General features: G+C 43.0%; 35 protein-coding genes and 1 pseudogene (1 of these 36 running past the window's edge). 17 read left to right on the forward strand and 19 right to left on the reverse strand.

Annotated elements, in window-relative coordinates:
- Positions 1-26: 26 nt before the first annotated feature.
- Positions 27-1,058 carry a DUF5689 domain-containing protein gene (locus tag M23134_RS30290; protein WP_002703051.1) on the reverse strand — a complete coding sequence of 344 codons (1,032 nt, stop codon included), beginning with the start codon at positions 1,056-1,058 and terminating at the stop codon, positions 27-29.
- A 46-nt stretch (positions 1,059-1,104) separates the two neighbouring features.
- Positions 1,105-3,795 carry a TonB-dependent receptor gene (locus M23134_RS30295; RefSeq protein WP_002703052.1) on the reverse strand — a complete coding sequence of 897 codons (2,691 nt, stop codon included), beginning with the start codon at positions 3,793-3,795 and terminating at the stop codon, positions 1,105-1,107.
- Between the two features lie 708 nt (positions 3,796-4,503).
- On the opposite strand from M23134_RS30295, the gene M23134_RS30300 reads away from it, so the two are divergent.
- Positions 4,504-5,535: an endonuclease/exonuclease/phosphatase family protein gene (locus tag M23134_RS30300; RefSeq protein WP_002703053.1), complete on the forward strand. Its 1,032-nt coding sequence runs from the start codon at positions 4,504-4,506 to the stop codon at positions 5,533-5,535.
- Positions 5,536-5,862: 327 nt separating this feature from the next.
- Here M23134_RS30300 and M23134_RS39160 read toward each other — a convergent pair whose 3' ends face one another.
- The 3 genes from M23134_RS39160 to M23134_RS30315 all read right to left on the reverse strand — a co-directional run bounded on the left by M23134_RS39160 (position 5,863) and on the right by M23134_RS30315 (position 9,822).
- The gene (locus M23134_RS39160; protein WP_082226737.1) at positions 5,863-6,750 is read right to left on the reverse strand and encodes an MORN repeat-containing protein; all 888 of its coding nucleotides are present in this window, start codon (positions 6,748-6,750) and stop codon (positions 5,863-5,865) included.
- A 292-nt stretch (positions 6,751-7,042) separates the two neighbouring features.
- Complete coding sequence (locus M23134_RS30310; protein ID WP_198145119.1) at positions 7,043-7,861, reverse strand: DUF2490 domain-containing protein; 819 nt, start codon at positions 7,859-7,861, stop codon at positions 7,043-7,045.
- Positions 7,858-9,822: a hypothetical protein gene (locus tag M23134_RS30315; protein ID WP_002703056.1), complete on the reverse strand. Its 1,965-nt coding sequence runs from the start codon at positions 9,820-9,822 to the stop codon at positions 7,858-7,860. Before M23134_RS30315 ends, M23134_RS30310 begins: the two co-directional genes overlap by 4 nt.
- Positions 9,823-10,714: 892 nt before the next feature.
- Here M23134_RS30315 and M23134_RS30320 point away from each other — a divergent pair.
- On the forward strand, positions 10,715-13,846 hold the full coding sequence (locus tag M23134_RS30320; protein WP_002703057.1) for a carboxypeptidase-like regulatory domain-containing protein: 3,132 nt from the start codon (positions 10,715-10,717) through the stop codon (positions 13,844-13,846).
- A gap of 175 nt (positions 13,847-14,021) precedes the next feature.
- Here M23134_RS30320 and M23134_RS30325 read toward each other — a convergent pair whose 3' ends face one another.
- Entirely contained in the window at positions 14,022-16,748 is a 2,727-nt protein-coding gene (locus tag M23134_RS30325) for a valine--tRNA ligase (protein WP_002703058.1), read from the reverse strand.
- Positions 16,749-17,078: 330 nt separating this feature from the next.
- Here M23134_RS30325 and M23134_RS30330 point away from each other — a divergent pair, with 330 nt between their 5' ends.
- Entirely contained in the window at positions 17,079-18,491 is a 1,413-nt protein-coding gene (locus M23134_RS30330) for a PP2C family protein-serine/threonine phosphatase (protein ID WP_002703060.1), read from the forward strand.
- A 566-nt stretch (positions 18,492-19,057) separates the two neighbouring features.
- On the opposite strand, the gene M23134_RS30335 is transcribed toward M23134_RS30330, so the two are convergent.
- From M23134_RS30335 to M23134_RS30345, 3 genes are all read right to left on the reverse strand, one after another.
- Positions 19,058-19,918, reverse strand: coding sequence for a M57 family metalloprotease (locus tag M23134_RS30335; protein WP_002703062.1), 861 nt, complete (start codon positions 19,916-19,918; stop codon positions 19,058-19,060).
- Positions 19,919-20,389: 471 nt separating this feature from the next.
- Positions 20,390-20,821 carry a hypothetical protein gene (locus tag M23134_RS30340; RefSeq protein WP_157558723.1) on the reverse strand — a complete coding sequence of 144 codons (432 nt, stop codon included), beginning with the start codon at positions 20,819-20,821 and terminating at the stop codon, positions 20,390-20,392.
- Between the two features lie 154 nt (positions 20,822-20,975).
- A complete protein-coding gene (locus tag M23134_RS30345) occupies positions 20,976-22,253 on the reverse strand; it encodes an acetyl-CoA hydrolase/transferase family protein (RefSeq protein ID WP_002703068.1) in 1,278 nt (425 codons plus the stop codon).
- Between the two features lie 946 nt (positions 22,254-23,199).
- Between M23134_RS30345 and M23134_RS30350 the strand changes: the two genes are divergently transcribed.
- A complete protein-coding gene (locus M23134_RS30350; RefSeq protein ID WP_002703070.1) occupies positions 23,200-25,392 on the forward strand; it encodes a tetratricopeptide repeat protein in 2,193 nt (730 codons plus the stop codon).
- A 285-nt stretch (positions 25,393-25,677) separates the two neighbouring features.
- Here the strand turns inward: M23134_RS30350 and M23134_RS30355 are convergent, their stop codons facing one another.
- From M23134_RS30355 to tnpB (M23134_RS30365), 3 genes are all read right to left on the reverse strand, one after another.
- A complete protein-coding gene (locus M23134_RS30355; RefSeq protein ID WP_002703072.1) occupies positions 25,678-27,033 on the reverse strand; it encodes a cytochrome P450 in 1,356 nt (451 codons plus the stop codon).
- Between the two features lie 376 nt (positions 27,034-27,409).
- Positions 27,410-27,841, reverse strand: a complete 432-nt coding sequence (locus M23134_RS30360) for an IS66 family transposase (RefSeq protein WP_002703075.1) — start codon at positions 27,839-27,841, stop codon at positions 27,410-27,412.
- A 35-nt stretch (positions 27,842-27,876) separates the two neighbouring features.
- On the reverse strand, positions 27,877-28,194 hold the full coding sequence (tnpB, locus tag M23134_RS30365; RefSeq protein ID WP_002703077.1) for an IS66 family insertion sequence element accessory protein TnpB: 318 nt from the start codon (positions 28,192-28,194) through the stop codon (positions 27,877-27,879).
- A 640-nt stretch (positions 28,195-28,834) separates the two neighbouring features.
- On the opposite strand from tnpB (M23134_RS30365), the gene M23134_RS30370 reads away from it, so the two are divergent.
- The 6 genes from M23134_RS30370 to M23134_RS30400 all read left to right on the forward strand — a co-directional run bounded on the left by M23134_RS30370 (position 28,835) and on the right by M23134_RS30400 (position 40,538).
- Positions 28,835-32,143 carry a helicase-related protein gene (locus M23134_RS30370; RefSeq protein ID WP_002703079.1) on the forward strand — a complete coding sequence of 1,103 codons (3,309 nt, stop codon included), beginning with the start codon at positions 28,835-28,837 and terminating at the stop codon, positions 32,141-32,143.
- Positions 32,144-32,449: 306 nt separating this feature from the next.
- Positions 32,450-35,917, forward strand: a complete 3,468-nt coding sequence (locus tag M23134_RS30375) for an Eco57I restriction-modification methylase domain-containing protein (RefSeq protein WP_045114654.1) — start codon at positions 32,450-32,452, stop codon at positions 35,915-35,917.
- Between the two features lie 139 nt (positions 35,918-36,056).
- Positions 36,057-36,551, forward strand: a complete 495-nt coding sequence (locus tag M23134_RS30380; RefSeq protein WP_002703084.1) for a hypothetical protein — start codon at positions 36,057-36,059, stop codon at positions 36,549-36,551.
- 306 nt (positions 36,552-36,857) lie between these two features.
- Entirely contained in the window at positions 36,858-37,256 is a 399-nt protein-coding gene (locus M23134_RS30385; protein WP_002703086.1) for a hypothetical protein, read from the forward strand.
- Positions 37,257-37,357: 101 nt separating this feature from the next.
- Complete coding sequence (locus M23134_RS30390; protein WP_002703095.1) at positions 37,358-37,963, forward strand: hypothetical protein; 606 nt, start codon at positions 37,358-37,360, stop codon at positions 37,961-37,963.
- A gap of 850 nt (positions 37,964-38,813) precedes the next feature.
- The gene (locus M23134_RS30400; protein ID WP_002703099.1) at positions 38,814-40,538 is read left to right on the forward strand and encodes a reverse transcriptase domain-containing protein; all 1,725 of its coding nucleotides are present in this window, start codon (positions 38,814-38,816) and stop codon (positions 40,536-40,538) included.
- A gap of 144 nt (positions 40,539-40,682) precedes the next feature.
- Here M23134_RS30400 and tnpB (M23134_RS42800) read toward each other — a convergent pair.
- The 3 genes and pseudogenes from tnpB (M23134_RS42800) to M23134_RS30410 form a co-directional block, all read right to left on the reverse strand.
- A pseudogene (gene tnpB / locus M23134_RS42800) lies at positions 40,683-40,856 on the reverse strand (IS66 family insertion sequence element accessory protein TnpB); the annotation flags it as partial.
- Between the two features lie 50 nt (positions 40,857-40,906).
- A complete protein-coding gene (locus M23134_RS30405; RefSeq protein WP_002703101.1) occupies positions 40,907-41,962 on the reverse strand; it encodes a phosphotransferase enzyme family protein in 1,056 nt (351 codons plus the stop codon).
- Positions 41,953-42,852, reverse strand: a complete 900-nt coding sequence (locus tag M23134_RS30410; RefSeq protein ID WP_002703103.1) for a nucleotidyltransferase family protein — start codon at positions 42,850-42,852, stop codon at positions 41,953-41,955. The genes M23134_RS30405 and M23134_RS30410 overlap by 10 nt, the downstream gene beginning before the upstream one ends.
- Before the next feature lie 663 nt (positions 42,853-43,515).
- Here M23134_RS30410 and M23134_RS30415 point away from each other — a divergent pair.
- Positions 43,516-44,253, forward strand: coding sequence for a hypothetical protein (locus tag M23134_RS30415; RefSeq protein WP_002703105.1), 738 nt, complete (start codon positions 43,516-43,518; stop codon positions 44,251-44,253).
- 38 nt (positions 44,254-44,291) lie between these two features.
- On the opposite strand, the gene M23134_RS30420 is transcribed toward M23134_RS30415, so the two are convergent.
- Positions 44,292-44,816, reverse strand: coding sequence for a methylated-DNA--[protein]-cysteine S-methyltransferase (locus M23134_RS30420; protein WP_002703107.1), 525 nt, complete (start codon positions 44,814-44,816; stop codon positions 44,292-44,294).
- A gap of 234 nt (positions 44,817-45,050) precedes the next feature.
- On the opposite strand from M23134_RS30420, the gene M23134_RS30425 reads away from it, so the two are divergent.
- The gene (locus M23134_RS30425) at positions 45,051-45,587 is read left to right on the forward strand and encodes a DUF1579 family protein (protein WP_002703111.1); all 537 of its coding nucleotides are present in this window, start codon (positions 45,051-45,053) and stop codon (positions 45,585-45,587) included.
- Between the two features lie 302 nt (positions 45,588-45,889).
- Here the strand turns inward: M23134_RS30425 and uvrB are convergent, their stop codons facing one another.
- Entirely contained in the window at positions 45,890-47,908 is a 2,019-nt protein-coding gene (uvrB, locus tag M23134_RS30430; RefSeq protein ID WP_002703113.1) for an excinuclease ABC subunit UvrB, read from the reverse strand.
- Positions 47,909-48,675: 767 nt separating this feature from the next.
- On the opposite strand from uvrB, the gene M23134_RS41480 reads away from it, so the two are divergent.
- Entirely contained in the window at positions 48,676-48,822 is a 147-nt protein-coding gene (locus tag M23134_RS41480) for a hypothetical protein (protein ID WP_002703117.1), read from the forward strand.
- A gap of 922 nt (positions 48,823-49,744) precedes the next feature.
- Here the strand turns inward: M23134_RS41480 and M23134_RS30440 are convergent.
- On the reverse strand, positions 49,745-50,956 hold the full coding sequence (locus tag M23134_RS30440) for a hypothetical protein (protein ID WP_002703119.1): 1,212 nt from the start codon (positions 50,954-50,956) through the stop codon (positions 49,745-49,747).
- 342 nt (positions 50,957-51,298) lie between these two features.
- Between M23134_RS30440 and M23134_RS30445 the strand changes: the two genes are divergently transcribed.
- Positions 51,299-51,556 carry a hypothetical protein gene (locus M23134_RS30445; protein ID WP_157558724.1) on the forward strand — a complete coding sequence of 86 codons (258 nt, stop codon included), beginning with the start codon at positions 51,299-51,301 and terminating at the stop codon, positions 51,554-51,556.
- A gap of 89 nt (positions 51,557-51,645) precedes the next feature.
- On the opposite strand, the gene M23134_RS30450 is transcribed toward M23134_RS30445, so the two are convergent.
- Entirely contained in the window at positions 51,646-54,606 is a 2,961-nt protein-coding gene (locus tag M23134_RS30450; RefSeq protein ID WP_002703124.1) for a TolB family protein, read from the reverse strand.
- A gap of 208 nt (positions 54,607-54,814) precedes the next feature.
- On the opposite strand from M23134_RS30450, the gene M23134_RS30455 reads away from it, so the two are divergent.
- The 3 genes from M23134_RS30455 to M23134_RS30465 all read left to right on the forward strand — a co-directional run.
- Positions 54,815-55,678, forward strand: a complete 864-nt coding sequence (locus M23134_RS30455) for an Rpn family recombination-promoting nuclease/putative transposase (protein WP_002703126.1) — start codon at positions 54,815-54,817, stop codon at positions 55,676-55,678.
- A gap of 25 nt (positions 55,679-55,703) precedes the next feature.
- Complete coding sequence (locus M23134_RS30460; protein WP_002703128.1) at positions 55,704-56,114, forward strand: hypothetical protein; 411 nt, start codon at positions 55,704-55,706, stop codon at positions 56,112-56,114.
- Between the two features lie 189 nt (positions 56,115-56,303).
- Positions 56,304-57,671, forward strand: partial view of a hypothetical protein gene (locus tag M23134_RS30465; RefSeq protein WP_002703130.1) — the 5' portion only. Its footprint extends 276 nt past the window's final position; only the first 1,368 of its 1,644 coding nucleotides appear in the window; it begins with the start codon at positions 56,304-56,306; its stop codon lies beyond the right edge, outside the window.

The raw sequence follows: 57,671 nt of genomic DNA on the forward strand, positions 1-57,671 counted from the left end.
AGTTCTCTTTTTAGGTTAGCCATTGATTACTTAATATCGTTTTTGTTACGCATGAGCACTTGTTGAGTCCCGTTAAACTCAGCCGCGTGCCCTACCACAGTTACGGCACCAGTAGGCAATGCATCGTCGCCAAAAGTAGCCGCCGAACGGGTATATACTATAGCCTCTTTGCTATCTTTGGCAATGGTTTGATTACCTTTATTGTCTTTAAACTTACCTGTTCCAGTAAAAGTAACCCCTACAATTTGCACCAATTTACCTTCATGATTATCAGTGTTCAAATCGTCAATAGTAACGGTTTCGGGCGTAGGCAAGGTACCATCGGCAACCTTTTTTGCGCTATTGTTAGGCACATTGCTTACTTGCAATAATCCGTTAAACTCAGAAAGCTCAGTACCTTTAACAACTACCACTATTTCGTCGCCCAAAGCAAAAGCATGGTCGCTTGTAAACCTTACTACGATTCCGCCTGAGGTATCTTGAATAAAAATGTTACGAGAAGTAATGTTACCTCCATCTTTGTCAGAAGTAACTACCCCTTTTATTTTAAAGTCATCGGCAATATTTACATTGCTACCTTTATACAAGTCACGAATCTCTTTGATCGAGATCACCGCAATGCCTGCGGTAGGGTCGCAACGCTCGCCCTGTAAGCCAAAAATGTCTTTGATGGTGCGCAGTTCAAGTTGCACTGTACCATTAAAAGAAGAACCCACCCCGGTAATGGTGCCATTGCCACGAGGCAAAGTACTGTTGGCAAAGTCGCGGCTGGTGCTGGTAAACAATAGAAAAGTGTTGCCTGCACAGTCTGACACGGTTTTGTTGCCGTTGGCGTTCGAGGTAGTACCGTTAAACTTAGTGCCTTCAGACTCTTCAAACTGTACGCCCTCTATTTGCACCAGCTTGCCGTTGTAGTTGCCAGTATTGAACTCTTCTACCGTAATTACCTTTGGAATAAGGCTTTCTGGAATGGCTATTTTTTCATCGGCGCAACTGGTCATTCCTAACACAGCTACCCACCCCAGCAAAATGTAAAAAAATGTTTTATTCAGTCTCATCTTTAATATAAATCTTTAATGTGTTTGTATGTAACTGAGGTTATAATTACCTGATTTGTAGTACTGTACTTATAAAGAATGTACGCCCAAAGTAGTATTGTACAAATGGCGACGGGTTGGGGTCGTTAAACGAAGCCGTGCGCTGGTTTGAGTCAATCACAAATCGGTTGTCGAACAGGTTGTTTACATTGAACTTTACCTGCAAAATCAAGCCTTTCTTTAGTTTGAATGACTTACCTCCGTAAATGTCAAAAGTATAGGCATTGTTTAGGCGTTCTACCTGGTTAAAATAAGGCTCAGGGTTGGTTTTTTCTACTGGGTTGTAGTCGGCATACATATTATCGTAGAAGTTGTAACTAATGCCTGCATACCAGTATTTGGGTGAGCGGTAGTTAAGGTTAAGCGCTGCTACCGACTGAGCCGAACCTCCTACTTTTAAGCGGTCGTTGTATACGGTTTGGTTGTCGTTGATAATCTGCAAACCAGGGTCGGTAAATATAGTAGCCTTGGCGTTGCCCATCCAGCGCCAGTCGCCAATAGAAGCCATCCCTTTTAGCGTAAGCGCGGGTAACATTTGCCACAAAAAGTCAAACTCGATGCCACGGTGTAGTGCGCCTACCCCCGCCATACGTACGGTTACAAAATCATCGACAAACTCTCCGGTGGCAGGGTTTACATAACTTGCAAAGGTGCCCATAGTCAAAGTGCGGTTTTGCCAATAGGTTTGGTACACGTTTAGGTTAGCAGCAAAAGTAGGCGAGCGGTAGCCGTACCCAGCTTCTAATGAGAGTATTTCTTCATTGTTTAAGCCTCCACGTATGGTGTTAGACACGCGGGCGTCTACATAAGCATCTCTGAAGAAAGGGGCACGGGTAAACATACCAGAGTTGAAAAACACATTATGGCGCCCGGTAATCTTATAGTTGGCACCCGCCTTTACGGTGTAGTTGGTAAACTGGTGTAGTTCAGACTTGCCCAAAGACGAGTCGATGAATTCTTCGTGCAAAAATTTGCCGTTTCGTTGAAACTGACTTTGTACTACGGTTCCGGTCACAAACAAGTCAAGGTTGCCTAAGCTATATTCTGCCTGAGCAAAAGCCCCCAGCCAGCCCACAGTACCTGTGTAGTCGTACCCGATGCGGTCGCCTTCTTTGGCAAGAAAATTAGGACGTAGCAAGTTGTTGTCAGGGCGGTCGTTGAAGCGCTCTCGGTCTAGCCAGAAATCACCCCCCAAAAGGTCGTTTACAGTCTGGTAATGAAAACCACGGTACCAACGGTAGTCCAGTCCGGTAGTGATACTTAAGTTTTCATTAATGTGAGAGTTTAGGGTAGTCAAAGCACCCAACCAGTTGTGGTCATTGCGTGACTCTTGGATCATGTATTGCGACAATCGGCCTCTTACCAGTGTGTTGTCGTTGCCAGTAATAATGTTGGTAGGGGTCACTGCTTGGTTTTGGGCAATCAAACCTGCCCAGTCTACCTGGTAAGTGCTTTCGTCGGCTCCCTGGGTAATGTTAAAAGGTACCGGGTTGCCTACATCGGCAGTACGGTTGATGCTGGTACCACCTCCGCGGCCAAACGAATAATATACAGAAGTGCTCAGGGTGGTTTTAGGGCTGATGTCCCAGTAGTGGTTCAGCATAAACTTGGGCTTGTGGTAGCGGTTGCGTGCCGAGCTAAAACGCTTGCCATCGCGAAAGCCCCAAGCGGGGTTGTATCTTTCGTCGCCCACAGTCTGATAAGTTTCTAAGGTGGCACTTCGTCCTCCTTCGGTTACCTGAGGGGCACCAAAGGCGGTAAATACGAGTTGGTGGTTTTTACCAAACCCTTTGTAAGCCGATAAAAAGTATGCCCAAGAGTCGGCACTGGTTCCTTCGCGAAAGCCCTCGCCCTGGCGGGTAGAGCCTAATACGGTTACTGCCCAATCGCCTTTCATCAACCCAGTAGAAGCAGACACCATAGCACGGTGTTTCCACGAGCGGTTTGACATAGCATAAGACACTCTTACTCCTTTGCGAAATTCTGTAGGCTTGGTAATAATGTTGATGGTACCACCTATTGAGCTTACGGCAAGTTTAGAAGCGCCCAAACCACGTTGTACCTGTTGGTTGCGGGTTACGTCGTTCATGCCGCCCCAGTTAGACCAAAACACCCGGCCGCTTTCCATATCGTTTACTGGAATACCATTGATCAACACGGCGGTGTTTTCGGAGCCAAAACCACGAATACGTACGCTTGAACCACCAAAAGCACCACCTCCGGTAGATACAAATACCCCAGGGGTAGACTTGAGCATTTCAGGAAATTCCTGCGCGCCCATTTTCTCTTTAATGTCAAGCGCACTAATGGTAGAAATAGGGGTAGGTTGTTGTCTTTTTTCATCTTGGAAAGATGCCAATACCTGTACTTCTTTCAATCCCATAGCCTGAGGGTCGAGCTTGAGCGTGGGCAGGCGCATAATTCTGCCCGCCAATACAGTGAGCGTGGTTTCATACTTTTCGTAACCAATGTAAGAAATCTCGATGGTTTGCTTACCTACGGCTACATTTTGCATCAAAAAATCACCCTTTACATTGGTCGTCACTCCTTGTGAGGTTCCTTTGATGATGACCGAAGCACCAATAAGCGCTTCTCCGGTTTCTTTGTCCATTACTCTACCCTTAATAGAGCCAGATTGGGCAAAAGAGGTACTTAGTGTTGCCACTAAGCAAATTAAAATTAGATAGAATTTTTTCATAAAGCGAGGCCTTTTTATATCTGCTTGCTATTTGGCTGCAAAATTACGTTGGGTATTTCACTCCAAAGTTAAGTTTATATGAACCTTCATTTTTGGGGTAAATTGATGTGTACCTTTAGAGGTGTTTTTGCACTTTATAGATTGCTATATTTTATCGAAACATTTTACTTACACTTATAAAAAAAAGCCTTGAAACATTATTGAAAGGCAAGAACTCTTACAGCCAGTAAGTTAGAAAAGTACCATTGTTAAATATTAACAGCTGTCAAGTTCTTTTTGGGAAGAGATATTACTTGTTGAGTAAAAGTGAGTAAGTAGTATTGAAAAAGAAGGGGAGGAGTGGGGGATAGAAGTATCTAAAATTATTTAATTGTTAAATTTGCTTTATCAGAACAAATAAAACATCAGAAGCCTATAATTTTGATCAGTTCAAAACGTCAGGTTAACATTGCCTGGGCAAAAACAGGGAGGTATCCAATGTGTTTTTGCCTGAGTTGATACCAGAAGTTTATTCTGAAAAAATGGGCTGATAGTTAAAATAAGGGGAGTTATTTGCCTTTTTTTAACCAAATTGAACCTGGTTTGGTTGCTTGTTTACCATGAGTAAACCCAAACAGGTGCCGAATGCACATAAAATTAATATACAAAATAAAATTATTATTCCATAATTATTGCAAATCCCCGGTAAACGGGCAAAAGGTTTTACACATGAAAAAAACATTAGTATTGATTCTGTTGGTATGGGGAAGTGTGACCGTTTCTCAAGGACAAGGCAAAGAAAAATATCATTTGGGCAGCATTGCATTTTATAATGTAGAGAACCTTTTTGATACCATTGACGACCCTGAGAAGCGCGACGAAGAGTATACACCCGAAGGCAGACGCAACTGGACTACCATTCGTTACCACAAAAAACTACAGAACCTTGCCAGGGTATTGTCAAAGCTTGCCGGAGGCGATGCGCCTTCGATCATTGGTTTGTGCGAGGTAGAAAACAAACAAGTAGTAGAGGACTTGGTGAAAACCGGAGGGCTCAAGAAGTATAACTATAAAATTGTCCATTATTCGTCGCCCGACCGCCGGGGTATTGACGTGGCGTTGATTTACCGTCCCGAATATTTTGCCCCTACTTTCAGCAAAAGCTACCGTTTGATAGACAAAACCAATCCTCGGTTTATTACTCGTGATCAGTTGTTGGTCAAAGGTAAGTTTGATGGAGACGACATTCATTTTATTGTCAACCACTGGCCATCGCGTGGGGGTGGGCAAAAACGCAGTGAGCCCCGTCGTATCAAGGCGGCTACGCTTACTCGCAGCATTGCCGATTCGCTGTTGGACGCTGATAAAAATGCCAAGATTGTGATTATGGGTGACTTGAACGACAACCCCAACGACAAGAGTTTGACCAAGGTTTTGAAAGCTTCGGGTAAAAAACCCAAAGGCAAAAACCTGTACAACGCGATGCTGCCTTTGTATAAAAAGGGCATTGGTTCGTTGGCTTACCGCGATCAATGGTATTTGTTTGACCAAATCATTATGAGCAAAGGCTTGGTGATGGCTAAAAAATATACTTATAAGTATGTGCCCAAGTCGGCAAGGGTGTTTGCGCCTAAGTTGCTCAAGCAGCGTGGAGGCAAGTATGAGGGGTATCCATTGCGTACATTTGGTGGGCGTACTTACCTGGGGGGCTACAGCGACCACTTTCCGGTGTATATTTTTATAGCCAAGCAGGTGAAGTAGTTTTTTTATAGTCGGTAGTTTCTACAGCCTTAAGCTTTTAGCCACTAGCTTGAGGTTGGTTTGCAGGCATGTTATCGGTTTTATAGTTCGTTGATTATTAGCGGTTTATAAAATTGGCATCTAAGCATTTTGTAAATCATTAAAAATCGATACATTGTAAAATCTGTAGCTACTTGTAGCATAGACAATTGAAATTTAATATTTGCATCAAGTATTTTAAAAGCCTACTTGCCTATACCTGCCAGGTTTTGGAAACCTGGCAGGTATAAAACGCTATTTTATTAAAAATCTACTGACTGCACTACAAGCTACAAGCTCGCTACTAATTTACTTCTTGATAAATTTATTGTCTTTCCAAATGCCCTTTGCCACTATTTTTCCATTTTTTTTGTAAAAAATGCCCGGACCATTTCTTTTGTCATTTTTCCATTCACCCACAAATTTATCTCCACTTGGCCAATGGTAGCTTCCTTTGCCATTGCGTTGCCCCGATTGAAAATCACCATCGTAATATTCACCATCCGGCCAGTAAAGGATGCCATATCCGTGATGCAAATTGTCTTTCCAGTTGCCTTCATATCGCTTGCCATTGCTATACAAGCCTACTCCCTGACCATTGGCTTTTTTAGCTTTTACACTGCCCACATAATACACTTTTGTTCCTTTTTTATTGGTAAAGGTTACATAATCGCTAGACAATTTGTCTTTCAATTGAGTACGAAGGTTTTGAGCAAAAACGCTTGCTTTCTCAAGGGCAAACCTCAGGGAATCTAACTGATTGCTATTTTGTTGCTCGTTGCTTGTCACTTGCTTGGCAAGCGAGTCTGTTTGGCGTACTTTCAACGACATGTCTTGCAGAGAATCATGGGTTTCATGAGAAAAAAGCACCCCCTTCATTTTTTCCAACTCTACCAGGTTACGCATTCTTAATTGAATAGAGCGGGTGAGTTTTAGGTTTTTGGGCATATCGGCGAGTATTTTCTCATAGTTAAGCCAGGCTTCCCGGTATTTTTTTTGGGCAATCAAGGTGTCAACTGCCAGGTAACGGTCAAGGTAAGGCGGTTTTTTTGCATTTTCTTGGTGATGTTTTTTTACCTTCAAAGCAGTACTCAGCTTTTGTTTGAGGCCTTGAGCACGAAAAAACAGTAAAAGGGCAGAGGTGATGCTTGCTGCCAAGAGAATATAAACGACGATGATTTTACTTGGTCTTTTCATATATAAATATTAATAGTCCACTGTGATAGCAGGGGTAAGCCTTTAGATACTGATGTATATTGGTGCTAACCCCTGGTCTACCAGCAACTAAAAAAGTTATAAGGTGCTGATTACTAAATGTTTATAATTTGGCTAGATCAAAGTGCTGACCGGTGCATGTATTTAAATACTGATACATTATATCTCGTTGATTTTTAGCGATTTATAAAATATAGTTAGCACTTCCACTTTGCCAGTAATTTATAGCGTAGCCACAGTTGACCGTCAGCTAAAACACTCCCACTACTTTCAACTATTTAACAGCTGGCAATCTATTTTCAAGTTTCCTAAAATCTGGAGAAAAATACACATGAAATCGCAACGTCCATTTTTGGTTAAAAATTGCCCCATTGCTTAAACTTTGCCCAAAAGAATACATCAGACCCGTGGCAAAAGTGACTTGTGGTTTAAGTATGTACCCAAAAGAGGTGTGGAGTCTTAAATCTTCCATAGGACTATTTACTACCGACTTCCCACTTTGCATGATCAATTCTGCTTCGGGTGCTACATACAAAGCCCCAGGCGCTAATTTCTTTTTGTTGAGTGGAATTTTCATGTTTAACATATACCTCCACCTGTTTCTAAAAGTAAAACTACTGTTTTTCTGAAACCCCCTCGTCCAACGATGTTCAATCCGTAATCGGTGGTACACCATGAGGCGGGGAAAAGGCACCGCAAAAAGGTACTGATGCCATATCCTCCATTCGGGCACCATCGTTTGCTCTCCCTCCAAAATATCATCTGTATTCATGTTGAGCCTGAACACGCCTCCCAAACTAGCGGTAAATTTTTTAGAATAAAAATAACTAATGGCGTGTCGGTTATAAATTTGCCCAACCTGCCCTGCAAACCTTGTCTGGTCTTTTTCCTGAAAACGAAAATGAGTTTGGGCAATCCAGAACAGTTTATCAGAAATGCGAATATTGCCATAAGTATTGAGCCACAGGCGAGTTGTCGCTTTCTTAAACTCAGACTTTTCGGGCACTCCTGTTTGTTGAGCGCTTATTTTTGACGAAATAAAAAACAAACAACAACATATAAGCATTGTTGTGAGTGGGTAAAGGAATTTCATCTTTTTAGATTTTTAATTTGTGTTGAAATTCCAAACAGTTCCAAAACTGTATTGGGGTCGTTTTCTCTTCTGAGTTTACGTTCTAACTTGGACGTATCTTGCTTTCTGAACGCCTTCATTTGTGCGTAAAGTTGGTCTAAGATTGAGCGCAGTCCTTTAGCCTGAGCACAAGTCAAGCCCACTTTGACCTTTGTCAAAACAGAAGGCACCAACAACTTATGATAAGCATCAGTAAGCCTTTCTTTTATCTGGTCGTTCATGATGGTTGCCGTAAACGGGTTCCATACTTGTTCGGTGTATAATTTTTGAATCGTATCCCAACGTTTGGGCAATAGGGCAAGCGTACTAACCAAGCTTTTCATGTTGTCTAAACAAGTAATAATGCCACGTGCCTGAGCCGATTTTGTGCTCAAATCTTCGTTGGTAGAGTATAACTTAATTTCTTTATTGACAGCAAGGCGCATTGATTTTGTGGTTGACTTATACCGTTTGGGTAGTTTTTTTCCAAGAGAATCGCTTAGCCGGGTCAATTGATTAAACTTTTGGATGATCACCTTCTCCAGGGCATCCAATTGTCGTTGTATTTTTTGGTTGCTGAGTTTCTTATTGAGCCTTTGGGCTACAGAGTCTACACAAGATCGGGCATATTGGGCTATTTTAGCCAAATATGCATAACCCACCTCATTAGCATTGAGCAATGCTGGGTTGGGCCCTGTAAATGCTTTTTGTTGAGTGTTAGTAGAGTCTTGCAACGACACCAATACTTCGGGCGAATACTTTTTGTCTAAACCAAGCTGTAGCTGCATACGGTTGCGCTGCCAAAAGTCAAGTACTCCCATTGCCTGGTATTCAACTATTTTTTTGATCACCGACAGGTATTTTTTGTCGACTTCTTGAATCACTGACAACAAAAAGAACACTTCCTCATCGGCATGCTTAAGTATGTTGAGCTTGGTATTGGTAAGCAGAAACTTACTCACCTCCATGCTTTTTTCATAATCTGCTTTTAAGTTGGCAATATGCGCTTTCTCAGCTTCTTTTAGTGGGTAACGCGCCACTTTTACCTGAAACAACGGCATAGGTATTGCTTTCCCCGAAATGCTTTTCATACCGGTAAATATATCGTTGATTTTCTGATTACAATACGAGTTTTGTTGAATCAAGGAGGCTATTTTGCTGCCTATTTTTGTGTAACTGGTGCTATCGCTCAAATGTTGCAAACTAAGTATCTTGAGGTACACATGATCTAGGCTAACGGTTGTTGCCTGCGCCTGCGGAATGTTGTCTTTATATAAATAGATGGTTTTGGGTTGGAAATCTTTTTCAAGTACAATTTTCTCTAGCCGTCCTTCTTTAAAATGCCATTGCTCTGTTCTGTCTGGAGCATTGCCAAAATTGACTTCCCAGACATCGTGCGCAAAACCGCTTTTAAGAAACCTCCCCAAAAGAATTGCTTGTGTGTCTTCCATGCGTATGATCCCTTTGGCCAATCCATTCTCAAGAAGTGCACTGCTCTCGAAGAGCGTCTCTTTGATGTTAGATTTATCTACCCGGTTGATTTTATGGCTCCATTTTCCGTGTGTCTTTCCCTCCCGAAAATTGACCAACGCAGTATGAAAAACGCCGCTTAACTTTACATTAAGCCGATAATTGACCAGCTCTTGGGTGCCATCAAGCTTAAATTTGCCAAACTGAAATCTCCAGGCTTTGCCTGGCATTTGATTCTGAAAAGTTCCATTGAGCAAAAAGTATTGCTTCAGATCAGCAGAAGCCGCATCAGCGTCAAAGCTTTTCATTGTAAAAGCACCTTGGGGAATGGTATCACCCTTTGAGGCATAGTAGCCATAATTTGCATTTACTTTGTATGCGCCAACTTGTAGCAACCTATTGATGTATTGTTTGTTTTGTCCAAAAGACGTTGTATAAAACAATACAATACAGGTAAATATCCTTATGATCATTGGCATAAAAAAATCTTATTGTACCACATTTGTTTTGACTTATGAAGCGCTGGTATAAAATTAGCTTAGCACCAAAAAACGGCTTATCCAATTCATATTGGATAAGCCGTTTTTTACTTTTGTGCAAACATAATCATTAATCATAACAAGATTACAAAAAAACTTTTCAAAGTTTCAGTCTGAGAGGCTAATAGTAAACTAAAGCTTACAATTGACTGTTCCAACCCGCTTTATTTCACCCAAAAATCACCTATCATCGTAAACTCAAATTTGGTAACTTAAGGTCTTTCAGCATCGTTATTTTGGGGACTTAACCAGTACCTGAAGATGGCGCGCGTCGTCTTCGCGCATGCCCAACCAAGCAAATTCTACGATGGCACACGCGAGGACGACGTGCGCCAACAACCGGAGCATAGTAAAAAATCACTAAAAAAATACCGTCACCGCCTCAGCGAGTGTCCCCACGCGCTGATCGAATCGCCAAAACTTGGGCACTGAAAGATATTTCAGGGGTAAAAAAATAGTAGCCTGACGGCTATGATATCTCCACAAATCGCCTCATCACAGCGTCTGGGAACATTATTTTTGAAGGTTTCGGTCAGCTCGTGGAGACACGAGCTGAGGCGATGATGGTACTTTTGAAAACCGAAGCTAAAGTTTTACTCTGCTGAGCTCAAGAGTGTTCGCCTCGGTTTGTGTCTCCACAACTGAGTTTACGAGTTAAAATCTGGGTAGAGTACGTGCAGTGGTAGCACTACCCCAAATAAAACCTTGGGGTACCGTGAGGGTTTTCACCAAAAAAATTATCTTGTAGCCAAATACTGCAGTTATATTTTACTCTTTCTGCCTTTTTTTAAAGTTTCTGGCTGAGGAATTCTATAAAAAAATATTTATGAGGTTTTTCTATCTACACACTTATTACCTATGGACTATTCTTACCTTTGTTTTATTTTTAGCAAGCCCTACCTGGGCTCAAGACAGCATTCAGGTCAAAGGTAAAGTAACCTACCAAAATCAAGGAATGCCCCAGGTTCAAGTATGGTTAAAGGGGAGCAAACTTACCACTACTACCCAGGCAAACGGGACTTATCAATTAAGCTTACCCACCTCTAATCGCCCAACGTTGGTGTTTAGCTTGCCAGGTTTTGTGAAGGTTACCCAAGTCATTAGTCAAGAACGCCTCGTCAATATTGAACTGCAAAAACTACCCGCTCCTGCACCACCCCAAACCTATACCATGCGCACCCTCAGGCCTGAAGCACTTACTTATACCACTGATATATTTAAAAGTATACAAAATCGGGTGGCTGGTGCCTGGGTTACGTCATCGTCAGGGGCGCCGGGGGCTGCTACTCAACTGCTGTTGCGGGGGCACCGCTCTATCAATGGCAATAACAGCCCATTGATTATTTTGGATGGAATGCCCATTAATAACCTCACGTTGGGCAATTCGGTGGTGGGGGTAGACCAAACCAACCGCCTGATGGATGTAAGCCCACACGATATTGCTTCGGTAGAAATCATTCCGTCATTTTCGTCCCGCTTGCTTAAGTATGGCATGCTTGCCCGCAACGGAGCAGTACTTTTGACTAGCAAAAAAGGCAAGGCAGATACTTCGCCGCGCGTGGTATTTTACAATCGTTTTAGTGTTGACAATGTCAACAAACTGCCCGAGTTACAAAATACTTATGCCCAAGGCTTGCCTGTGAGTGGCAGGTCGGTACACTTTGGTCCCGAAAGTAGGATGTCGTTTGCCTGGGGACCAGCCCTGGCTGATTTGCAATACAACGGACGTCCCACCTTGTATAGCAGGCAGGGGAGTTTGGTACCGTTGCGGGCAGGAGGCGTGGCAGCTACGCCAAATAACCCTTACGATTTTTTTGTGCAAGGCTTTACTTTTGACACCCATTTGTCGGTAAGTGGAGGCAGTAAAAACCGACAGTATTACTTTTCGGCAGGTAGGATGCAGCAAAATGGTTTTGTGCATACCACTGGTTTTTATCGCAATAATTTTAGTGCAGGCATTCGCCAAAAAATAACGCCTAACCTTGTGATAGGGGGCAAGCTGTACTTGTTTAATACCAGGGGGCAGAGAGCATACAAAGGCAATACGGGGGCAAGCATACCAAGGGGGGTAATGCGCACTCCTCCTTCGTTTGACAACAGCCACGGCAATGGCTCTAGCCGTAAGGCAAGCCGCAACCCTTCTACTTTTACCCTATTGGCAAACGGTGCCCCACGAAGTTTCAGCAGTTTTTTTATAGAAAATCCTTATGGTTCTATCAGCCGCAATCCTTATGGCGACGTATTGACCGGGCAGTTGGTGCAGGCTGACCTGACCTGGAAAGTTTCACCGCATTGGCAGTTTACCACGCAAGTATCAGTTGATAGTCGCAGTGATCTTCGCAGCATAGGGTTTGACATACAAAGTTCCAGCTCTTTTTTTGGGTCTTTTACCGAAGAGAATATAGAGATGAACAACCTTTATTTTACCACTGAGTTGAGTTATCGCACCAAGCTGTGGAACAAGCTCTCGGTAGATGCCAGTGTGGGTTATTTTCAAAACAGACAAGCATTGATAAACACCAGCGCGTTTGCGACTCCTTTGCAGGTACGGGGTGATTTTTCGCTGGACAATGGAGTAGAAGTAAACCGTTTTAGCTTGCCCGATGAACGCTCCATGCGGAATGTTTACCTGAGTGGTTCGCTTAATTACCTCGGTGGGCTCATGCTGGATGTAGGCTTGGTCAATGCCAATCATTCGGTACTGAGCACGGCAACCCTCACACCTACGGTAGGGCTGGGGGTAGACTTTGCCCCGTTGTTTTTCAAAAACTCAAAAATAGTGAGCCAACTCAAGCTCAACGCCCATTACAGTCAAATATCCAGCGACGCCGATGTATATACTTATGGCCAGGGCAACCTCAATCGCACCCAGCTATTGTTTGGGCTTGGCACCACCAGTCTTGACCTAAGCACCGCCAACGCAAGCTACTTGCCCGCCCTTAAACCCGAAATGACCTCTACCATAGAGTATGGCGCCAGTGTTACCTTGTTTAATCATCGACTGCGGGCAAGCATAAGCCATTACCAAACCACTACCACCGACCAAATCATTGCTTTAAACGATGTGACCAGGGGCAATGTGCTCAACAACGGAGGAACGATTAACACCCAGGGTTGGGAGTTTCAACTAGGAGGGGAGGTGATCAAAAATAAGGCGGTACGTTGGTATTTATCAGTCAACCTTACCCGGTTGAATAGTAAAGTAAACGATTTGCCCCGTGAGGTAGCCCGCATCAACATGGGGGGCATAGATGGCTTAAGACCCGCGTATTCGAGCGCGGGCAACGGACAACCTTATGGCGTGCTATATGGTACCTATTATCAGCGAAACGATCAGGGCGAACTCATCATCAACAATCAAGGTTTACCTACTTTGGGGGTGACGGGGGCGGTGGGCGACCCTACACCCGACTGGCTGTGGGGCATTGAAAGCAATTTTAGCTGGAAAGGAGTCAGCGTAGGGATGCGGTGGGACATTCGCCGGGGAGGTGATATGTGGAACGCTACCCAAGCCAACCTTGATTATGCTGGCATGTCGCAACGCGCCGCAGCAGCACGCACGGTCACCAACTATATTTTCCCTGGGGTAAAGCTGGATGGTAGCCCCAATGATATTCCGGTAAACTTTTATAACCTCAATGCTACCCAGGCAGCCGAAACAAGCCCTTTTACTTTTTATGGGGTGACGGGCATTTCTGAAGCCAACCTCCAGGATGCTTCGTGGCTGCGCTTGCGCGAATTGACTATAGCCTATACTTTGCCTGCTCGGTGGTTGAAAAACTGGTTAATTTCTGAGCTGACCCTGTCATTTATTGGGCGCAACTTGTGGCTTGCCACTAACTATACAGGCATTGACCCCGAAACCAACCTTACAGGCACGGGCAATGGCTTTGGGGTAGATTTGTACAATATGCCCCAAACCAAAAGCATAGGTGGGGCGGTGATGATGAAGTTTTAGGGGGTGGACTAAAAAAATAACTTCATTGTCTCAGGCTTTGCCAAGAAGATAAAAAAAGGCAGCCAAGAGGCTGCCTTCTTATTGATATATATAATGTAGCGTGCATCACTTGTAGCACCGATATACATCAGTATCTAAGGACTTGTAGCTAAAACCTGAACGCTCAAAAAACACTTTACAAACTACTCAAGCTCTCTTCCAATACCTTGATGGCTGCTTCGGCGTCAGCAAGCTTTTTACGCTCACTCTCTACCACGGCTGGTTTGGCATTGTTTACAAAGCGTTCGTTTTTGAGCTTGTTGGTAGAGGCGTTCAAATTACGTTTATGGCGTTCCAACTCTTTTTCTAGCTTGGTACGCTCTTGCTCCACGTCTATTTTGCCCTCTAGTGGTACAAAACATTCGTGGTTTTTCACTACAACACCCACTGCACCAGCTACCTTGTCGTTTACAAACTCAATTTCTGAGATAGCCGCCAATTTCTGAATGATTTGCTCAAACTTGTTGAACAACTCAGGCGCATCGGTTTTTACTATCAACTTCAAAGGCTCATGTTTTTTCAATCCTTTTTTGTTTCTAATATCGCGAATGCCCTGGATTACCTCAAAAGCTACTTCGGCTTGTGCTACCAACTCAGGGTTTTGGATGCCTGGTGTTGGGTAAGTTGCCAAACAAACCGTATCCTTTTCGCCACGTTCTTTGATCAACTGCCAAATTTCCTCAGTAATAAAAGGCATAAATGGATGCAATGCATTGAGCAAACGCTCGAAATAGTCTACCGTAAAACGGTAAGTTTCGCCATCTATAGGTTTAGACTTGCCTACCGCTTGGTCGAACTCGGGCTTGATCATTTCTAAGTACCAGGAACAAAAGCCGTTGTGCCAAAACAACAAATACAGCTTGGTAAGCGCCTCCGAAATACGGAACTCGCTCAAGCTCTTTTCTATCACTGTCAACTCTTGGTTAAATATTGCCTCAAACCATTCTATTGCCACCTTATTAGGGTTGGGCAAACTATCGTCTACCTCCCACATATTGATCAAGCGGAAAGATTGGAAAATCTTGTTGGCAAATCTTCGCCCATTATCGCAAATATTAGAATCTAAGTTTTTGCTGTCCTCAAAAAAGGCTTCCCTTACTGCGTCCGAGGCATTGTCGGGTGGTACAGGCGTGTCAAACATAATGTCGTTGCCTGCCGCCGCACTGCTCAAAATACCATAACGCAAACCATCGGTGCCATACCTTTCCATCAGCTTAAATACATCAGGCGAGTTACCCAACGATTTAGACATTTTACGGCGCATCTTGTCCCTTACCATTCCAGTAAAGTATACATGCTTAAATGGCTTTTCGTCTTTTACATAGTATCCGGCAATGATCATGCGCATTACCCAGAAAAATATAATATCAAACCCCGTTACCAGCGTAGTAGTAGGGTAGTAGTAATCTAATTCGTCGGGCTCAAACACCGAAATAGGCCACAACCAGGACGACGCCCAGGTGTCTAGTACGTCTTCTTCCTGACGAAGGTCTTCTTTTTGGATGCCTGGGTCAATGGCTTGAGCCTTCTCCAAGGCTTCGTCGAGATTTTTAGCCACTACAAAACGCTCTTCTTCTTCGCTGTTGCCTGGCAAATAATAAGCAGGAATGCGATGCCCCCACCACAATTGACGCGAAATACACCAATCCTGAATACCATCTATCCAAGACTTGTACATGTTTTCGAACGATGCCGGGTGGAACTCAATGTTTTTGTTCAAAACGTTTTCCAGGGCAGGTTCGCACAATTCCTTCATTGCCACAAACCATTGTTTAGACAAACGTGGCTCAATTACCGCCCCCGTACGCTCCGAAGTACCTACCTTGTTTTTGTAAGGAATTTCGGCAATAAAACAACCCGCTTTTTTCAAGTCTTCGATGATGTCTTTGCGCACCTCAAAGCGATCTTTGCCAATATGAATCTGAGCAGCTTCGTTGAGCGTAGCGTCCTCATTAAAAATGTCTATCACCTCAAGGTTGTGTTTTTTACCCAGGTCATAGTCATTCATGTCGTGAGCCGGAGTTACTTTCAAGCAACCCGTACCAAAACTCGTGTCTACATACTTGTCACCAATGATAGGTACCTCACGGTTTACCAACGGTACAATGGCTTTTTTACCGATCAAGTGCTTATAGCGCTCATCTTCGGGGTTTACACATACCGCCGTGTCGCCCAGCAAAGTTTCGGGGCGAGTAGTGGCAATTGTAACATAGCCACCGCCTTCGGCAATGCGGTAATTGATATAATAAAGTGTAGAATCTTCTTCTTTATGGATTACTTCTTCGTTCGATACAGTGGTTTTGCCTACCGGGTCCCAGTTTACCATGCGCAAGCCACGGTATATTTTTTTATCTTCATATAACTTGATAAAAATATCCAATACCTGCTCCGAGCGCTTTTCATCCATGGTAAAAGCCTCGCGGTCCCAGTCGCACGACGCGCCCAAAGTCTGAAGTTGTTTAAGAATAATGCCGCCGTATTTTTCTTTCCACTCCCAGGCATATTCCATAAACTTATCGCGCCCAATCTCCGATTTCTTGATTCCCTTCTCGCGCAACATTCTCACTACTTTGGCTTCGGTGGCAATAGAGGCGTGGTCGGTGCCGGGTACCCAGCACGCATTTTTACCTTCCATTCGAGCCTTCCGAATCAACACATCTTGAATGGTATTGTTCAATATATGCCCCATGTGCAAGACTCCGGTGACGTTGGGTGGCGGAATGACTATAGTATATGGCTCACGGTCATCGGGTTTTGAACTAAAAAACTTGTTATCCAGCCAATACTGGTACCATTTCCCCTCTACGTTTTTGGGGTCGTACTTTTCGGCTATCTTGTCGGTTTTTGGGGTTGAACTTCCCATTTTATTTTTTTATGTTTAAAAGACTATAATAGAATTTTTAATTAATTTCAAAGTTAGGAAATTTTTACTCAATGTAACAAATCCAGGCAAGGCTTTATGCGTTTTATTTGCTTGGTTGTCAGTGTGGTATCTGTCAATGTGCTGACTTATTTTCATAAAGCTTTGTATTTTATCAATTTTAACTATATTATCAAAATCGGCTAAGTTATTGTATTTTATACAGATAACAATTGCTCCTTCATTTGCCGAAAGGCATTTTACCACCACGCAAGCGCCTTGCCGCTATCAAAATGTACAAATCAGGCAGATTACTTTAAGCAAAACATATTTATGAAACCAATTACTGAAGACCACCTGCATGAAGAGTGGCTTCACGAAAAACAAAGACTTAGGCAGCGGCTAAGCCTTTGGACTATAGCATTGACCATCATGCTTTATCCGGGTACTTTGGCAGACTATTCTATGGTGGCTTCCGCCGAAAAATCCTTCTTTGTTTGGGTGCGTTTGATCCCCTCTATGGTGGGAGCCCTGGGGCTGATTACTTTTTATACCCTACGAGTGCCGGTGCAATGGGTGATGTATGTAACCCTGGTAACAGTGCTTACCTCGTCGGCTTACCGCCCCATTCCGGGCGACATGGCTAATTTTGTATTTACCAATGGGGCTTGTCTTATTCTGATGAGCGCCATTCCGTTGATTGCCTTTTGGCAAAGTGTGTTGTTTTGGCTGTACCTGGTGGGGCTCAATGCGACAGTATATATGGTAGTGTATGCAGACAAAGTGCCTTTGCCTCAAAGTGGGCTGGTATTTACTGCTGCTCTTGGGGTCATGTTTGTAGTAGTATCACGGTTTCGTCACGAAATCATCCATCGCAATTTTTTACAGAGCTTTCAACTCAAGAGCCAAAACGATCAGATCAACGATCAGAAAAACCAACTGGAGGCTTTGAACGAAGATTTACAGGAAAAAAACTCGATGTTGACTGAGAGCATTGGCTATGCCAAAAACATACAAACTTTGCTCTTGCCCCGACCACAAGACATTTTGCGGGTGTTCCCCCAATCGTTTGTGTTTTTTAAACCCCGCAATCAGGTAAGTGGCGATTTTTATTGGTTAACTGAAATACACCCCCACCAACCCGAAAAACACGGAGCCATTGTGGTGGCAATGGATTGTACCGGGCATGGGGTGCCCGGCGCGCTCATTAGTATGATAGGCGAGTCGCTGCTAAAGCAAGTAGTAAACAAAGAAAAAATACACGCCCCTCACGAAATACTCAATAGTTTGCATAGAGAAATAAGGCACACCCTGCGACAAAAAGAAAGTCTCAACCGTGACGGCATGGACATGGGGGTAGTGCACATCAATTTTGCCCAAAAAACGTTGCAATATGCAGGGGCTTGTAATACTATGATTTATTTTCAAGACAAGCAACTGCATCAACTCAAGGGCGATTCTTACTCGGTAGGCGGAGAGCAGCGCGAGTTTAACCGTTGTTTTACCAACCATGTAGTACCATTGGATAAACCCACTACTTTTTACTTGTTCTCAGACGGTTATCAAGATCAGTTTGGAGGAAACGAAGGTAAAAAATTTATGCGTAAAAGATTCAGAGAAACCTTGCAACAAATACATACCCTACCTATGCCTACTCAAATACAACACCTAGAGCAAACGCTGACTCAGTGGCAAGGCCACCACGAACAAGTAGATGATATTTTGGTGATGGGGTTTCGTCTTTAGCTTTTGTTTGGCTGTTTGTAGGGAGCTGTTAGCCTTTGCTTGAGCTATGATAGAGTAGAGCCTTTGCTCACTGGTGATTATCATATTTGCGAAAGAGAGAAAAGCTACACGAAGAGCAGAAAGGCTAAAAGCGAACGGCTCTACGAAGCACAAAAAAGCTAAAGGCTAATGGCTAAAGGTTCCACCAAGAACAGAAAAGCTAAAAGCTAACGGCTAAAGCTACACCAAGAACAGAAAGGCTAAAAGCTAATGGCTAAAGCTACTCGAAGAATAAAAAGGCTAAAAGCTAACGGCTAAAGCTACACGAAGAACAGAAAAGCTAAAGGCTAATGGCTAAAGGTTCCACCAAGAACAGAAAAGCTAAAGGCTCCACGAAGAACAAAAAACATAAAAAAAACCCTGATACAAAACTGCTCAGGGTTTTACTTTTAATTATCACAACATAATTAATCTATATCAATTACTTAAATTGCGATAAGCAGTGGTAAATAATGAGCGACAAAAAAGTATAACTAGTTTTAATTACACTTGCAGTTGCTTGCTCATTGTTTACAACCTTATAGTTCTTAGTAAAGGTAGTTCAATGCAGTACGGTCGCCAGCAGAGAAAGCACCAGGAGTACCTAAACCACCGCAAGACAACATAATAGATTGATTGTCAAAGCTAGGTGCAACCGGAGTACCTGGAATATGGATAGCACCTACTCCAGCAGTACCTTCGTTTCCACCGCTTCCACAGCTAATAGAGCGGTTGAACCAGTCAGTGTGACGGAAACCAATGCAGTGACCTAGTTCGTGCATAGTGATGTGACGAGCCAATTGGATTCCTCCATTGTTTACGCCTGAGTTCATACGCACCCACTTGTAAGGGTTGCCATTGGTTGGGAAACCAGCACTTGCTCCAATAGAACCGTTAGATACCTGATATACTACTATGTCGTATACCTGAAAGTTGCTACCAAAAGCTAAAGTAAAGCGTAAGCTAAGGTTTTCAGCATTGTAACGCTGGATAGACTGGCGCAAAGCCTCTCTCAAAGTACTACCCAATCCGTTTGAATTGTTGGCAGTGTAACCAAGTACACGAATAGTGCGAGGAGCGTTTACCAGATTGCTAGTACGGTATTGTTCACCATTAGCACCCTCGGTTGTTGGGCTCGCAAGCATTTCTTTGAACTGATCCTCAGATACAAATACGTCTTTTTCAAGACTATATCCTTTTTGAGTTTTTCCTGTCAAAGGGTTCGTTTGGGTCGTATATACACCATTTCTGGCGTCAATCCCAAGGTCTTTAAATTGGTTAATTACCTCTTGACTAATACCGTTGTTATTTGCAGGGGCATTAGGAGTAGCCTCTTGTTGCTTACAAGAGAAAGTGAAGGCAGCAAGCATCATCATGAAGCTCACGCTTAGCAGGGTAATTCTTTTCATAATTTTTAAGATTTTAAAATAAGTGTAATATAACTTTGTTGTTGAGCGAAATACTCATTGGCAATATTAGTGTTTTGCAGAATATTTTACCTAAATATGGAGGTATACAAAAAGTAAGCAAAACATTTTGTGTTGTTAGTTGTAGTGTGCAAGAAGTAAACAGAAGGCAAAATGCAAGTATTTAGTCTGCTAAATAATGGGTGAACAGTAAAAAAACGAAAAGAGTATAAGATTTTGATTTTTAGATGGTTAAGTGTTTTTTACTCGGTATATATGGGTAAACAAAGTTGTGGTGATGAAGTTAACAGCGTAAAAACAGAAACAAGGATAGGTTTATAATAATGAAAACATTTGTAGAAGGTGTTTTTTTGTTTTTTGTTTCAAAATACAAAGTAGACTCCCCAAACCAAGCAAAAAACAGGTGAGATTTTAGCCAGTATTTTGACGAATGATCATATATCGCGAGAAATTTTAATCCTGCTTCAGCAACCAGTTTTGGGCTTCTTTGGGGTTGGTAAAATAGTACGTCACCTGGTTAAAATCTTGGTGGGTGTTAACGGTGTGTTCTATAGAAAGCTGACTTACAAAGTCTTCGCTTACTACCATAGCCACTTTTACTTTATCAGGGTTGGGCAAATGATTCAATACGGGTATAGCAATATGCTGGGCATGCCATTGCTGCAGCTCTTTTGAAATGACAAAGTGGTTGGCTCGATTGTCTAAATAAAAGTATTGTATATTATATTTATTCTCAATTAATTTTTGAACCCAGGCATAATGTAGTCGTTTGTAATCTGCCTCAGTCATTTGTTGGCTGCTGGCATACCAAAACTGCTCAAATAGCTTGAATTCTTCTGTAAAGTATATAGAAAAATAGTCACTTTCGACAATGGGGATTGGCATAGTTTGAATTGTTAGAAGGTTTTCGGCTAATGGGTAAACGTTTATTGCTTTGCTAAAGGTTTTATGGTTGGACAAAGCCACATTGTGCCTGACCAACCATAAAACCATTTAACCCTGGGGGTTTAATCAATAGAACAATTTAGCCATAAAAAAACTAAACCCCTAATTTCAATATATCTCTGGCTTCGCGTGCCAAAGTTTCGCGGTGGTCGGGGTGGGCAATCTCTATCAGCCGCTTGGCACGGGTACGCAGATTTTGCCCATACAACTCTGCTATCCCATATTCTGTTACTACCCATTGCACGTGAGCACGGGTAGTAACTACTCCAGCGCCTGGCCTTAAGGTAGTACTAATACGACTCAAGCCCTTAGAGGTAACCGAAGGCAATGCAATGATAGGTTTACCACCTTTAGACAAAGATGCCCCCCGCATAAAGTCCATTTGACCACCCACTCCAGAGTAAATTTTGGTTCCGATAGAGTCGGCGCATACCTGCCCGGTAAGGTCTACCTCTATAGCACTGTTAATGGCTATTACATTGGGGTTTTGTCTGATAACCGTTGTATCATTTACATAGTCGCAGGCAAGCAGGCGTACCAGTGGGTTATCGTCTATAAAGTCGTACAACTTTTGGCTCCCCATTACAAAACTACTTACGATTCTGCCCCGGTGTTTTATTTTGTATTTATTCGTAATGACTCCTTTGTCAATCAAAGGGAGCAACCCATCCGAAAACATTTCGGTATGTACCCCCAGGTCTTTGTGGTTGGTCATAGCCGCAAGTGCCGCATCGGGTATGGCGCCTATGCCCATTTGCAGTGTAGAGCGGTCTTCTACCAAAGTGGCCACGTATTGTCCTATTCTAGTCTCAATGGCATTGGGAGTGCGGGGAGGATGAGCAGGCAAGGGGTGGTTGGTTTCTATAATTTTGTCAAAATCGCTTACGTGCAAAAAACCATCGCCGTGTACTCGTGGCATTTGTGGGTTAATCTCTACAATCACTGTTTTGGCAGCTTTGGCGGCAGCCATTGAAGCATCTACTGAGGTACCCAGCGAACAATAACCGTGAACATCGGGTGGTGAAACCTGCAGCAAAGCAACATCTAAAGGGATAATGCGTGACTCGAACAAATAAGGAATTTCACTTAAGAAAACCGGTACATAATCGGCGCGTCCTTCTTGCACCGCATGCCGGGTATTGGCACCTGTAAATAAGTTATTAACCCTGAAACTTTTGGTGTACTCCGAGCGGGCATAAGGAGCATCACCCTCTACATGCAAATGGTGTAAAGTTACATTTTCAAGTTCATCGGCACGCTCTACCAAGGCCTTTATCAAGGTAAAAGGTGTAGCAGCAATGCTGTGTACAAATACGTTTTGAGACGATTGAATACCAGCAACGGCGTCGGCTGGTGATACAGTGTTATACATAATATATATAGTAGTTATTTTAAAGTTTTGAGGCTACAAAATTGTGCAGGATGAGGACTTATGCAAATGACCAGAGGCATTATTTTCGTTAATTTAATATCAACCTTCATTACTAGGATAAATGCAAGTTGATAGATACTTGTGCTAACAAAAAGTTAATGATTTATTAAACAGTGCCTGGCGTAGTGCTTGTTTTTCGGTAGAGGCATAAAAAAAATATATACTCCCCGTGAGTTTAAAAACTTTCAGAGGAGTTTAATTACCTAACTGACCTTTCGCAGTACGTATTTTTGTTTTTAAGCAAAAAAATACAGTTTAGGACTAGGGTTGCGTCAGCTGGATTCAGCCTTAGTTTGTTGCCGTTAAGTTGAAAATCCCGAACTTGTATTCGGGGAATCTGTGAAACGAAGCCGTAAAACCGAGGCTGCAGCTTTGCTGCGCCGAGCTCTGCGTAAGCTAAACAGATCACTGTTTGAGCCGCAGGCGAGTTTGAGCTGTTTAGCCGAAAAGGCAGAGCCCCGAATCAAGTTCGGGATTTTAAAACTTGGGCTTCGCCCTGCGGTTCGGCGTAGTGCAACAGATTTAGGCGAAACAAACTACAGCTGCGGTGCTTGAACTCCGAACTTGATTCGGAGGGTTTTTGATTACTTTTTTACCTGTAGAAAAAAGTAATGGCTCACAGATACTCGAATCATTGCTTTTTATTAGCATATTTTGCTGAGTGGTATTTTTTCACAGAAAACAAATTTTTGACCTGCGAAAGGTCAGTTACCTAATGTTTTGATGTATATTGGTTAAAGGTTTGTTGTCCATTTTAGTTCCCTTAATTTTTTGGGCAATACCTGTCATTGGACATATTTTTGAAACCAGTGTTTAATTGCTAAACTACACTCTTTGTTTGGAGTGAATATACTTAAAATCAGATGTATACCTTATTAAGTCAACAATGAAAATCTCAGGGTTTTGTCTTTTATTATTTTTATTAGTTGCTGGGCAGACCTGGGGGCAAAGCCAGCGCCTGATCGATTCGCTTTTACAGGTGTTGCCTTCCAACATTGGCGATCGACAAAAGGTAGATGTTTATAACATGGTTGCTCGCGAATACCGCTATTCTGATTCGGCAAAAGTAGCCCTTTATACCACCAAGGCTAAACAATTGGCAAAAAAGATTAACTACCCGGAAGGTGTTACCAATGCTCAATACTACCTGGCTTGGGTCATTATGCGCAAAGGACATTATGCCAAAGCGTTAGAGCTGCAGCGACAAGCATTGGCCACTGCCCAAAAGAGTAATTATGCCGAAGGCGAAGCCAATGCTTACAATGGTTTGGGGGCTACCTATTGGCGACAAGGCAATTATGCCAAAACCCTGGAAGCTTATCAAAGTTCGTTGAAAATAAGAGAAAAAATAGGCGATAAACGTGGAATGGCGGGGAGCTATAACAACATTAGCCTGGTTTATCGGATGGAGGGCAAGTATACACAATCGCTTGAGTTTGCCCAAAAGTCATTAGACATCTCCAAATCTATAGACAACCAAACTGCTGTAGCGTATATTTATAACAATATGGGCATTACGTACAAGTTACAGGGCAACTATGCCAAAGCTCAAGAGTGTTATCAGCTTGCCTTGGCTATAAGAATTAAAATGAAAGACCAAAGCGGCATTGCCGAGAGTTATTTCGACTTGGGCAAGTTTGCTCTGACGCGCAAACAATACAACAAGGCCCAAAAATACCTTAATCAGGCGTTGGTTATCCAGCACAAAATTGGGGCACAAAGTGCCTTGGCAGATACGAGAGTGATACTCGGAAAGGCTTTTTACGGCCAAAACAAATACAACCAAGCCCAACAATACCTCAACGATGGGGTGCAACTGGCGCGTAACCTGGGCAACCCACGCATAGAACGAGACGGCGTAGAGTACCTGGCGAAGGTGTTTAAGGCACAGGGCAAGCATGCTCAGGCGTATCAAAACCTGGAACTGTATACCCAACTTGCTGACAGCCTTTTTAACGAAGAAAAAATACGCAAGCTTACCCAACTTGCCAGTCGCTACGTGGCCGAAAAACGGGAAGATTCGCTGCGTGCCCAACAAGCACAAATGGCGGCAGACCTTAAAAACCGTAAACTAGAGCAACGAAGTACTTATATAGGCTTGGGGCTTACTATAGCCCTGATACTGGTCTTGTTGTTTTTTTATGTAGAGAAGCAACGCAACAATCGCAAGCTCAACCAGACCAACCACCACCTGACTCACTCTAACGAAGAGCTGCAAACTGCCAACGAAACCATCAAAGTAGCACACGAAGAGATCAAGGCAATGAACGACTCGCTGGAAAACACTTTGCACACGGTAGAAAAACAACACGAAGACATCACGGCAAGTATTACCTATGCTCAGCGCATTCAGCAAGCAATGTTGCACATAGAAGAAGACATCATGCATGCTATTCCTAAGCATTTTATACTTTTTCGCCCCCGTGATATTGTATCGGGCGATTTTTATTGGGTAGAACAAGCCAGGGGCAAGGTGTTTATGGTAGTGGCTGACTGTACCGGGCACGGGGTACCAGGGGCGTTTATGACTATGATTGGTTCACTTGCTTTGACCGACATTATTGTACAACAGCAGTTTGACAACCCCTCTGATATATTGTACCGACTAGATGCTGTTTTCAGGCATATTCTCAAGACTAATAATACGTTGGTGAGGGATGGAATGGATGTAGCATTGGTGGTGCTGGATACTCAACAGCAAGTGTTGCAATATGCCGGGGCAAAAACGCCCTTGTTATTGGTACAAAACGGCAATATTCGAGAGGTAAAAGGGGCTATATACAGCATCAATGGCTACCGTAAAAAAGGAACTAAGCCTACCTTCGACACCCATACTATAGATGTAAGTACACCCACCACATTTTATTTGTACTCAGATGGTTATCAAGACCAGTTTGGAGGGAAAAAGAATCGAAAGTTTATGAAAAAACGGTTCAGAGAACTCCTACATCGTATTGCTGAGGAACCATTGCCCACTCAAAAAAAACTATTGGAAACTAAGCTGGATGAATGGATGCAAGCCGCTAACCCACCCTACAGGCAAATAGACGATATTTTGGTGATGGGAGTGAGGGTTTAGCCTTTTGGTTCTTGGGAGAGCCTTTAGCTTTTCTGTTCTTCGTGTATTTTTTCTCGCTTTCGCAAATATGATAATTACCATCAAGCAAAGGCTAAAAGCCCCCTACAAACAGCCAAACAAAGGCTAAAGGCTAACCACTCATCGCAGCTCAAGCAAAGGCTAAAAGCCCCCTACAAACAGTCAAACAAAAGCTAAAGGCTAACCACTCATCGCAGCTCAAACAAAGGCTAAAAGCCCCCTACAAACAGCCAAACAAAAGCTAACGGCTCCATACAAACAAAAAAATTAACCTCTCCTGATTAAAGTCAAATAAATATCCTCCACTGGTCGCATTGTAATGAGGGGTTGCAAGGCTATGTGGTGGCGGGGTTGGTGCTCAAACGTAAAGCGGCGCTTGAGCAAAGCCAACACCGCGTGAATCTCAAGCAAAGCAAACTGGTCGCCAATGCACAGGCGAGGTCCTCCCCCGAAAGGGAAATAAGCAAAACGTGGCAATTCTTTTACCTGTTGGGTTTGCCAGCGTTCCGGCAAAAACTCATGAGGTTGTTCCCACAAGTCTGCATCACGGTGCACCACATACGCTGGAATCATAATGCTGGTACCCGCTGGCACATGGTAGCCATCTATTTCATCGTCTGCCACCGCTTTTCTGCCCACTGTCCAAGCAGGCGGATAGAGGCGTAACATTTCATTGATCACCTGACTACTATAGGGCACCTGGCGCATACTCTCGAAAGTAAAGGCAGCACTGCCCAGGTTTTGGGCAAGCTCAGCCTCCACTTTTTGGTCTATATCGGGGTATTGGCTCAACAACCAAAACAAATAACCCAAAGCAGCCGAAGAACTTTCGTGCCCTGCCATAAACAGCGTCATTACCTCATCGCGCAGTTGTTGATTGCTCATTTTTTCGCCTGTATCCTCATCTTCGCTATGCATCAGCATCGACAACAAATCGTTGTAATCTTGAGTATCTTGCCGTCTTTGAGCAATAATGCCATCAATAATACCAAACAACTCCCGAATGGCTTTTTGTTCTTTGCGGTTGGCAGCTGTCGGTATCCAACGAGGCGGCAAAAACGGATTGCGTAAACGCATCATCATACGGTACAATGCATAGTTGAGGTGGTCGCCTATCTTGTAAATAGCCTCGCCTACTTCAGACTGAAACAGTGCCTTAGACACGATCTTGAGTGCCAGCAAATTCATTTCTTTAGTAAGGTTGATGCGGTCGCCCGATTGGTACTTTTGCTCCCATTCATCCAAAAACTCTTCAATCAATCCCGTCATTACCTCTGTAAGCCCGGCAAGCTTGGTTTTATGAAAAGCAGGTTGTGCCATGCGGCGTTGTTTGCGCCAAAAGTCTCCCTCGTTGGTAACCAAGCCATTGCCCAACAAAACTTTCATATACTCGAAGGCTTTGCCCTTGTGGTAATTCTTATTGTTGTCTTGCAACACATACTTGATGTATTCGGGTTTGGTGGCTACATAGTGGGGCTGGTTTACCCGGTAAAAACTGTAAAACGAGCCAAATTCCTTTTGCCATTTAAGCAAACTACCCAAAGAGTCATGTTTGAGCTCCATGGTGTTGCCAAACAACCAGTGCGTTTTTTGGGTACTGGGGGGAAGTTTCTTTTCGTGCATATTTTTTTTCTGTTCTTTGTGGAGCCTTTAGCCATTAGCTTTTAGCCTTTCTGTTCTTTGGTATCCATCCCAGCAACCCCATGTTGAAAAAGCTTCATTTAGTAATGCTTGAAAAATAAGGTATCCATTTGGAGATAGAGATTTACCACTGAGGCGAGGCATTTAGCCTCTGGTGTAGCTATCGATTTTTACGTTCAAGGCAACATCCAGTAGATGTTGAGCCAGACTGTGTGACAGTTTTACAAGCAATAACCGATGGCTACAGCTTTGCTTTGCTCTGCCAAAGGCTAAAAATAACGAAGTATCAGTAGTAAAGATCATTTCCTACATCGAAAGATTATTTTTTGTCCATTACTTAGTTGTTTGGGAATAATTTTTAAGCCTTAAAATTCTGTCGGTATAATGTATGTAGCTCCTGAATGGAGATGTCCATTTTGTCTTTGTCCAACACCCGAATGGGAGATTCATCGGCTTGAAGATAACCCTCGTTTTGGATTTGCATTTTAAGGTGGTCATAGAGAATTTCCAAACAATCCAGGCTGTGTTGTACCCACCCCCCAATGGTAGAGGGGTTGATGCGAACACCTTCCTGAGCAAACTGCTTTAAAATGCGATCCAGAGGTAGGTGATAGTAATATTTACTCACCAAAATAGAAGCCAACACACTTATATCAGGAATACCAGCCTTAAGATAAGCTTCGTTGGCAGTTTTTTCAGCAAGTCGTAGCTCAGCATCTTTAGCCTCAAGAGAAGCCTGCAATTGGGCAATCAATTCGTTTGGGGAGAGGTCATCAGTGCTGTTTTCCATAGGGCAAATATAGCACTGATGGCTGAACAAAACACTTAGGAGGCTTGTAAATTGTAACGAGGCTTTTGGATTTGCTTTTTTACTACAATGCCTTCTGCCATTAACACCCACTCCGACCATTGGAGAATGCTCTCAGCGTTACGTTGATGAGGCAACTGGAAACAACCTTGCTCGAGGCGCTTATAATACAATACAAAACCACCTGTTTCCCAATGCAATAGCTTCATATGAGTACGCCGACGATTGAGAAATACATAAACACTCCCATTGCAAGGATCGCAGCCTAATTCCTGACGGATCAGCCCACACAAGCTATCAAAACTTTTATGCATATCACAAGCAGGCTGGTACAAATAATATAGATGATCAGAGCTGAGACTAAATACAAAGACCTATCAACTCTTTGACTAAAGGTAAATCCAAACTAGACAGGCGAAGACGCACCCCGTTGGGATATACAATTTCATAGGGTAAAGGCTCAGTGGATGGAACTGGTGCCTCCACCGAAAAAGGAATAAAAGCAGAGGGTTTTCTTAGAGCTTGAAGGTGTTTTGGGGGGACTGGGCTTTTTTAGGAGAGCCTGACCGATTTTCTTTCAACCATTTGCTACTCCTGCGAAATGGATTAAAACTGCTCGCACCCGGAAACTGAGAGTCTATGGGAAGATAAACTTTAAAACCTGAAATAGATAAGCACTGATTCTACAACCATACTTGCAAAACCAACACCAGTTGAACGATTGGCTGGGATTGCTATGTGCTGAACTTAATTTTTAGAGAAATTATGATACAAATAGAGTAAATAATGAGAAAGAATAGGAAGCTTTAGCTCAGACAATCACTTTTTTGTCCCAGTTGAAGCTTACCAAAAGGTTAGATACAATACATGCGGATTTAAGGTGGAAAAAATTATATGAAAACTTCCTGAATATCGAAATTACTCGCTATTATTGTAATAAGCCAAACAATCATCCAATAACAAGTAAAGCAGTGCATGTCGACAAAGATATTTACCAACGAGGGGGAGAATACCCTGCTCAATAAGTTTAAAGGAATAGCTGAAGACCTGAGCGATTATCTAGAGCATTTCGATGCTTTGGTGGGTTATTTGTATGCCTCGGGTTATTTCAAAATACGCCCGTTTTTGGCAGATATTGCGCAAATACGCCTACTGGTAGGCATAGAAACCGACCGCCTGATAAAAAAATACCAGGCAAAGGGGCAAGAGTTTCTGGGTGGAAGCAAGCAAACCAAAGATGAGTTTCTGACCCAGCTTAAAGATGATATTCAGACCTCGAAATACCGCCAAAATGTAGAAGAGGGCATACTACAGCTGGTAGATGACATTATTACCGGAAAGGTGAAAATAAAAGCCCACCCCTCCAAAAAAATCCACTCGAAAGTATACATTTTTCGTTCCCGTAAGTTTAGTCAGCATGCCCCTGGTGCCGTAATTACCGGATCGAGCAACCTAACCAGACCCGGACTGGAAGGCAACCTGGAGTTTAATGTGCTGCTGCACGATTATGCCGAAGTAAAATTTGCCACCGATACGTTCGAAAAGCTTTGGCTCGAAGCGGTAGATATTTTGCCCGCCGATGTAAAGTATGTCAAGCGCGATACTTACCTGAACAGCGACCGTACGCCTTTTGAGATTTATATAAAGTTGCTGATTGAGTACTTTGGCGATTCGGTAAACTATGATGCTACAGTACTGGATGACCTGCCCCAAAAATACGACAAATTAGCATACCAGGCAGATGCCATAAAGGAAGGCTACAAACGACTGAAAGCCCACAATGGTTTTATACTGGCAGATGTGGTGGGGCTGGGCAAAACCGTAATTGCTGCGGCTATTATTAAAAAGTACATTCATTGGAACGGTTTTCAGAGCCGGGTGCTGGTAGTACATCCCCCGGCGGTAAAAGACAACTGGGAGATGACTATAAACGATTTTGGGCTGGGCAATTATGTGCATTTTGTGACCAATGGCAGCCTGCACAAAATTATTGAGTCTGCCCACGAATACGATATGGTGGTGGTAGATGAGTCGCATAAGTTTCGCAGCGATACCTCGCAAATGTACCAGTTGCTACAACTGATTTGCAAAACCCCGCGCAGCAAAAAAGGGGGTGATCGCCAACCCGAAAAAAAGGTGATGCTGCTGTCGGCTACCCCGCTCAACAACCGCCCCGAAGACATTGCCAATCAGATTTATTTGTTTCAGAATACGCGCCAGTCTACTATAGAGGGCGAGCCCAACCTACAGGCTTTTTTCGCGCCCCTGATCAGCGAATACAAAACCCTGCGGCGGGCAGCCACGCTCGACCAGCCAAGGTTGCGGCAGCTTTATGGTACTATTAAAGAACGGGTGCTGCGCCCACTGGTAATAAGGCGTACCCGAAACGATATTATGAAAAACGATATGTACCGCGAGGACATGCAAAAACAGGGGGTGGTTTTTCCTGCCATACCCGACCCTACCCCGGTTATGTATCAGTTTGATGCGGCTACCAGTGCTTTGTTTGAGCAAACGGTGCAACAGCTGACCGACACCCAAAACGGGCTGAAGTATTTTCGGTATCAGGCTATAGCCCACCTGAAAAAGGAGGAGCACAAGGCTCTGTACGACAACGCCGACAAGATATCGGGGCAGCTTGCCCACATCATGAAGACCTTGCTGATAAAGCGGCTGGAGAGCAGTTTTGAGGCTTTTAAGGGTACACTGGGCAGGTTTAGGCAACGCAACCAGTATATGATTGAGATGTTTGCCGGCAACAAGATATATATAGCCCCCGACCTGGACGTGAACCGCTATATAGAAGAAGGACGCGAGGACGAACTGGAGGAACGCATAGCCGAACTAAACGCCAGTTCGCCCAACAATGAGGTGTTTAAACGTAGTGATTTTGACAAGGATTTTTTGCCGGGACTGAAAGCCGACCAGCAAATACTGGATGACTTGTGCCAACGCTGGGGGCAAATAGCGGGCGACCCTAAACTGGATAAGTTTGTGGCGGAGCTAAAGAATGGGCTGCTGGGCGACAAAAACCTGGAAAAGAAACTGGTAATTTTTACCGAATCGGGCGAAACTGCCCAATACCTGGGCAATGCCCTGACCCAACGGGGCTACAACCGCACGCTGGTGGTGACGTCTAAAAACCAACGCCGGGAGTTTGACCGCATAAGGGCAAATTTTGATGCCAAACTAAGCAGTGATGCCCAAAGGAATGCGTTGGATTTTATTGTAACTACCGACGTGCTTGCCGAAGGTATAAACCTGCACCGCGCCAATGCTATAGTAAATTACGATGTGCCCTGGAACAGTACCCGCCTGATGCAACGGATTGGACGGGTAAACCGCCTGGGAACCAAAGCTGCCGAAATTCTGATTTACAATTTTTTTCCGACGAGCGAGGCGGATGATAAAATAAACCTGCAAAATACGGTGCTCAGCAAATTGCAGGGTTTTCATACGGCGTTTGGCGAAGACAGCAAAATATATTCGCCCGGTGAGCAACTGGAAGAAAATGTGCTGGACGAGATAAGCAACGACGAAGCCGGGGAGGACGATAAGCACCTGGAGTATTTATCATTTTTGCGAAAATACAAAGAAGAAAACCCCAAGGACTTTCGTCGGATAAAAAAACTACCTTTGCGCTCGCGTACGGGGCGGGCAATGGCTAAGTTTGCTGCCAATAAGCCAGCTCCAAACAATGGGCAAAAGCTGACTATAGCTTATTTGAAAACTTCGCGGCGAAGCGGGTTTTATATAACGGACGGGCAACAACCCAAAGAGCTTACTTTTAGTGAGGCTTTGCAAATATTTGAAGCCAAAAAGCCCGAAAAACATGTAGCTTTGATAACCGAACACTATGCCCATGTAAAGGCAATGGAAGCGGAGTTTCACCGATTGATGATTGTGCAAAGTTCGCCCCGGCTGACTGAGGACAAAATGTCTGCCCAGGAACGGGGAGCTTTGGCTACCCTGAAAATAGTGCTTAAGCATGCCCCCAAAGACAGTGCGCTGAAAACGCTGGCAAAAACGGCTACAGAGGTGCTAAAGATGGGCATTTTCAGGCGGTACAGCCACGAGCTAAACCGACTGAACCAACGCCGGAAAGACCGCAAACGCAATATGAAACTGGACGAGGTAATGGCAGAAGCCCAAAAGATTATAGACAAGTACCCCATACGACAGATTTATGAGGCACGGCAACAACAGGAGGAGGTGCAAAAGGCTGCCGAACAGCGTGCCCGAAAGGAAATTCCTGAGATTATTATTTCGGAATCGTTTGGATGAGCTTTTTGATGGCGAATTGTGAAATTATGAATGGTGGATTGTATGATGATCAACTAAAAAACTCCCGACTCCGGACTACTGACTAAAAAACTAAAGATGAATGGTAGATTGTATAATGATCAACTAAAAAACTCCGGACTCCGGACTACTGACTAAAAAACTAAAGATGAATGGTGGATTGTATGATGATCAACTAAAAAACTCCCGACTCCGGACTATTGACTAAAAAACTAAAGATGAATGGTGGATTGTATGATGATCAACTAAAAAACTCCCGACTCCGGACTATTGACTAAAAAACTAAAGATGAACAAAGAAGCGCTAAAAGAAATATTACAGGCGGGCTATGACCGCAACACCTGGAAAACTGTTTTATTGGCGTTGTTTGGCAACGACCGGGTGGCTTTTTATGCCCACCCCCAGGCTATAGACCTGCACAACAACGACATAGCCCAAAGCCTGCACCGCTGGGGTGAAATAATGCTCGATGACGACGAAGAAACCCTGCAGCTGTACGAGGTGACTCTGCACAACGACACCAAAATAGAACGCAGCCGCATCAAGGTAAACCAACTGATAGCCCACCACGTACGCACCAGTGCCTCGCCCAATGTGCTGGTAAGCTTTAGCCATAACCCTGAGGTGGCAAACCCCAAATGGCGGTTGTCGTTTGTGGGCAACACCGAGCACTACAACGAAGACGGCGACCTGGTAAGTCAGCAAACCCAGGCAAAACGCTATACTTATGTGTTTGGCACGCAAGACACCCACAAAACGGCTATAGAACGCCTGCTTACCCTTACGGGCGAAATCCCTACGCTGGCGGCGGTGTTCCGGGCGTTTTCGGTAGAGAAGCTCTCCAAAGATTTTTTTAAAGAATACCTGAGCCATTACGAAGCCTTTGTGAATGACCTGACCACCCGCAACAAAAAACAGAAAGTATTTAAGGGCAAGGCAGCTGACAAGGCAATGCGCGACTTTTGCAAAAAACTGCTGGGGCGGGTGGTGTTTTTATATTTTATACAAAAAAAGGGCTGGCTGGGAGTGCCCCACCAGGGCGACCCCGAAGAAGGCTACCGCGAAGGCAGGGGCGACCTTGCCTTTATGCAAACTTACTTTGCTCAGGTGCAGACAAAAGGCGAGGCGGCAAAATTTTATGAAAGCTACCTTACACGGTTGTTTTTCGATACCCTAAGCAGCCCCCGCAGCAACCAGCAACCCCTGACGATGCCCGACGGGAGCCAGTGCTGGCTGCCTTACCTGAACGGGGGTTTGTTTGACGAAGAAAACAAGGACTACCGCCAGCTTAACTTTGACCCGGAGCTGTTTGTGGCATTGTTTGGGTTTTTCGAACGCTACAACTTTACGGTGGCAGAAAACAACCCCGATGAGCAGGAGGTGGCAGTAGACCCCGAAATGCTGGGTAACATATTTGAGAATTTGCTGGAAGACAACAAAGACAAGGGTACTTTTTATACCCCCAAGGCTATAGTAAGCTATATGACCCAGGAGAGCCTGCTGCAATACCTGCAAACCCACCTGAACACGCCCAACAAGGCGGCTCTGGAACAACTGGTACGCCACAAAAGCCAGGGCAATACCAGCGAAACCCAAAAATATTTGCGCAAGCACGCCAAACAAATAAAGGAGTTGCTGGACGTGGTGACGATTTGCGACCCGGCGATTGGTTCGGGTGCCTTCCCGATGGGGATTTTGCACGAAATACTGGAAATAAAAACCACCCTCGACTGGACGCTGGACCGGGCTGCCGAGAAAAAGGCGATTTTGCAACGCAATATTTATGGGGTAGACATAGAGCAGGGAGCTATAGACATAGCCCGGCTGCGGTTTTGGTTGTCTATTATTATAGAAGAAGAAGTGCCCACCCCCCTGCCCAACCTCGACTATAAGATAATGCAGGGCAACTCGCTGCTGCAAAGTTTCGAGGGGGTAGATTTGTCGTTTGATGACAAGATAATTAAAGGGCAAAAAGTGATGGGCTTTAACAATCAGCAAAAGAGTGAGTTGCAGAAACTGACCAAAGATTATTACAGTGCCAGCAATGCGGTAAGCAAGCGCGAACTAAAGACAAAGATTGACGCAAAGATAAAGGGACACATTAAAAGCAAATTTGAGAAAAAACAAAAAAGCCTGAGTACGCTAAAGGCAAAGGCTGTAGCCAAAGTAATGGCAAACAAAGCCGCCAAAACCGATAGCAACGCGGTAAAAAAACGCAAGGCAAAGGCATTGGCAAAAGCCGAAAAAGAGGTAGCAACCCTACAGCAACAGCTTGCCGACACCATAGACAAGCTTAAGCGGCTCCATACTGCCCCCACTACCGCCAACAAACCTTATTTTTTGTGGAAACTGTTTTTTCAGGAGGTGTTTGCCCAGGGTGGGTTCGATATAGTGCTGGGCAACCCGCCTTATATACAGCTGCAAAAAATAAAGGAACAAGCTGCCCAACTGGCCAACGAAAACTACCAAACCTTTTCCAAATCAGCCGATATTTATTGTTTGTTTTACGAAAAAGGTTTTGGGTTGCTAAAGGAGCATGGGGTGTTGAGTTTTATTACTGCCAACAAATGGATGCGGGCAAAATTTGGCAAAGAATTTCGAGTTTGGCTAAAAACTGTAAAGATTGAAAAACTTATCGACTTTGGCGATTTACCAGTATTTACTCAAGTAATCACTTACCCTTGCATTTTTCAGATAAGCAAAAACACTCCGCAAAATATTTTTAAAGGTATAAATGTAGAAACCTTAGATTATGAAAGCTTACATGAATACATTGATGAACATGTATTTGATATAGATGCTTCATTACTAAACGAGCAAGGTTGGGTACTTACAAGTAAAATCACCCAGAATTTGATTGCTAAAATTAAAAGTCAAGGTGTTACTCTAAAAGAATGGGATATGCCTATTTATAGAGGGCTAATTACGGGATTAAATGAAGCATTTGTTATTGATGAAGCGACTAAAAATAGCTTGATTACAAAGGATGCCAAGAGTTCTGAAAGAATTAAACCTTTTTTGGAAGGCAAGCAAATCAAAAGATATAAACAACCAACAAATCCTAAACATTTAATACTTTTCCCTAAAGGGTGGACAAATGAACAAGGAGAATTTAAAAATGAAGAAGATGCCTGGACTTGGCTTAAAGATAATTACTCTTCGTTAAGCACTCATTTAAATACTTTTAGAGAAAAGGCTAAAAAAAGAGGAGATAAAGGTAATTATTGGTGGGAACTAAGAGCTTGTGCATATTATGAAGAGTTTGAGAAACCCAAGCTTATTTATCCTAATATTTGTAAACAACCTGAATTTACCTACGATTTACAAAAGTTTTATACTAACCAAAAATGCTTTATTATAAGCAAGGATGATAAATACTTACTCACGGTTTTAAACAGTCAAGTAATAAACTTCTTATTTAAGAATATTCTTCCCAAACTTCAGGGTGGTTTTTATGAACCAAGTTATGTCTTTCTAAAAGATTTTCCCATCCCACAAATCCCCGAAGCCGAACAAGCCCCCTTTGTGGCAAAAGCCGAACAAATATTGGCTGCCAAAGCCGCCGGGCAAGACACCACCGCCCTCGAAGCCGAAGTAGATTTGATGGTGTATTGTCTGTATGGGTTGGGCTATAGGGAGGTAAAAATTGTAGACCCCAACTTTGCCCTCAGCAAAGATGCCTATCAATATTGCGTGCAGGCTTTCGCCAAAGGGGCGGTAGAGGAGTTGGGTGGAAAACACCTATCAGGTTTGTAAGGCTACACTGAAAAAACCTGACAGGTGTAAGCTGGGGTTTTTCGCAATTATGATAAAAACATCCGCACCCACCATCCTGTGTCACCCTGAGCGCGCCGAAGGGTTTGGGGGGTGCAGCGAGTAAAAAGAGTAATAAACAATGACAAATCACACTTTTGGTATTAACAGCTCCGAAGATAAGTTTCGGGCGGTGCTCGAAGAATACAACGAATATCTTCAGGACGCAGCCAACACAAGGAAAGCCCTCAGCCTTGCTACTAATACCTGGCATATTCTGGATTGGGTATTTAAAGAATTTCCCGGGGTGCATGGGTTTACCGATCCTGACCATCGGAAAGCATTTGGTCAGTTTAGAGAAAGTTTATACCCAAATTGTGAAGCTTTGAAACTTTTGCATGACATAGCCAATGGCAGCAAACACATGACCTTGGACACAGGCAGGGAAAAGTCAGAAATTAGTACTACTGAGGAACATAAGGGAACTTCTGATAACACCTTTGATTACACGTTTGATATTTCCAGGTTAGAGATAAACATGAATGATGGCTCCACCCTGTATTTTGAAGATGAAATAAAGAAGGCAATTACCTTTTTTAAAGGTTATTTTAAGGGTGAATTGGGGGTTACAATATGAGCTTGTTCCGTACACAATAATATTCCGGCAGATTAGCACCGCCGTTGTTTGTGTCTCACAAGCAACCAAACAGCCGAACCAACAAGATGTACATTAGGCTGACCTATTGCTTGTGGGGACACCATAGCCGTCAGGTTAAGAGGAGCATAGTAAAAAAAAATTACTTAAAAATACCGTCATCGCCTCAGCGCGTGTCTTCACGCGCTGATCGAATCGCCAAAAGGGGTAAAAAAACAGTAGCCTGACGGCTATGGTGGGGACACAAGCAATGGCGGAGATTCAATACTGCCCAAATTTCTCCCATTTTTGGGTTTTAACAAAACAAAAGGAGTGGTAGCAGTGGGTACAGCCTCACAGGAACCAATAAAAGCCACTTCAAAAGAGAAAGCAGAACAAGAATACCTGGCTGGCGAAAGGGCTGACCAAATAATGGTTATCCTAAAAAAAGATACACTTATTAACAAACAAGAGCTATACACGCTCAACCTGGGGCAACACAGAAACGAAGGTGCCTACTTAACTAAAAAAGCTACCTCTTACCAGCGAAGGGTAATTTTAATGGGTATTTTGGAAAAAGACCCAATGCCATTTGATACCCTTAGAGCGATTTTTAAAGACATGCTTGTTAAAAGTTCTAATATACGTTTCGATTCTACAAGATACTCAAAATTTGAGCTAGATGATCGGACCTTGCCTTTTAAATAGAATACATTAGTTTATGGTATTCTGGCAGATTTTCTCTCTATAAACTGTTCCAAAAATCGAGGAATGACAATAAAACAAACTGATATAAATAAAAAATAACTATGCAAAATCCAATAACACATCCTAAAACCCATAACAAAGCCCGGTTTAAAATTGGCGACGTGGTGGTGTTGGGTACTTTTATGGTACCCCTCGACGAAATAGGCGCGGGCAAGGCTATAGAAATGGAACAACCAATAGCACTGGTGCCTCCTTTTATGGTGGTGGTAGCTATGCGGCGCAATCAGGCAAAGCCCAAAGACCAGGCTTTTAAAGACGACAAACAGCTTGTATACAAGTGTGCCTGGTTTGATGCCAAAGACGGGGTTTTTAAAGAAGCTAACTTTTACGAACCTTTGCTGCAACTGGTACGGGCACAAAAACAAGCCCTGAAGAAAGACCAGCTAAAGTTTGGGCAGGCAGTGGCTTTGCTTACCCAAAAAGTCGAAGCTCTGAAGCTGTACGGCGAGCAACCCTCCAGGGCTTTTATGCCTCCGGCTATGCTGATAACAGGCTATGAGGTAAACGATAAAGCCATAACCAAAAACCGCAAAGGTGAGGTAGAGGCATTGCTGCCTGCGTATTATGTAAAGTGTAAGTGGTACAATGCTGCCAAGGCTAAATTTATGGAAGATAAGTTTGCTATAGAGGCTATAGAATTGGCGTAGAAATAATAAAAAGCTTAGATTTACGCAAGCAAAGAAAGAAGGAGGGACTACTCAATACATCATCCCCTTTTTTGGGTCCTTTGGGGCTGTACAGCACCCTTGTATGGTGCGTTGGTTGCTGGTATTGAACGTATGAGTTTTCATATTGTTGTATAACTTACGTGAAAGCTTAATGCTAAACCTAACCAGCAAACTCAAAGCAAGAGAGGCAATCACCACAGGACACAGTCTTGACTGGTGATAAGCTTCTTTAAGCATTTGAACAAAGGCGGAAGTCTTCAACTGGGAATACCAGAGATTTAACTTCCTACGAGTAAAATTAAGTACTGCTCAATACTATTTGAGCGCTGGTATGCGATGTATTGTTTATGAGTACAAAGGTCGCCTTCTTTCTTTTTTGCAAAAATGAGAAAACACACAATGTGTTAAAATATAAAAGGAAAGGAAAAAGTATTGCTCAAAGTCATCGTTGCCTTCGATGCAATCGGGCAACCGATTGGTACAGCACCCTTGTTCGGTGCGTTGGTGAGAGGTTAAAAGTTTATAAATACAGGCTAGAGAGATCACTGGTTCTATTACTTATGTGGATGTGTAATGAGTACGTACTCATCACACACCCCAAAGTTCATAAAGGTACTGAATAATGTTCAGTATTTCATCGTAATGGGCTGCTGCAATAAAGTGTAGCAAAAGTAATGGTTTCTTATATCTTTTCATAATAATTGAGTAACACTCCATACTACCCGGGCAAAGCTTCAACGATGGGATGAAACCGGGTTCTGGCAGACGATGCGCAGTACTTACGTATGACCATCCCTTTCCTTTTTTTATTAGCAGAACAACTGGCAGCATGACACCATCCAACAAAAAAAAACGGCATAACCAACAGAAAAAAAACAAAGACTGGCTTAAGCCCAAACCCTATCCTCATTTCTCGCCCAAAATAGGTTTTCAGCAGGGTAACCGGGAAAAAAGACAAAAAGCCAAAGAAGAATTTAAGGCAAAAATTGCCAACCTGTTCAAGTCGGGGAAACACAATTTTTACCCCTTGCTTAAATACACCAAGTACGACAAGCAATACAAAAAATGGCAGGACGATGACGGGTATTATTACCTCAACGCCAGAGGCAAATACATAAGAAAGGCTAAAGCCAAAAAACGCCCCATAGAGTTTGCCACCCACATAGATGCCCAGCTATACGCTTATTTTGCCCAACAGGTGTTTTGCCCCCAATACGAACAAAAACTTAAGCAACGCCCGCTAATGAACAAAGGTGTGATAGGCTACCGAACGATTCCGGTAAAACTAAAAGAAGAAACTGAAGAGGCTAAAGAAACAGGCGTAAACACCAAAGAAAAAGACAAGAAGCCGCCCAACCAAAGCAACATCGAAATGGCGGCCGATTTTTTTGATGAGGTACTTGCCCTTGCCCAAACCCAGGACTGTGTGGTGCTTACCTTCGATATTTCAGATTTTTTTCCATCCATCGACCACCAGCTTTTGTTTGCTGCCTGGGCAAGGCTTTTCGATGTCAGCAAACTATCCGAAAGCCATTACCGCATTTACCGGGCAGTAACCCAATACAGTTATATTTACCGCAACGACCTCCGGCGGCACTTGCACGGCAACCAGCGGGCTATGGACAAACAAATGCGTCATAACATAGAGCAAGGCGTAGAAGCTTACTTCGAGTCGCCCCGCCACATGCGTGCAGCCATACGCCAGGGGCAAATTCGCATTTATAAGAATAAGAAAAAAGGCATACCACATGGGCTTGCCGTAAGCTCGCACCTTGCCAATGCTTATATGTGGGATTTTGATCAAACGATGTCTGCGGCTGTTGCCCGGGCAGGTGGGCATTACCGCCGCTATTCCGACGATATTATTATGGTGTTGCCCGTAGGCACAAAGGAAGAAACAGTTTTGATAGAAGAATGGGACACATTGGCAAAAGCCGAAATTGAAAAACTTAAGCTCAAGTTATCGTCGCGCAAAAGCGAGATTTATAAGATAGCCAAAGCCAATGCTCAAGGCAATATAAAAATAGAAGCTAAGGTAAAGGTAATAAGAAACGGAGAAGCACAAACAGAATGGCGGCAACAAGGCATTACCTACCTGGGGCTGGAGTTGTTTGGGCAAAAAGCCGGGCAAAAGCAAATTTACCTGCGTCCGGCAAGTATTGCCAAGTTTCAGAACAAAATGCGGCGTGCCGTACATCGGGCGGTACGGCGTGCTTATGCCCGGCAAACCAAAGAATGTTTGCCCGAACCCATTATATTTTACAACGGGCTCAAAAAACGTTTTACCCCGGAAGGCATGAAAAAAGGTGCCCGCCAACGCAAAATAAAAAAACTAAAATGCAACAAGCTGCGGGGAGTACATGATTATGAAGTAAGCAAAAAAACAATGCCCGCCCAACAAGGCAGCGCGCTTTCGTATGCCCGCAAAATGGATAAGTATGTGTATGATGCTCAACCCGGAGAAACAGGCAAAGCCGTACGACAGTTTCGTAATGCAAAAAAACTTCTGTTTAGAGAAATAGAAAGAGCTAAAAATAAGTATGGAGGGGAGTAAAACCTTACCCACTGACGGCGTTCATTAAACTGTGTCATTTACTGTTTTAGGAGGCTGGGGTTTTAACCCGCTCTCTAAACCCCGCCTGGAATTTGCAATGCGTCTTGTTTATTCCAGTATTTGCAATGCGATGTTAGTTAGTACCTACTCATCCAAAGAGGTATTGTTTTTATGCTTGTTGTGCTTTCCAGTTGTTTGGCAACAAAAGGTGTAGATCCTACCTTGTTCCAGACGTTTGTAGTAAATGGCAAAACCGTCACCTTCCCAACATAATAGTTTCACCCGATCACAATGACGGTTGAAAAATATAAACACTGAACCACTAAAAACCTCCTACAAATAGCCAAACAAAGGCTAAAAGCTAACCTCTATCGCAGCTCAAGAAACGCCTCCAGCCTCGTCAACAATGTCAGTTGGTTCATTGCCCGATCGAGATTATGCTCAGCGTAAGTTGTTTTATAATACACATCGCCCTGTAAGTAATCCGTCAAAAAACGCATACCAATCATATAAGGCATGAGGCGAGCACCCAACCACAAACTCTGTTTTTCTACTTCCTGCAACTCAGCTCCCCAGGCCTGTAAATAACCCTTGGTCAAAGCCTCGAAAATATGTTTGCGTACGATCACACCATCAAGCTGTCGTGCGTCCTCAGGTACCGGGCTTACAAAAGTACGTACCATATCGCCAAAATCATACAACACATAACCAGGCATGACTGTATCGAGGTCTATAGCGCATACCCCTTGGTGCGTGTCATTGTGTAGCAGTACATTGTTTACCTTCGTGTCATTGTGCAACACCCGCAAAGGCAACGTGGGCAACACATCTGCCACCTGGTTTCTCAGTGTTACCCGTTGTTCTATCAACCTGATCGCTTCTGCTGCTTTTTCTACCCTTTCGGGGAAAGCTTGAGGCAATGCTTGGGTAAATTGTGCATAACGGTGCGACAAATCGTGGAAACGAGGAATGGTTTCGTGTACCTGGTGCAAGGGCAAAGTACTGAGCTGGCGGGCAAAGTTACCAAAACAACGCGCCGCCTCGTATGCTTGATTTTCGTTTTGTACCTCTTCTATAGTATAAGTATTGGCTACAAAAGTAAGCACCCGCCAACAAAATCCGTCAGAGGCTTTATAATAAGGCTCCCCTTGGCGGGTAAGCACCAGCCTAGGAGTAATACAACCTTGTTGCTGTAGGTGAGTAGTTACCCGCAAAATATTTTGCATGACCAATGCAGGGCGATTAAATACCTGGTGGTTAAACCGTTGTAAAATGTACGTATGTCTGATTGGCCCCTCAGCGGTTTCCAGGCGATAAGTATCATGAATATGTCCGTTGCCAAAAGGTTGGGCATCGATGAGTTTCCCCGAAAGGGCAAAAACCTTTGCCACCTTGCGTACGAGTGGGGTAGAGGCTAGTTCCATAAATTAGCAGGGTAAGCACCCTTATCAGTCAATGCTTTTAGTTTTTGCATAGCTTCAGGTTTATCTTCTTTATAAGTAACCCCAATCCAATGAGCGTCGCTGCGCAATACTTTTACCTGGGCGGTTTGGTTGGCCACCATGCCCGCAAATACTTCAGGAATCAAAAACTCAGCTTTCGGATCGTTTTTGTGGGCTTGTACAAATGCCGGAAACTGTGCTGCCAGCACATCAAATACTTCTTTATTACCTCCCCACAAATTCATCGATACCAGGCTATTGCCGTCAAGGGCTATTTGTTTGCCTTTTTCATCGGTACAAAAAATGCCTTGCGGGCTTTTCCATATCTTTTTACGCTCTACAATGTTGGTCAGGTAGCCTGTCTCATTTACCTGGCATACCCCCCGCGACACAGTACCATTGTCTGAAAGGGTATTTTGTAGTACATATCCTATCAGCGCATATTCAGAGCTGTTCGGAGGCAAATTAATCAAATAATTGGCCAGCGTAGCAAAAGCCTCTTGCCCATAAAAATCATCGGCATTGATTACCGCAAAAGTACCCGTTACCTCGTTTTTAGCCGCAAGCAATGCATGCCCGGTTCCCCAAGGCTTTTCGCGTTGGATAATTTCGCCATTTAAATTTATTTCAGTTTCCTGAAAAACATAGCATACCTCTATGTCAAGTTGTAACGGAGCCAATACCTTTGTACAAAAAGCTTGTTCAAAGTCACGACGAATCACAAATACTACTTTACCAAAACCACTGCGGGCGGCATCGTACAACGCATAGTCCATCAAAGTTTCGCCCGAAACACCCAAGCGATCCAGTTGCTTGAGTCCTCCGTAGCGACTGCCCATGCCTGCGGCTAATACAATAAGGGTTGGTTTCATTCAGTTGATTATTTAATTAAGTGCTGAAGCTACGCAGACCTACTTATTTTGATGGTTATATGACTTTATTGCTCAATGGTTGGGCTACGCATTGCGCAACAATACAGCCATTCAACAATAGAAACATGTGACCTTAAGAAAACTGCGTAACTTGAGTTAAGTAAAACTACAAAAATAACCTAATCCATTGAACTTCGTCTCTGATCGTTGTACTTCTTCAAAAAACAGTTCCGTAGCTAAGGCTACGCAAAGATTTTTTTCATCGTCCAACAAACATATACTGCCTTCTTTTGGATTACTTTATTTTTTCCATTTTACTAAGGAACGTGATCGCCCCGTAAACGGGATTTCGGGCATAGCCCTCAACAATAACCCCGATAAGAAATCGGGACTTTGAAGCTGTCCGGTTTAGAACATATCCTCTTTCCTGACTTTCGTTACCCCGGCAGTTCCGCCGGGACTATGAGCTTTTATTGTCCGTAGCGCTGCTACGCCCGCAAAAAGTGCCTCAGTCAGCCTTGAGTTTATGCCCTCAATCTCGACACTTATTTTGAACATGTTCCTAAGCATAACGAAACTGAGGATTAAATGAGAAATTGACAAAAAAAAATAGGATAAAAAAGTAGAGGAGTACCAATATGCTACAATTTTGTATATTAGGTCATGGGTAATTTTTATGACAAAGGTAAGGCAACCTATCTTGAAGAGCTAAGGCAACAAGTGGTGGATGTGTATGCCCAAAAACATCGCATTACGGCCGTGTGGGATTGTGGCGGTGACGAAACCATCGTCCGGCTTTTGCTAAACGGGCAAGCCCTGTACGACAGCCACCCGGCATTGTGCGAAGAACTTCGGGAACTGTTGATTGAAAAGCTTCAGTTGCCCAACACAGGCGAGTATTACAACCAAGGTCGTGGTTGGCTCGAACTAGATCAGTACGCCCACGTGTTTGTTTGTTACGATGCCGTAGGGTATCAGCGCGACAGTGTATATGCTACTCCTCTAGAGAGAAAGACCAAGGAAGTGAGCCTGACATTATCTGAGGACTATTTGGGAAAAGCATTTGAAAAAAACTTCCATCAGACTTTTTCAGCCACTTTTGCCCCTGGGGTTACCATATTGCCTCACAGCAAAATTTTTGCCTTTTCAGGAGGCGATCATCGTTTGCCCGAAATGCTGCCCGATGCTTTTTTTACTGCCTTAAAAACATTGGCAATGCCTTACTTTACAGAGGCTTACCAAAGCAGGGGAGGGGCTTGGACAAATTTTGAGCCTCAAATATCTTTGCACGGAACCATTGGCCACCAAGGAGTAAAAATCGCTCAGGTGCGTACTAGCTTTATAGAAGTAACCGAGCGAAAAAAATACAGCAAAAAGCTATTGATTGGCTGGGAGTTTTAGTACTTTTTTTTGACACACCCGATTTGATGAATACTTTGTTAAATTAATGACAATTGGGTGCCAGGTAGCTTTACCTTTTCGTGTTTTAGCAACCACGACTTACGCCATAATCCCCCGGCGTAGCCAGTAAGGGTACCATTGCTGCCAATTACCCGATGGCAAGGTACTACTATAGAGAGAGGGTTTTGTCCATTGGCGCCGCCTACTGCCTGGGCTCCTTTGGGTAGTTCTATAGCTTTGGCTATTTTCTTATAAGTACTTATTTGTCCTAAGGGTATTTGGCACAAAGCCTCCCACACCCTGCGCTGAAACCCCGTACCTTGTGGGTTGAGCAAAAGATCAAATGCCTCACGTTTGCCCATAAAATATTCATCTAGTTGGGTTACACAAGCTTGTAACACCTTGGGCAAATGAGTGGGCACAACGTTGGCAGGTGCATTGGGCAAAACGGTTTCGGTGGTATTGTCTACAAATAAAATAGCTTGTATGCCTGCGTCATTGCCAATGATTTCCAGTTCACCAATGGGCGACTGATACATAAATTGGTGCAATTGATCCTCCATATATATTGGTTTTTTTGAGAAGGTTGTCGGGTTCTTTTTCACAATTTTGGTCAATTTAGAAGGTAAAAATAAAGAATTAGGTCAAATTTTATCGGATTTGACTGTTTTTACTTGCCCATAAGCGATGTTTGTCATTGTCAGCCACAAGGTTTTAGAAGTACCAAGGCTTAAGTTGGCTACAAGTCTTGGCCTTATAGCTGATCACTTTTTTAAACAAAACCAAACCAAATCATCATGATACATTCTTTCATTACTTTACTTGTTACGGTGGTATCTTTACAAACGGCTACCATACCTCCTACCCAAAAAGAGGTGCCGCTCGACAAAAGATTTGACTTTTGGGTGGGTAAATGGAACGCCACCTGGAAAAATGCAGATGGTACTGTAGGCAAGGCTACCAACGAGATTACCCGTATCTTAAACGGCAAGGTGATCAAAGAAAACTTTATAATCAGCAACGACCCAAAAATGAAAGGCTTTCACGGCTTGAGTTTTTCAGTGTACAACCCTAACAACAAAACCTGGAAACAAACCTGGGTAGACAACCAGGGAGCTTACCTCGATTTTGTAGGAAAGTTTGATGGGAACAAGCGTATTTTTGAGCGGTCTTTTACGGGTACTAAAGGCAAATATAAGGGTAAAATCATTAAGCAACGTATGGTATTTTACAACATCAAAGCCGATAGTTTCGACTGGGACTGGGAGGCGTCGCTTGACAAGGGCAAAACCTGGAAGTTGAACTGGAGAATAAAGTATACCAAAATAAAATAAAACAAAAAGCATAACCATACTTGCCAGAGCGAGCAAACGCTGGCAGGTATGGTGTAGTTTTTTTAATTAGTAAACTTGTAAATATCTGAAAATAAATGCTTTACAAGCTTTTTGTGAAATAGGAAATAGCACCGGTATTCATCGGAATTTAGGAACTTGCCCCCTGTTAGTTGCCGATGAGTTCAACGGAGTTAAACAGGGCGTAGCACCAATATTCATCGGCATCTAGAACTTGCCCCTGTTGGTTGCCTATGGAACAGGGTGTACCTAGCACCTTGCGCCTAGTCCCTAGCACCTATGTATTACTTCTTCAGCATTGTCTTCAAATCAGCCAATTCGTCGCGTAGACGAGCTGCTTCCATAAAATCGAGGTCTTTGGCTGCCTTTTCCATCGCCTTTTGGGTTGTTTTGATAAGCTTCTGCAAGTCGTCTTGGGTCATATAGCTCACCACTGGGTCGGCAGCCATATTTATAGTATCAGGAGCTGTATAATAATTTGCCCCCGCTTTCTTGCGCTTGTCTGCAACATTGGTTTGCCCCATAATCGCTTCTTTGCTTTTGCGTACAGTTTTGGGGGTAATGTTGTGTTTTTTGTTGTACTCATCCTGAACCTTGCGACGGCGTTGGGTTTCGTTCATGGCACGTTCCATCGATCCCGTCATTTTGTCGGCATACAAAATTACCTTCCCTTTTTCGTTACGAGCTGCCCGCCCTATGGTCTGAATCAGCGAACGTTCGTTGCGTAAAAAACCTTCTTTGTCAGCATCTATAATTGCCACCAGCGATACTTCGGGCAAGTCGAGCCCCTCCCGCAGCAAGTTTACCCCAATGAGTACATCTATTTCGCCCAAACGCAACTGACGCAAAATCTCTACCCGTTCCAGCGGTTTCACATCCGAGTGAATATAAGTACAATTAATGTCCAATCGGTCGAGGTACTTGCTTAGTTCTTCTGCCATGCGTTTGGTCAGGGTAGTTACCAACACCCGCCCATCATCTTTGAGTGTAGCATCTATTTCTTCCAGCAGGTCATCTATTTGATTGAGGCTGGGGCGCACAAAAATCTCCGGATCGATTACCCCAGTTGGGCGAATCAACTGTTCTACAATGACCCCTTCCGACTTTTCGAGTTCATACTCAGCGGGTGTAGCACTTATATAAATCACCTGATTCATCATAGTTTCAAACTCCTGAAAGTTGAGTGGGCGGTTGTCAAGCGCCGAAGGTAGCCTAAAGCCATAATCTACCAGGTTGGTCTTACGCGAACGGTCACCCCCATACATGCCGCGTATTTGGGGCAAAGTAACGTGGCTCTCGTCAATGAACAACAAGTAATCGTCAGGAAAATAATCGAGCAAGCAGAAAGGGCGCGACCCAGGGTTGCGACGATCAAAATAACGCGAATAGTTTTCTACCCCAGAACAGTAACCCAGTTCGCGCATCATTTCCAGGTCAAACTCTGTTCTTTCTTTGATTCGTTTGGCTTCTTCTACCCGGTTTTCTTTTTCAAAATACAACACCTGCTTTACCATATCATCCTGAATCTCTTTGATTGCCTGGTGCAATACATCTTGCCCGGTTACAAACAAGTTTGCCGGAAATATAGAAATGGCTGTTTCTTCAGATAACTTTTGGTTGGTTTCGGGATCAATGCGGTGAATTGCTTCTACCTCGTCGCCAAAAAAGAAAATTCTAAAAGCAAAGTCATCATACGCTACAAAAATATCAATCGTGTCGCCTTTTACCCTAAAGTTACCCCGCTCAAAACCCGCTTCAGTACGACTATAGAGAATGTCTACCAAGGCAAACAAGAACTTGTTACGGCTTATCTCATCGCCTACCTTTAGGCTGATCACGTTTTTGCCAAACTCCTCTGGGTTGCCAATACCGTAAATACACGATACCGAAGCTACCACCAATACATCGCGCCTGCCCGACAACAAAGCTGAGGTAGCACTCAGGCGAAGCTTTTCTATTTCGCTGTTGATAGACAAGTCCTTTTCGATATAAGTACCTGTAGTAGGCAAAAACGCTTCGGGTTGATAATAATCATAATAAGAAATAAAGTACTCAACGGCATTGTCGGGAAAAAACTGTTTGAACTCGCCGTATAACTGTGCCGCCAGGGTTTTGTTATGGCTGAGCACCAAAGTAGGGCGGTTGAGTTGGGCTACCACATTGGCAGCAGTAAATGTTTTACCCGAACCAGTTACTCCCAGTAGGGTTTGTGCTTTTTCACCGTTTTTTATTCCATGAATCAATTGTTCTATTGCCTTAGGCTGGTCGCCCATTGGGTCAAAATCAGATACTAATTTATACATACTCAAGGTGTTGGTTTTGCTTGCTAAAAGTGCATTAGCAAATATACTGTTTTTTAACACATACCAAAAGTATAAAAACTGCAAAAAATATCAGTACATTGAGCAAGTCAATGGCTTGGTAAATAGAGGGTTATCAGTTGTGTTGGTTTTAACAGAAAGGGTTTTGTATAATTATTTTAATAAAAAACCTGATAAAAAGTGAAAACAGGTTGAAACACTACGTATTTTTTGTAATTTTGTTTACTAAAAAGTTTGATTTTATATAGTAAAGGCATTTTATTTTTAATAGAAAAACTATAGCAATTACTGCTTTCATTTTGATTGATACAGTGCGCTAACTTACATTACCTTGAAAGTAAACATTTTTTGTTTTGACCCTGAGGACAAGACATTGGCATGAGGGAATATGATCAGGCTTGTGAGAATTTTATTAAGATAATGCCCCGACTTATTTAAAATTAAGCCCTGCGTTATTAATAGTTAACTTACCTGTGCCTCCTAACACAAAGCAGGCAAAATGCACAAGGTAAGGTCTTGAAAATGTTGACTAAATGAATGAACTGATTAATGAAAAAGTACAAACAAAGAGGTGTATTTCGATCAGTTATCTTTGAATTATACCTTTTTTTTGGGTAAGTATTACCCATTAATCTTCGTTTTCGGGGCTTTTACCACACAAGAAAGGTTACTCGTAGAATCTATTCTATAGCTAATCTTTTTTGTTGTACTTTTGTCATAGGTACAGTGTCTAAAATTTCATTGAAATTATGAATCGAAAACAGCAAAATGATTATGAGCAATTAGCCTCTATTTTGGAAAACATCCGGTCTATGGACGAAGAAAAACCAAAAAAAGAAGTACAAGCTCCTCCAATCAAAAGTACCAGCAAGCATAAAGGCCACAAATCTGCATAACAAAGATTTGAAGAACTCTGAATCAGGTGCCTTTATCTAAAACTAAAACAAATAAAACGTATTACCCAAAGTAGATGCTCTACTTTGGGTTTTTTAGTTGACTTTAAATAAGCGTTTATTATTAGATTACAAGTATAGAGGGTAGGAACTATCCAAAAGTTGGTTTCAGTGCAGCGAGACCAAAGCTAATATTAAGCCCTTTCGGGGAAGTAATTGCCATCACCAAGCTTGTTCCCTCCTCTTGGTCTTAAGCGCAGCTGACCAAGAGAGCGGGTAACGATAGCGAAGAGCTTGGTCTTGCCAAAAAAGACCACTACAAGTGAGTTTGTATTGGTTTTTTAGTCAAAGTTGTTTGCTGTTTAACTTTGTTGAGCACCGATATACATCGGTATCTAAGGACTCGCCAGAGGCTCGGTTATCAGTTATTTATGAATTTAAAAACTATTTAATTGGGTGTTTAGGCATAAAATCGAAACACTTTTAAAAATAAAAGTGAGTATACAATCTTAATATAAAATACTGGTTTACAGCATTTAACAAGGTGAACATTTACTCGAATCAGCTATGGACTATCGACTAAATACTATGGACTATTGTAAATAAGCATTTATTATTATACCAAATGGTTGCCATTACCCTTACACTAAATTCTTTGTAAGTCTACATCAAAAGCCATCACCAAGCTTGTCCCCTCCTCTTGGTCTTAAGCGCAGCTGACCAAGAGAGCGGGTAACGATAGCGAAGAACTTGGTCTTGCCAAAAAAAACCACTACAAGTGAGTTTGTATGGGTTTTCAATTAGACTTGGTATTAGATTAGAAGTACAAGTGGTGGGAAATATCCATAAAATGGTCTCGTTGCAACGAGACCAAAGCGAATGTTAAGCTTTTTAGGGGAAGTGGTTATCATGCAGCTTTGAGCTATTAAATCAATAAATTATCAAAACTATTAGACGAGGGCAAACGATTATGCGCCACCTCGGTTATCTCAAGGTGCAAACGCTCAAACTCATAGCAAATTTCTCCACTGGTATCCACATTGAGCTCTGCATCAAGCGCCAAAGCTTTTTCTCTAAAAATAGCCTCTTTGTCATAAGTACAAGTAAGCATCATGAGCACGTCAAACATAGACTGATCCACCAGGCGTGAGTTCCACCAATACAAATAGGTTTTAAGCGGCTTTACGTCATCTATCAAAACTTTGATTTGACGTTCAGGGCGAATTTGTTGGTGAATGCGGTGAAAAATAGCCTTGAGTACATAACGTTCTACATTTTTGCGGCGAATCTTCTCATTTTCCAGCGACAAACGCAACTTGCGTACAGCCGGAATGCTATAAAACAGCGTAGACAGCGACAAAGGCAGCCCAGCACTTAGCAATAATACCTGAGTGGGCACGCTCCCACTGAGTAGGTAAAACAATCCCCCAAAAACAAGAGGAGCAGTGGCAGCTATGCGGAAATTCCACTGGTTGAGTGCTTTGATCTTTTTTTCTAAATCTTCTCCCTTCCATTCTTTTTCTGCCAGAGGGCGTTCCCATATTTTCAGGCTTTCGCTAATGTCAACCGATTCGTTGGAAGGTTTGGCAAACTGGGCAAATTTATAAATAATTACCCCTTGAGTAGTGATCTCCACCTCCCCCTCGTAGTTGGCAAGTAATTGTACTGCTTCAGTTTCCGCCTGACGAATACTCCATCCGGTAAGTTGGATAAGCTCCGCAATCACTATTTGCCCTTGGTTGTTGCGTATATAGTTCAATATCAGCTTTTCGGTCAACCAGCGATCTTTGAGTTGGTCAGTAATACCTGCGATATGTGCGACTGTTTTTCTGAGCCAACCCCCTTTAGTATTGGGAGATGTCTTTAGCCATTGGGTAAACCAACGCTGTAGGCGGTTTTCGCCAGCGTCAAAATCAAAAATGTAAAGAAGGTCATTATTTTCGTTGGTTTCGAAGCGGCAAGGATACCGCCTAAGCAACAAAGACAAGGTATATGCTACCCAACGGGTAGAAAGTCCGGTAGCAAGTACAATATCTTCTATAGAATGTTTTTGTTGGGGAGCCTTTAAAAGTGCTTGTTTGATCAGTTTTTTAAATAATCTTTCGTTATATGCAATCTCTTTTACTTCATATTTCATAATGCTTGGGCTCACTCAACAATTCTCAAATAAAAATAAAAGTTATATGGTTTGTGCTCCACATAATTCAACTACGATACCAGTTCGTTTAATAAAAAATAAACTGATTGTAAATACTTGATAGTCAGTAGTATATATAAGTTTATTTTAATTACACAAAAAAATAAGGCATCGAAAGTTGTACATGAGCGTGCAAGTAGTGTTCGTAAGCGAACAGTTAACCGAACGTTTTACCAAATAAAAAACGTGTTTTTGTATAAATACACTTACTATTGACGCTGAAATAGTATAAAGTGTAGATTTTTATTTTTGTTCATACCACCTGTTTTATTGACATCCTACATGAAATACATCGTTTCTTTTACCTTTGTAATACTATGGTCATGCAGTACATTGTACGCCCAGGAGCAAGCCCCTTTGTTTAAGTATCATCCTGCCAAAAAGAAGAAAGTGGCAACCACTGCCTCAGGCAAAAAAGCCATTGCAAAGAAAAAAGTCAAGCTTACCCTTACTGAACGTTACCGCCAAAAGATGAGTCACCTTAAAAACAGCAAAGCTACCCCCAAGAGCAAAGCCCGGATTCGCCGTAAAAATGATTGAGTGGGTATAAAAACAAACTCCTCGTCAACCTGTACTGACGAGGAGTTTGTTTTTTATCCATCGGTAAAAAAATAGCTTATTACTACTACTCATATGCCAATACTAAATAGCAAGAAATCAAACTTGTGTGGGTTGGCGATGCCAAAAGTGCCAGCATCCAACAAATAACTATAGCGCACCCCCATATCTATTTCGAGCAAACGCAAAGCGCGTACATTAAAGGTAAGTTCTACACCAGTAGATTGCATAAGGCGAGTATTGGTCACCCCATTAAAAGTATTGATTAAGTCGGAGTTGAGGCGGGTTACATCATAAAATAAATTGGCTTTGATCCGTTTGAAAAACAGCAAGGGACCAATGGCTACGTCAGGGTAAGCAATCGGAAAAGTATAATTGAAACCGTATTTGGTGGCGTTGTCTTCAAACCAACTGCCATAGCCCCTGGAGTAAGGAAAATAGTTGACAAACTTATAGGCATTGCTGAAGTTTTCTGCTTGAAAAGCTGTAGAAAAATACATGCTGTGGTTTTTGGCAAACCCTGGTAAATACAAATTGAATATTCCTAAAAATACATTGCCCGAATTTATATCAGTGTTAAGGGTAGTTCTGTACCTTAGGTCCCAATACAGCCAAAACCGAGGGTTGATGTGTTGCAAGGCCCTTTGTTGTTGCATATTGTTGGTAAACCTCAGCTCCAGGGCTTGCATACTTGTTTTTTGAAAAGGTTCAAAGCTGAGGTTTTGGCGGGCAAACTGTCCTGCGGTGCTCCCGGTAAGTGTATCAAACTGCAAAATCCGGGTGTCTTCGTTGTCGAAGTTTACGCTGATTTGATGAAAAGTAGCCGATAAACGCATACGGTTAAAGTTGCTCCCCCCCGAAAAGTTGATGGGCAACTCTAACCCTGCCGAATAGCGGTCTTCTTGCCACTTTTGTTCGTTGAGCCCAAAAGTAATGGTAGTATCATTAATAATTGCTGAGTTGGCATTGACCCGACTACGGTTAAGGCGTTGGTAACTCCCCTTGATCACCGGGTAAAGCTCGGCGTATCTAAGGTTTGCTCCATAAGATACCGTACGTTCGTTGGTATTGTAAAAAGCCCCTACGTTTGCCGAAAGCGTGCTGAATTTATTATCAAACAATAGACGGGCGCCATATTCTGGATGCAATACTGAAAAAATCAAACTATGTGGATTGATAATACCTGTCCATTTATTGTATTTTTTTACCTTGAATTTTTCTTCTCCCACCTTGTCAAAAATGCTTCCGCCTTCTTGCTCGCTGATAGTTTTATAAAAGTCAGTGCCTCCTGTAAGTGTTTGGGTGTTTTGTACCACTTTCCAATCGGCAGGTTTCAACGGCATTTTAGACACATTGTAACCTTTGGGGCTAAACTCGCTCATATACAGAGTTTTGCCATCGGGCGATACGTGGGGGTAAAAAGCCCCTTGTTTGACTGAGCTTACCTGATAGACTTGCCTGGAGCCCTGCTTGACCACAAAAATATTATTGATTCCAGTATACGCCCCCATAAAAAACACATAGTCGCCTTGAGCATACGGATAAGCAATAAGTACTGAGGTAGGGTTGGTCAAAGCGGTGGTTTGCCCACTGTTGGTGTTGATTCGCTGCAATTGGTTTTGTTCTTTTTGCTGGCGTACTACTACAATGTGGTGGTTGTCTGCCCAACGCGGAAACGAGTAGAAATAGTTATGAGGGTTGGCAAGTTTTTTTAGCACCTTGCCCTCAGTATCTAACACTACCAGGCTATAGGTCAAGTTGGGGCTTATTTCTACTGCGATAATTTTTGACCCATCGGGCGAAAGCGCCGGAGCAAAATAACGACTGCGATGCGTGATTTTTTTCTTGCGTTGGGTTTTTAAATCATACAGTTTAATTACCGAATAGTTTTTGAGCCCCCACCGGGCGTGGTAGCCCATTTCTGCCCAGCACATTTTGCCTCCATTGACCGAAAGACTGGTATTTACATCAAAATTAATCCCCGAAAGGGTCAAACGTTTCTCGGTGCCATCGGGCAGTATCTTATAATAAGTTTTTACCTCATTGTACCCATCTTTGAGCACCACCAGGCTACCATCGGCTTGTACATGAGGAAATTGGTAATTGACGACTGTTCGTTTTTTTTTCTGGTTAATTTGTGTAGTAGGCGTATAAGTCAGGCGGGTGGCTTCTGACTGCCAGACACTGTCCAGTTCGTTTACCATTTGCTTATACATACGCTTGGTGGTAAGTCCGGTGCGGCGCTTAAGGCTACGGCTAAATGGATAAAACAGCCCCCGGTACCGTACCGCATCTTGCATGACCCCAGCCCACAGGGTTTCACCATATTTACGCCTGCCATAATTGATCATGTGGTACCCCAGGTTGTAATGGTCGGGCACAAAATCGTTGAGCGAACCAGCCCCCGCTTTTTCGTAGCCATACTTGATACCATTGGCCAACAAAGTACGATATTCCATATTAAAGCCTGGTTGCCTGCCGCGTCCATTATTACTTAAGGCAGTTTCGCTTACTACCGCGTCACCCTCAAAATACCATCGGGGCAATACTGCCCCAATTACTCCGCCCCACGGCCACGAGCCCAACAAAGTTTTGGCGAGTCTGGTAACCCCTCTTATAGAGTTACTAAACTGCTTGGCGTGGCGGTACTCATGAATAGCCAACATGTCGAGCCAGTCAGACGGCCCATTGAACAAAAACTGGGGGGGAGCGAGGTAAAACTCTGACCTATAGGGGCCAGGAGTAACAAAACCATTGGGCGCTACAGTTTGGTTTTGCAAAAATATGGTAATGGGCTTCATCTTGTTTCCAATGCTTTCATTAGAGTTGCTCCATAGATAATGTACTATATTTGCCACTCGTTGCCCTTGTTTTTCCAGGTTGCGCGGAAAAACTACCCTTACTTTATCGGTTTTTATTTGACTCCATTTCAGCGAAAGTGGGTTTAAGCCCAATTCATTGGCAGGTATTTGTGCGAATGCCAAAGGAAGGAATAACAGGTAAAAGAGAATTGTCAAGTAAATTTTTTTCATATCAATTGGCGCAACAAGTGCAAGCTATCATTTGGTTTGTAGCAACAAATAAATTGTTAAATCGCCTAATATCCAAGTTTATTGCGTAGGGGTGGAGCTACTTTTGTCAAAGTAACCCATTGATTTAGTAGGGTGTGTTGCTTAACAATAGCTGCAGGAAATTCATCAGTTTTGATTAAATTTGTTGATGAAAAATTTACATTGATTTATGGAAAAATTTATCAATCCATTCACTGATTTTGGCTTCAAAAAACTATTTGGTGAAGAGGTAAATAAGGATTTGCTCATTGATTTTTTGAATGAATTGCTTAGGGGAGAACAAACGATCAAGTCGCTTAACTACCTTAAAAATGAACATTTATCAAGTGCTCCTGGCGACAGAAAAGCTATTTTTGATTTATACTGCGAAAATGAGCAGGGAGAAAAATTCATTGTGGAGCTTCAAAAGGTAAAACAAAAGTATTTTAAAGACCGCAGTATCTACTATGCTACTTTTCCGGTGCAAGAGCAGGCAAAATCGGGTGATTGGAATTTTCAACTCAATGCGGTGTATACCGTGGCAATTATGGATTTTGTTTTTGACGATATTCAATCGAATATATTTCATCACCAGGTAAAGTTAGTAGACCTTGCCACCCAGCAAGTGTTTTATGACAAACTTCAGTTTATCTATTTAGAGATGCCCAAGTTTAACAAAACAGAAGATGAACTTCAGAGCCATTATGACAAATGGATGTATTTGCTCAAAAACCTGAATAAACTTCAGCAAAGACCCCAAGCTTTACAAGAGAAGGTGTTTCAGAAGTTATTCAACGCGGCTGAGATTGCCTTGTTTGACAAAAACGAACGATTTGCTTATGAGGATAGCTTAAAATATTACCGTGATTTGAAAAACTCTTTGGATACTGCCTGGGAGGAAGGTTTGGAAAAGGGAAGAGAAGAGGGGCTGGAACTAGGGGAAAAAAGAGCCAAGGTGCAAACCGCCTTGAAAATGAAAAAAGCTGGGTTGTCGCTTGAGGAAATCAGCCAGTTTACCGGATTGAGCATTGAGCAAATTCGGCAGTTGGTTTAAAGCTTTATGCCAAAAACTCATTTTTATGGAAGACCAAAACCTTAAAGAAATCAATGTGTTGGTTCAGCGTTTTTTTAGCCTTTTTACCAACACAGCTGGCAGTAAGCCACAAGTAGACTACATCAGGCACCTGTTCATTGAACAAGGCATTATCATCAATGCTACTTCTTTGCCTGTCCATATTTATGATCTTGAGGGGTTTATTGTGCCTCGCAAAGAATTGTTAAGTGATGGTACCTTGACTGATTTTTCGGAGTGGGAAACGTCACACAATACGACCATCGTTGGCAACATTGCTCAGCGTTATATTTGTTACCAAAAATCGGGTAAACTAAACGGCGAACCTTTTGAAACGAAAGGGGTGAAAAATATGCAGTTAATTAAAATAAACGAACAGTGGAGGATAGTATCAGTCACTTGGTTTGATGAGGCATAGCAGAGGGTAATAATTAAAAAGCAGGCAGTCATCATCATCAAGTTATTTTTTACCATCCAATGAATAACCGGTAGCTTGCTGCTCATTCTATTTTGATTGTGAATATTTTGCCCTATTTTAGACTTCTAATTGTCTTTGTCTGATAAACTTTTTGCAGACTACTCATTAAAAGTAAAGCTCGTTTTAAATATGTTGATGACCGAAAACGCTGACCAACAACTACAGGCGATTTCTGTGGATGAAATCAAGGAGGTTTTAAGTAAAATAGCCGCTGAACGTTACGATCGCATGTATATACCGCCAGAAGCTGACATACATAGGAGTAATTATTTTTATGTCAAGTTTGAGGGCAAAGAGGTGATCAGGCAAGCCTACCGGGTTAACTTCCCCTATTTTGGCGCCATTCGCAATAGCCTGAGTGCCTTTGAAGGTGGCAAAGAAAAGTTTGGTAAAAAAGCTGTCATTGAGTCCGAAAAGCTGTTCGAGACCTTGTCGCAGGTATACAATATTGAACCAAACGTATTTGATGTTGAAAAATATGACAAACACTGGGAGTCTTTTCCGCTAGAGCTGCAATATGGAAAGATCGCAGAAGCACAACCCAAATATTTTTTGAGTGAGCTTACTTACCACCAAACCTGCGAAACCTGTAATGGAGAAAAATACGAAGATTGCCCCAACGAAGCCTGCAAAGGCAGGCACGAATGGGACTGTGATACTTGCGAAGGAGAGGGCAACGCCGAGTGTGCCCGTTGTGATGGTACTGGAGAAATAAGCTGTGACGAATGCAAGGGCAAGGGACGCAAAGATGAGTTATTTAATGGCAGACTGCAGTTGGTAGAGTGTGACCAATGTGGCACTTCGGGCAGACTGACCTGCCCGGTATGTGAGGGTGAAAAGGTATTGATATGCAAAGCTTGCAACGGAGATGTAAAACAAACTTGTGACCAATGCTATGCCGAAGGCGAAGGAAAGGGTAAAATAGATTGTCCCGAATGCCAGACTATAGGCGAAACTGCTCAGGTGGTGTATGTCACTACCGAAGTAAAAGCTCACCAATTGGAGGACTTGGTACTGAAGGGTGAAAAGTTGAACGAAGAGTTTGTGACTGAAGAGCTGATACTGGATCATTGTGATAAAAACGGCAGACTACAAATGCTCTACCACGACCCCTTTAGTCAGTTTGACGCTAAAGGGGGAGATGCCGAAAACCAGCACGACGAATACAGCAAAGAACTTTGTGCTAAAATAGCTAAAAACCTAGGCGTTTTTACGGCAGAAGAAAAGGTATATTATGAGGTAATTCCCTGCATACAGATAGACTACACCCATATCCTTACCAACACCCGCCACCAGTTAAGCCTGCTCAACGTGTTTAAAAATCCAGAAGTGGTTTTTCATTCTGAGCCCGAAAAAATAATTGGTTCAGGGGTAGTGTCTAATTCTGCCAAGGTAGCCAAAAAGTTTTTTACCAAAGTTTTTAACACCAAAGGCTACCAGTCGAAAGAAGACAAGAAAAACGAAATAGTGCTCATGATCTATCTTATGCGGGCAGAT

Origin of the sequence: Microscilla marina ATCC 23134 (assembly GCF_000169175.1) — a bacterium.
GTDB classification, from domain to species: Bacteria; Bacteroidota; Bacteroidia; order Cytophagales; family Microscillaceae; genus Microscilla; species Microscilla marina.

What these genes read in the sequence shown, in the direction of transcription:
- M23134_RS30290 (WP_002703051.1), bottom strand. Translation starts at nt 1,058, where the DNA reads ATGAGACTGAATAAAACATTTTTTTACATTTTGCTGGGGTGGGTAGCT.
- M23134_RS30375 (WP_045114654.1), top strand. Translation starts at nt 32,450, where the DNA reads ATGAACAAAGAAGCGCTAAAAGAAATATTACAGGCGGGCTATGACCGC.
- M23134_RS30380 (WP_002703084.1), top strand. Translation starts at nt 36,057, where the DNA reads ATGACAAATCACACTTTTGGTATTAACAGCTCCGAAGATAAGTTTCGG.
- M23134_RS30325 (WP_002703058.1), bottom strand. Translation starts at nt 16,748, where the DNA reads ATGGGAAGTTCAACCCCAAAAACCGACAAGATAGCCGAAAAGTACGAC.
- M23134_RS30415 (WP_002703105.1), top strand. Translation starts at nt 43,516, where the DNA reads ATGGGTAATTTTTATGACAAAGGTAAGGCAACCTATCTTGAAGAGCTA.
- M23134_RS41480 (WP_002703117.1), top strand. Translation starts at nt 48,676, where the DNA reads ATGAATCGAAAACAGCAAAATGATTATGAGCAATTAGCCTCTATTTTG.
- M23134_RS30445 (WP_157558724.1), top strand. Translation starts at nt 51,299, where the DNA reads ATGAAATACATCGTTTCTTTTACCTTTGTAATACTATGGTCATGCAGT.
- M23134_RS30370 (WP_002703079.1), top strand. Translation starts at nt 28,835, where the DNA reads ATGTCGACAAAGATATTTACCAACGAGGGGGAGAATACCCTGCTCAAT.
- M23134_RS30300 (WP_002703053.1), top strand. Translation starts at nt 4,504, where the DNA reads ATGAAAAAAACATTAGTATTGATTCTGTTGGTATGGGGAAGTGTGACC.
- M23134_RS30330 (WP_002703060.1), top strand. Translation starts at nt 17,079, where the DNA reads ATGAAACCAATTACTGAAGACCACCTGCATGAAGAGTGGCTTCACGAA.
- M23134_RS30295 (WP_002703052.1), bottom strand. Translation starts at nt 3,795, where the DNA reads ATGAAAAAATTCTATCTAATTTTAATTTGCTTAGTGGCAACACTAAGT.
- M23134_RS30350 (WP_002703070.1), top strand. Translation starts at nt 23,200, where the DNA reads ATGAAAATCTCAGGGTTTTGTCTTTTATTATTTTTATTAGTTGCTGGG.
- M23134_RS30340 (WP_157558723.1), bottom strand. Translation starts at nt 20,821, where the DNA reads ATGCCAATCCCCATTGTCGAAAGTGACTATTTTTCTATATACTTTACA.
- M23134_RS30390 (WP_002703095.1), top strand. Translation starts at nt 37,358, where the DNA reads ATGCAAAATCCAATAACACATCCTAAAACCCATAACAAAGCCCGGTTT.
- M23134_RS30310 (WP_198145119.1), bottom strand. Translation starts at nt 7,861, where the DNA reads ATGAAATTCCTTTACCCACTCACAACAATGCTTATATGTTGTTGTTTG.
- M23134_RS30345 (WP_002703068.1), bottom strand. Translation starts at nt 22,253, where the DNA reads ATGTATAACACTGTATCACCAGCCGACGCCGTTGCTGGTATTCAATCG.
- M23134_RS30420 (WP_002703107.1), bottom strand. Translation starts at nt 44,816, where the DNA reads ATGGAGGATCAATTGCACCAATTTATGTATCAGTCGCCCATTGGTGAA.
- M23134_RS30425 (WP_002703111.1), top strand. Translation starts at nt 45,051, where the DNA reads ATGATACATTCTTTCATTACTTTACTTGTTACGGTGGTATCTTTACAA.
- M23134_RS30410 (WP_002703103.1), bottom strand. Translation starts at nt 42,852, where the DNA reads ATGAAACCAACCCTTATTGTATTAGCCGCAGGCATGGGCAGTCGCTAC.
- M23134_RS30335 (WP_002703062.1), bottom strand. Translation starts at nt 19,918, where the DNA reads ATGAAAAGAATTACCCTGCTAAGCGTGAGCTTCATGATGATGCTTGCT.
- M23134_RS30320 (WP_002703057.1), top strand. Translation starts at nt 10,715, where the DNA reads ATGAGGTTTTTCTATCTACACACTTATTACCTATGGACTATTCTTACC.
- uvrB (WP_002703113.1), bottom strand. Translation starts at nt 47,908, where the DNA reads ATGTATAAATTAGTATCTGATTTTGACCCAATGGGCGACCAGCCTAAG.
- M23134_RS30455 (WP_002703126.1), top strand. Translation starts at nt 54,815, where the DNA reads ATGGAAAAATTTATCAATCCATTCACTGATTTTGGCTTCAAAAAACTA.
- M23134_RS30355 (WP_002703072.1), bottom strand. Translation starts at nt 27,033, where the DNA reads ATGCACGAAAAGAAACTTCCCCCCAGTACCCAAAAAACGCACTGGTTG.
- M23134_RS39160 (WP_082226737.1), bottom strand. Translation starts at nt 6,750, where the DNA reads ATGAAAAGACCAAGTAAAATCATCGTCGTTTATATTCTCTTGGCAGCA.
- M23134_RS30450 (WP_002703124.1), bottom strand. Translation starts at nt 54,606, where the DNA reads ATGAAAAAAATTTACTTGACAATTCTCTTTTACCTGTTATTCCTTCCT.
- M23134_RS30440 (WP_002703119.1), bottom strand. Translation starts at nt 50,956, where the DNA reads ATGAAATATGAAGTAAAAGAGATTGCATATAACGAAAGATTATTTAAA.
- M23134_RS30400 (WP_002703099.1), top strand. Translation starts at nt 38,814, where the DNA reads ATGACACCATCCAACAAAAAAAAACGGCATAACCAACAGAAAAAAAAC.
- M23134_RS30360 (WP_002703075.1), bottom strand. Translation starts at nt 27,841, where the DNA reads ATGGAAAACAGCACTGATGACCTCTCCCCAAACGAATTGATTGCCCAA.
- M23134_RS30405 (WP_002703101.1), bottom strand. Translation starts at nt 41,962, where the DNA reads ATGGAACTAGCCTCTACCCCACTCGTACGCAAGGTGGCAAAGGTTTTT.
- M23134_RS30315 (WP_002703056.1), bottom strand. Translation starts at nt 9,822, where the DNA reads ATGATCATAAGGATATTTACCTGTATTGTATTGTTTTATACAACGTCT.
- M23134_RS30460 (WP_002703128.1), top strand. Translation starts at nt 55,704, where the DNA reads ATGGAAGACCAAAACCTTAAAGAAATCAATGTGTTGGTTCAGCGTTTT.